The sequence below is a fragment of the Arthrobacter sp. NQ7 genome (genome assembly GCF_029581595.2).
GTDB classification, from domain to species: Bacteria; Actinomycetota; Actinomycetes; order Actinomycetales; family Micrococcaceae; genus Arthrobacter; species Arthrobacter phenanthrenivorans_B.
This window is the reverse complement of sequence record NZ_JARFXU020000007.1, coordinates 48,512-105,380: the sequence shown is the minus strand read 5'-3', so window position 1 is coordinate 105,380 and position 56,869 is coordinate 48,512. Positions and strand designations below refer to the sequence as shown.

51 protein-coding genes (1 of these 51 only partly in view) are annotated in these 56,869 nt (G+C 68.1%); 15 read left to right on the top strand and 36 right to left on the bottom strand.

Annotated features, from left to right (window positions below; genetic code table 11):
• The 4 genes from kdgD to PUN71_RS10095 all read left to right on the top strand — a co-directional run.
• Positions 1-454: the end of a 5-dehydro-4-deoxyglucarate dehydratase gene (gene kdgD, locus PUN71_RS10110; RefSeq protein WP_277798286.1), read on the top strand. The gene continues 461 nt to the left of window position 1, outside the view; 454 of the gene's 915 nt are visible here — the last part of the coding sequence; the start codon falls outside the window, past its left edge; it ends in the stop codon at positions 452-454.
• A gap of 42 nt (positions 455-496) precedes the next feature.
• Positions 497-2,110, top strand: coding sequence for an aldehyde dehydrogenase (NADP(+)) (locus PUN71_RS10105; protein WP_277798285.1), 1,614 nt, complete (start codon positions 497-499; stop codon positions 2,108-2,110).
• Positions 2,107-3,435, top strand: a complete 1,329-nt coding sequence (locus PUN71_RS10100; protein WP_277798284.1) for an enolase C-terminal domain-like protein — start codon at positions 2,107-2,109, stop codon at positions 3,433-3,435. The genes PUN71_RS10105 and PUN71_RS10100 overlap by 4 nt, the downstream gene beginning before the upstream one ends.
• Before the next feature lie 148 nt (positions 3,436-3,583).
• Positions 3,584-4,933, top strand: a complete 1,350-nt coding sequence (locus PUN71_RS10095; protein ID WP_277798283.1) for an MFS transporter — start codon at positions 3,584-3,586, stop codon at positions 4,931-4,933.
• Between the two features lie 27 nt (positions 4,934-4,960).
• On the opposite strand, the gene PUN71_RS10090 is transcribed toward PUN71_RS10095, so the two are convergent.
• Together PUN71_RS10090 and PUN71_RS10085 are read right to left on the bottom strand one after the other, a co-directional pair.
• Positions 4,961-6,190: a beta-ketoacyl-[acyl-carrier-protein] synthase family protein gene (locus PUN71_RS10090; RefSeq protein ID WP_277798282.1), complete on the bottom strand. Its 1,230-nt coding sequence runs from the start codon at positions 6,188-6,190 to the stop codon at positions 4,961-4,963.
• A 6-nt stretch (positions 6,191-6,196) separates the two neighbouring features.
• Positions 6,197-7,810, bottom strand: coding sequence for a peptide chain release factor 3 (locus tag PUN71_RS10085; protein WP_277798281.1), 1,614 nt, complete (start codon positions 7,808-7,810; stop codon positions 6,197-6,199).
• Positions 7,811-8,368: 558 nt separating this feature from the next.
• On the opposite strand from PUN71_RS10085, the gene PUN71_RS10080 reads away from it, so the two are divergent.
• Together PUN71_RS10080 and disA are read left to right on the top strand one after the other, a co-directional pair.
• Entirely contained in the window at positions 8,369-8,896 is a 528-nt protein-coding gene (locus PUN71_RS10080; RefSeq protein WP_277798280.1) for a 2'-5' RNA ligase family protein, read from the top strand.
• 245 nt (positions 8,897-9,141) lie between these two features.
• Entirely contained in the window at positions 9,142-10,218 is a 1,077-nt protein-coding gene (gene disA, locus PUN71_RS10075) for a DNA integrity scanning diadenylate cyclase DisA (protein ID WP_277798279.1), read from the top strand.
• Positions 10,219-10,316: 98 nt separating this feature from the next.
• On the opposite strand, the gene PUN71_RS10070 is transcribed toward disA, so the two are convergent.
• The gene (locus tag PUN71_RS10070) at positions 10,317-11,036 is read right to left on the bottom strand and encodes a hypothetical protein (protein ID WP_277798278.1); all 720 of its coding nucleotides are present in this window, start codon (positions 11,034-11,036) and stop codon (positions 10,317-10,319) included.
• 139 nt (positions 11,037-11,175) lie between these two features.
• On the opposite strand from PUN71_RS10070, the gene PUN71_RS10065 reads away from it, so the two are divergent.
• From PUN71_RS10065 to PUN71_RS10055, 3 genes are all read left to right on the top strand, one after another.
• Positions 11,176-12,129 carry an iron-sulfur binding domain-containing protein gene (locus PUN71_RS10065; RefSeq protein ID WP_502860469.1) on the top strand — a complete coding sequence of 318 codons (954 nt, stop codon included), beginning with the start codon at positions 11,176-11,178 and terminating at the stop codon, positions 12,127-12,129.
• A gap of 57 nt (positions 12,130-12,186) precedes the next feature.
• Complete coding sequence (locus tag PUN71_RS10060) at positions 12,187-12,618, top strand: DUF3592 domain-containing protein (RefSeq protein WP_277798277.1); 432 nt, start codon at positions 12,187-12,189, stop codon at positions 12,616-12,618.
• A 76-nt stretch (positions 12,619-12,694) separates the two neighbouring features.
• Positions 12,695-13,189 carry a hypothetical protein gene (locus PUN71_RS10055; protein WP_043450035.1) on the top strand — a complete coding sequence of 165 codons (495 nt, stop codon included), beginning with the start codon at positions 12,695-12,697 and terminating at the stop codon, positions 13,187-13,189.
• A gap of 15 nt (positions 13,190-13,204) precedes the next feature.
• Here PUN71_RS10055 and PUN71_RS10050 read toward each other — a convergent pair whose 3' ends face one another.
• The 10 genes from PUN71_RS10050 to lysS form a co-directional block, all read right to left on the bottom strand.
• On the bottom strand, positions 13,205-13,378 hold the full coding sequence (locus PUN71_RS10050; protein WP_167562151.1) for a hypothetical protein: 174 nt from the start codon (positions 13,376-13,378) through the stop codon (positions 13,205-13,207).
• A 35-nt stretch (positions 13,379-13,413) separates the two neighbouring features.
• A complete protein-coding gene (locus tag PUN71_RS10045) occupies positions 13,414-14,181 on the bottom strand; it encodes a PTS sugar transporter subunit IIA domain-containing protein (protein ID WP_277798276.1) in 768 nt (255 codons plus the stop codon).
• Positions 14,178-14,810 carry a dihydroxyacetone kinase subunit DhaL gene (gene dhaL, locus PUN71_RS10040; protein WP_277798341.1) on the bottom strand — a complete coding sequence of 211 codons (633 nt, stop codon included), beginning with the start codon at positions 14,808-14,810 and terminating at the stop codon, positions 14,178-14,180. Before dhaL ends, PUN71_RS10045 begins: the two co-directional genes overlap by 4 nt.
• 2 nt (positions 14,811-14,812) lie before the next feature.
• Positions 14,813-15,814 (bottom strand): dihydroxyacetone kinase subunit DhaK, encoded by a 1,002-nt coding sequence (dhaK, locus tag PUN71_RS10035; RefSeq protein WP_277798275.1) that lies wholly within the window; start codon positions 15,812-15,814, stop codon positions 14,813-14,815.
• A gap of 248 nt (positions 15,815-16,062) precedes the next feature.
• Positions 16,063-16,572, bottom strand: coding sequence for an amino-acid N-acetyltransferase (locus PUN71_RS10030; protein WP_043450041.1), 510 nt, complete (start codon positions 16,570-16,572; stop codon positions 16,063-16,065).
• 169 nt (positions 16,573-16,741) lie between these two features.
• A complete protein-coding gene (locus PUN71_RS10025) occupies positions 16,742-18,874 on the bottom strand; it encodes a S9 family peptidase (protein WP_277798274.1) in 2,133 nt (710 codons plus the stop codon).
• Positions 18,875-19,230: 356 nt separating this feature from the next.
• Positions 19,231-21,723: an ATP-dependent Clp protease ATP-binding subunit gene (locus PUN71_RS10020; protein WP_043450045.1), complete on the bottom strand. Its 2,493-nt coding sequence runs from the start codon at positions 21,721-21,723 to the stop codon at positions 19,231-19,233.
• A gap of 355 nt (positions 21,724-22,078) precedes the next feature.
• Positions 22,079-22,408 carry a histone-like nucleoid-structuring protein Lsr2 gene (locus PUN71_RS10015; protein ID WP_043450048.1) on the bottom strand — a complete coding sequence of 110 codons (330 nt, stop codon included), beginning with the start codon at positions 22,406-22,408 and terminating at the stop codon, positions 22,079-22,081.
• Positions 22,409-22,546: 138 nt separating this feature from the next.
• Positions 22,547-22,723 carry a hypothetical protein gene (locus tag PUN71_RS10010; RefSeq protein ID WP_277798273.1) on the bottom strand — a complete coding sequence of 59 codons (177 nt, stop codon included), beginning with the start codon at positions 22,721-22,723 and terminating at the stop codon, positions 22,547-22,549.
• 2 nt (positions 22,724-22,725) lie between these two features.
• Entirely contained in the window at positions 22,726-24,264 is a 1,539-nt protein-coding gene (lysS, locus tag PUN71_RS10005; protein ID WP_277798272.1) for a lysine--tRNA ligase, read from the bottom strand.
• A 68-nt stretch (positions 24,265-24,332) separates the two neighbouring features.
• Here lysS and PUN71_RS10000 point away from each other — a divergent pair, with 68 nt between their 5' ends.
• On the top strand, positions 24,333-25,253 hold the full coding sequence (locus PUN71_RS10000) for an alpha/beta fold hydrolase (RefSeq protein WP_277798271.1): 921 nt from the start codon (positions 24,333-24,335) through the stop codon (positions 25,251-25,253).
• Here PUN71_RS10000 and atzF read toward each other — a convergent pair.
• The 5 genes from atzF to PUN71_RS09975 are packed head-to-tail and all read right to left on the bottom strand — an operon-like array spanning position 25,231 to position 33,924.
• Positions 25,231-27,078, bottom strand: coding sequence for an allophanate hydrolase (gene atzF, locus PUN71_RS09995; protein ID WP_277798270.1), 1,848 nt, complete (start codon positions 27,076-27,078; stop codon positions 25,231-25,233). The genes PUN71_RS10000 and atzF overlap by 23 nt on opposite strands.
• Complete coding sequence (gene uca / locus PUN71_RS09990) at positions 27,075-30,836, bottom strand: urea carboxylase (protein ID WP_277798269.1); 3,762 nt, start codon at positions 30,834-30,836, stop codon at positions 27,075-27,077. Before uca ends, atzF begins: the two co-directional genes overlap by 4 nt.
• Positions 30,833-31,504 carry an urea amidolyase associated protein UAAP2 gene (locus tag PUN71_RS09985; protein WP_277798268.1) on the bottom strand — a complete coding sequence of 224 codons (672 nt, stop codon included), beginning with the start codon at positions 31,502-31,504 and terminating at the stop codon, positions 30,833-30,835. Before PUN71_RS09985 ends, uca begins: the two co-directional genes overlap by 4 nt.
• Entirely contained in the window at positions 31,501-32,376 is an 876-nt protein-coding gene (locus PUN71_RS09980) for an urea amidolyase associated protein UAAP1 (protein WP_277798267.1), read from the bottom strand. Before PUN71_RS09980 ends, PUN71_RS09985 begins: the two co-directional genes overlap by 4 nt.
• A gap of 48 nt (positions 32,377-32,424) precedes the next feature.
• Positions 32,425-33,924 carry an amino acid permease gene (locus tag PUN71_RS09975; protein WP_277798266.1) on the bottom strand — a complete coding sequence of 500 codons (1,500 nt, stop codon included), beginning with the start codon at positions 33,922-33,924 and terminating at the stop codon, positions 32,425-32,427.
• 241 nt (positions 33,925-34,165) lie between these two features.
• Between PUN71_RS09975 and PUN71_RS09970 the strand changes: the two genes are divergently transcribed.
• A complete protein-coding gene (locus PUN71_RS09970; RefSeq protein WP_277798265.1) occupies positions 34,166-34,846 on the top strand; it encodes a TetR/AcrR family transcriptional regulator in 681 nt (226 codons plus the stop codon).
• 58 nt (positions 34,847-34,904) lie between these two features.
• Positions 34,905-35,741, top strand: a complete 837-nt coding sequence (locus tag PUN71_RS09965; RefSeq protein ID WP_043450064.1) for an alpha/beta fold hydrolase — start codon at positions 34,905-34,907, stop codon at positions 35,739-35,741.
• 33 nt (positions 35,742-35,774) lie between these two features.
• On the opposite strand, the gene PUN71_RS09960 is transcribed toward PUN71_RS09965, so the two are convergent.
• On the bottom strand, positions 35,775-37,268 hold the full coding sequence (locus PUN71_RS09960) for a DHA2 family efflux MFS transporter permease subunit (protein ID WP_277798264.1): 1,494 nt from the start codon (positions 37,266-37,268) through the stop codon (positions 35,775-35,777).
• A 121-nt stretch (positions 37,269-37,389) separates the two neighbouring features.
• Complete coding sequence (locus PUN71_RS09955) at positions 37,390-37,956, bottom strand: type 1 glutamine amidotransferase domain-containing protein (RefSeq protein WP_043450068.1); 567 nt, start codon at positions 37,954-37,956, stop codon at positions 37,390-37,392.
• 353 nt (positions 37,957-38,309) lie between these two features.
• Between PUN71_RS09955 and PUN71_RS09950 the strand changes: the two genes are divergently transcribed.
• Entirely contained in the window at positions 38,310-39,803 is a 1,494-nt protein-coding gene (locus PUN71_RS09950; protein WP_277798263.1) for an HNH endonuclease signature motif containing protein, read from the top strand.
• Positions 39,804-39,948: 145 nt separating this feature from the next.
• Here PUN71_RS09950 and PUN71_RS09945 read toward each other — a convergent pair whose 3' ends face one another.
• Complete coding sequence (locus PUN71_RS09945) at positions 39,949-40,590, bottom strand: TetR/AcrR family transcriptional regulator (protein ID WP_240471860.1); 642 nt, start codon at positions 40,588-40,590, stop codon at positions 39,949-39,951.
• A 128-nt stretch (positions 40,591-40,718) separates the two neighbouring features.
• Here PUN71_RS09945 and PUN71_RS09940 point away from each other — a divergent pair, with 128 nt between their 5' ends.
• Entirely contained in the window at positions 40,719-40,982 is a 264-nt protein-coding gene (locus PUN71_RS09940) for a hypothetical protein (RefSeq protein ID WP_277798262.1), read from the top strand.
• Positions 40,983-41,058: 76 nt separating this feature from the next.
• On the opposite strand, the gene PUN71_RS09935 is transcribed toward PUN71_RS09940, so the two are convergent.
• The 15 genes from PUN71_RS09935 to dacB all read right to left on the bottom strand — a co-directional run bounded on the left by PUN71_RS09935 (position 41,059) and on the right by dacB (position 56,071).
• Complete coding sequence (locus PUN71_RS09935; protein WP_277798261.1) at positions 41,059-41,985, bottom strand: 4-phosphopantoate--beta-alanine ligase; 927 nt, start codon at positions 41,983-41,985, stop codon at positions 41,059-41,061.
• Positions 41,986-42,879 carry a Rossmann-like and DUF2520 domain-containing protein gene (locus PUN71_RS09930; protein WP_277798260.1) on the bottom strand — a complete coding sequence of 298 codons (894 nt, stop codon included), beginning with the start codon at positions 42,877-42,879 and terminating at the stop codon, positions 41,986-41,988.
• Positions 42,872-44,569, bottom strand: coding sequence for a PH domain-containing protein (locus tag PUN71_RS09925; protein ID WP_277798259.1), 1,698 nt, complete (start codon positions 44,567-44,569; stop codon positions 42,872-42,874). Before PUN71_RS09925 ends, PUN71_RS09930 begins: the two co-directional genes overlap by 8 nt.
• A complete protein-coding gene (locus PUN71_RS09920) occupies positions 44,566-45,078 on the bottom strand; it encodes a PH domain-containing protein (RefSeq protein WP_277798258.1) in 513 nt (170 codons plus the stop codon). Before PUN71_RS09920 ends, PUN71_RS09925 begins: the two co-directional genes overlap by 4 nt.
• Positions 45,059-45,604 carry a DUF3180 domain-containing protein gene (locus PUN71_RS09915; protein ID WP_277798257.1) on the bottom strand — a complete coding sequence of 182 codons (546 nt, stop codon included), beginning with the start codon at positions 45,602-45,604 and terminating at the stop codon, positions 45,059-45,061. The genes PUN71_RS09920 and PUN71_RS09915 overlap by 20 nt, the downstream gene beginning before the upstream one ends.
• Positions 45,601-46,146, bottom strand: a complete 546-nt coding sequence (gene folK, locus PUN71_RS09910; RefSeq protein ID WP_277798256.1) for a 2-amino-4-hydroxy-6-hydroxymethyldihydropteridine diphosphokinase — start codon at positions 46,144-46,146, stop codon at positions 45,601-45,603. Before folK ends, PUN71_RS09915 begins: the two co-directional genes overlap by 4 nt.
• Entirely contained in the window at positions 46,143-46,535 is a 393-nt protein-coding gene (gene folB / locus PUN71_RS09905; protein ID WP_277798255.1) for a dihydroneopterin aldolase, read from the bottom strand. Before folB ends, folK begins: the two co-directional genes overlap by 4 nt.
• A gap of 13 nt (positions 46,536-46,548) precedes the next feature.
• Complete coding sequence (gene folP, locus PUN71_RS09900) at positions 46,549-47,487, bottom strand: dihydropteroate synthase (RefSeq protein ID WP_277798254.1); 939 nt, start codon at positions 47,485-47,487, stop codon at positions 46,549-46,551.
• Between the two features lie 9 nt (positions 47,488-47,496).
• Positions 47,497-48,141, bottom strand: a complete 645-nt coding sequence (gene folE, locus PUN71_RS09895) for a GTP cyclohydrolase I FolE (protein ID WP_043450095.1) — start codon at positions 48,139-48,141, stop codon at positions 47,497-47,499.
• A gap of 9 nt (positions 48,142-48,150) precedes the next feature.
• Positions 48,151-50,211: an ATP-dependent zinc metalloprotease FtsH gene (gene ftsH / locus PUN71_RS09890; RefSeq protein WP_043450097.1), complete on the bottom strand. Its 2,061-nt coding sequence runs from the start codon at positions 50,209-50,211 to the stop codon at positions 48,151-48,153.
• A gap of 172 nt (positions 50,212-50,383) precedes the next feature.
• Positions 50,384-51,448, bottom strand: coding sequence for a LacI family DNA-binding transcriptional regulator (locus tag PUN71_RS09885; protein WP_043450099.1), 1,065 nt, complete (start codon positions 51,446-51,448; stop codon positions 50,384-50,386).
• Between the two features lie 13 nt (positions 51,449-51,461).
• Positions 51,462-52,013, bottom strand: coding sequence for a hypoxanthine phosphoribosyltransferase (gene hpt / locus PUN71_RS09880; protein ID WP_041651844.1), 552 nt, complete (start codon positions 52,011-52,013; stop codon positions 51,462-51,464).
• Between the two features lie 30 nt (positions 52,014-52,043).
• Entirely contained in the window at positions 52,044-53,117 is a 1,074-nt protein-coding gene (tilS, locus tag PUN71_RS09875; RefSeq protein ID WP_277798340.1) for a tRNA lysidine(34) synthetase TilS, read from the bottom strand.
• A gap of 90 nt (positions 53,118-53,207) precedes the next feature.
• Positions 53,208-54,353 carry an Rv3626c family coenzyme F420 biosynthesis-associated protein gene (locus PUN71_RS09870; RefSeq protein ID WP_043450320.1) on the bottom strand — a complete coding sequence of 382 codons (1,146 nt, stop codon included), beginning with the start codon at positions 54,351-54,353 and terminating at the stop codon, positions 53,208-53,210.
• A gap of 209 nt (positions 54,354-54,562) precedes the next feature.
• Positions 54,563-56,071 (bottom strand): D-alanyl-D-alanine carboxypeptidase/D-alanyl-D-alanine endopeptidase, encoded by a 1,509-nt coding sequence (dacB, locus tag PUN71_RS09865; protein WP_277798253.1) that lies wholly within the window; start codon positions 56,069-56,071, stop codon positions 54,563-54,565.
• Positions 56,072-56,225: 154 nt separating this feature from the next.
• On the opposite strand from dacB, the gene PUN71_RS09860 reads away from it, so the two are divergent.
• Positions 56,226-56,714, top strand: coding sequence for an inorganic diphosphatase (locus PUN71_RS09860; RefSeq protein WP_043450105.1), 489 nt, complete (start codon positions 56,226-56,228; stop codon positions 56,712-56,714).
• The last annotated feature ends 155 nt before the right edge of the window (positions 56,715-56,869 follow it).

Genomic DNA, 56,869 nt, shown 5'->3' with positions numbered 1-56,869 from the left:
CACGGTGGCAACCCTCGCCGGCCGGCACGAAAACCTGATCGGCTTCAAGGACGGCGTCGGCGACCTGGAACACGACGCCCGCGTCTACGCCAAGCTCGGCGACCGGCTGTTCTACCTGGGCGGCCTCCCCACCGCCGAGACGTTCGCCCTGCCGCTGCTGCAGCTGGGCATGAGCACCTACTCAAGCGCCATGTACAACTTCGTTCCGCAGTTTGCCCTCGACTTCTACCAGGATGTCCGCAACAACGACCGTGCAGCCGTGAACAAGAAGCTCAACGACTTCGTCATCCCCTACCTGGATATCCGTGACCGCGTGAAGGGCTACTCTGTCTCGATCGTCAAGGGCGGGCTGGACGCCATCGGCCGGTCCGCAGGACCCGTCCGGCCCCCGCTGCAGAACCTGGCCCCGCAGGACCTGGCGGACCTGAAGGCCCTGATTGCCACCGTTTCCTAGCCGTCACCACAGACGGCACCACGCCAACCACAGGAGGAACCCATGACCCTCACCGGGCACTCACTCATCGCCGGCCGGACGGTTGCCGGCGAAGGCAAGACCACCACCGGATTCAACCCCGCCACGAACCAGGCGCTGCAGCCCGCCTACACACTGCTGACCGAAGAACAGCTCAAGGCAGCCACCACCGCAGCGAAGGAAGCCCTCCCGTCCTTCAGCACCCTTGGCCCGGAGGCCCACGCCGCGTTCCTGGAGGCCATCGCGGACAACATTGACGCGATTGGCGAGGAACTGATCACCCGCGCAGCACAGGAAACCGGGCTGCCCGCGGCCCGGCTGCAGGGCGAACGGGCCCGCACCACCGGCCAACTGCGCCTCTTCGCCGGCGTGGTCCGCCAAGGCGACTTCCGCGGCGTCCGGATCGACCCCGCCCTCCCCGGCCGCACCCCCATGCCGCGCCCCGACATCCGCCAGCGCCAGGTTCCGCTCGGCCCGGTGGCGGTTTTCGGCGCCAGCAACTTCCCGCTCGCATTTTCGACGGCGGGCGGAGACACGGCCTCTGCCCTGGCCGCCGGCTGCCCCGTTGTCTTCAAGGCCCACAACGCCCACCCCGGCACCAGTGAACTCGTGGGCCAGGCCGTCACCAAGGCCGTCCGGGACGCGGGCCTGCACCCCGGCGTGTTCTCGCTGGTCTACGGCCCCGGCTCCAGCATCGGCCAGGCCCTCGTGGCCGACCCCGCCATCAAGGCCGTGGGCTTCACCGGCTCCCAGTCCGCCGGCATCGCCCTGATGAAGACTGCCGCTGCCCGCCCCGAACCCATCCCGGTCTATGCCGAGATGTCCTCGCTAAACCCGGTCTTCGTCTTCGAAGGCGCCCTCAACGGCTCCGCCGAACAGATCGACGCCCTCGCCGCTGCCTACCTCACGGCCGTCACGGGAAGCTCCGGCCAGCTGTGCACCTCCCCGGGCCTGCTGTTCGCCCCCACCGGTGAGGCAGGCGACAAACTTGCCGCAGCCGTCGCCCGCGCCGCCGCAGCCTGCCCCGGCCAGACCATGCTGACGGAGGGTATCGCCGGTTCCTGGAACAGCGGAACCGAGGCACTCGGCTCCGCGGCCGGCGTCGAACTGCTCGGCCAGGGTTCCCCCGGTCCCACCGAAAACGCCCCCGCCCCCACCATCTTCGGCACCGGCATCCGGCAGTTCCTGGACAACCACGTCCTGCACGAGGAAATTTTCGGCGCCGCGTCCCTGGTGATCCGCTACGACAGCACCGACGACCTCCTTCAGGCCGCTGCCCGGATGGAAGGCCAACTCACCGCTTCCCTGCAGCTCACCGAACAGGACTACTCCACCGCCGCGCCCCTGATCCCCGTCCTCGAACAGAAGGTAGGCCGTATCATCGTCAACGGCTGGCCCACCGGAGTGGAAGTAGGCCACGCCATGGTCCACGGCGGCCCGTTCCCCGCCACCTCCGACTCCCGCACCACCTCCGTGGGAACCCTGGCCATCAACCGGTTCCTCCGGCCCGTCGCCTACCAGAACCTTCCCCAGGAACTCCTCCCCGAGCCCCTGCAGGACACCAACCCCTGGCACCTCAACCGCCGCATCGACGGCGACGTGGTCCCCGCAGCAGAGAAAGCAGAAGTCAGCGCATGAGCAACCAGCCCCTTATCGCCGGCATCGAGGTGGTGCCGGTCGCCGGGTACGACAGCATGCTGATGAACCTCAGCGGCGCGCACGGTCCCTTCTTCACCCGCAACATCGTCATCATCACCGACTCGGAAGGCCGGACCGGGCTGGGTGAAGTTCCCGGCGGCGAGAAGATCCGCACCACCATCGAAGAGGCGGGCGCACTGCTCAAGGGCAAACCGGTGGCACGCTACCGGTCACTGCTGCGCGGGGTTGCGGCGGCGTTCGCTGACCGCGATGCCGGCGGCCGCGGGCTCCAGACCTTCGACCTGCGCACGACGGTGCACGCTGTGACCGCCGTCGAGTCCGCCCTGCTGGACCTGCATGGTCAGTTCCTCGGGGTCCCCGTGGCGGAACTGCTGGGTGACGGCCAGCAGCGGACATCGGTGCCGATGCTCGGGTACCTGTTCTTCGTCGGCGACCACAACCGGACGGACCTGCCCTACCTTGTGGAAGACAACCCCGCGGACCGCTGGGAGGAGCTCCGCCGCCAGGAAGCCATGACTCCGGAAGCCGTGGTCGCCCTCGCCGAAGCCGCCCAGGAACGCTACGGGTTCAGCGACTTCAAGCTCAAGGGCGGCGTGCTGTCCGGCGACGACGAGGTGGACGTGGTTACCGCCCTGGCCCAGCGTTTCCCTGATGCGCGGGTCACCCTGGATCCCAACGGCGGCTGGCTCCTCGAGGAGGCGGTCCGGCTGGGCAGGCGGATGCACGGCGTCGTGGCGTACGCCGAGGACCCCTGCGGCGCCGAAGGCCGTTTCTCCGGCCGCGAAGTCATGGCCGAATTCCGCCGCGCCACCGGCCTGAAGACCGCCACCAACATGATCGCCACAGACTGGCGGGAAACGTCCCACGCCGTCCGGAGCAACGCGGTCGATATTCCGCTCGCCGACCCGCACTTCTGGACCATGCACGGCTCGGTCCGGGTTGCGCAGCTGTGCAACGAATTCGGCCTCACCTGGGGATCACACTCGAACAACCACTTCGACATCTCGCTGGCCATGTTCACCCACACCGGTGCAGCGGCCCCGGGCGAAATCACCGCCTTGGACACGCACTGGATCTGGCAGGACGGCCAGGGCCTCACCAAGGAACCACTGCAGATCAAGGGCGGTGCCATCGAGGTACCGGACAAGCCCGGGCTCGGCATCGAACTGGACCGCGGCGCCCTGGACAAAGCCCACCAGCTGTACCTGGAGCACGGCCTCGATGCCCGCGATGACAGCATCGGCATGCAGTACTACATCGACGGCTGGTCCTTCGACCCCAAGCGGCCCTGCCTGGTCCGCTGACAAGGCACCGTCACCAACGTCCCACCGGCAGAGGGGTCCACGACGGACCCTCCGTCACGGACAACTGCCGCGGCCACTCCCCGGCAGCTGTCCGGTACATTTCTCCAAGGCCCCCGCCTTGCCTGTCCCCACCCAAAGGAAACACTCAATGAAGTCTGTGGACAACGCCGTCCTGGACCTGGCATCCGCCACCAGGAAGTTCTTCAAGCGCGTGCTCCCGGTCATGCTGGTCATGCTGGTCTGCAACCAGCTGAACCGCTCCAACATCGGTTACGCCCAGGACCACCTCCAGGCCGACGTCGGCATCGGCGCCGCCGCGTACGGTTTCGGTGCCGGCCTGTTCTTCATCGCGTATGCGATCTTCGAACTGCCCAGCAACGTGATGATGGAAAAGTACGGCGCGAAGGTCTGGTTGACCAGGATCATGGTCAGCTGGGGCATCGTCTCCTTCCTCATGGCGTTCGTGCAGAACGAAGCCATGTTCTACATCCTGCGGTTCCTCCTCGGCGCCGCGGAGGCCGGCTTCTTCCCTGCCGTGATCTTCTATTTCGCCCGCTGGGTTCCGGCAGGCCAGCGGGGCAAGGCGACCGCTGTGTTCATCGCCGGTTCCTCCGTGGCGGCTGCAATCTCCGGGCCCATCGCCGGGATGCTCCTGAGCATGCAGGGCACCTTGGGCCTGCGCGGCTGGCAGTGGCTGTTCGGTTTCGAAGGCGTTGTCTCCGTGCTGGTGGGCATCGTGGTGTTCTTCCTGCTCGACGCCAGGATCGAGGACGCCAGGTGGCTGTCCCCGGCAGAAAAGGCGGCCCTGGCGCAGGCGATCAGCGCCGAGGATGAACAGCACGCCACGGCGGACACCGGCAAGGTCAACCGCTGGAAGATGCTCCTGAACCCGCAGATCCTGCTCCTGTGCGGCATCTACTTCGCCATCCAGCTGTCCATCTACGCCAACACGTTCTGGCTTCCCAGCATCGTCAAGCGGATTCCGGGGACCACGGATCTCTCCGCCGGTTTCCTGTCCTCCGTCCCCTGGATCTGTGCGGTCGTCGCCATGTACTTCGCCGCGAAGTGGCAGGACAAGGCCAAATCCAGGAAACCCCTGCTGGTGGTTGCGCTCCTGGTCGCCGCCGCCGGCACGTACGCGGCCGCCGTCGCATCCCCCGTGCTGGCGCTGGTGTTCCTGGCCATCGCCGCCATGGGCTTCAAAAGCGCATCCCCGCTGTTCTGGACCATCCCGCAGTCCGGCCTGCACCCGCTGGTGCTGGCCCCTGCCATCGCCATCATCAACTCGCTGGGCAACCTGGGCGGATTCGTGGCACCGTTCGGCTTCGGCATCATCAAGGAACAGACGGGCAGCGTAATTCCCGGGCTGTTCGCCCTGGCCGCTGCATCCGCAGTGGCTGCCGGCCTGGTCTACTTCCTCAGGGAACGCCGCACTGCAGAACCGGCCGGGGAAGCTGCGGACGCGTCCGTGGAGGCGGCGGTTCCCAGCCGCTCCTGACGCCCCCGGCCTCGAAACCGCCGGAAGTCAGGCGCCAGTAATCACCAGGGCCACGCTGTGCCCGCCAAAACCGAAGGCATTCACCAGGCCTGCCGGGGCATGATCCGCCGGCAGCTGGTGGGTGCTTTCGGTGATGACATTGAGGTCCACTTCGGGGTCCAGTTCCTCCACGTTAAGCGTCGCGGGCACCTTGCCTTCGCGGAGCGCTTCAAGGACCACGACGGCGGCCAGCGCCCCGGCGCCGCCCAGCAAGTGTCCGGTATGCCCCTTCGTGGAGGTCACGGGGAGAGCCGCGCCGAAGACGGCGTTGATGGCCTGCCCTTCCAGCCGGTCGCCCACCGGCGTGGAGGTGGCATGCGCATGGACGAATCCGATGTCCGCGGGCTGCATCCCCGCCGAATCCAGCGCCTTCTGCATCACCCGCCGCTGCATTGCGGGGTCGGCGGCCACGATGTCGTTCGCGTCGGACGTCACCGCGCCCCCGGCCACTGCACCGAGCACGGCGGCGCCCCGGGCGCGGGCGTGCTCCTCGCTCTCCAGCACCACCACCGCGGCGCCCTCTGAAAGCACGAACCCGTCGCGGCCGCCGTCGAACGGCCGCGAGGCCCGCTGCGGATCACCGGCATACGTGGACAGGGCACGGATCTGCGAGAAGCCACTGATCACCAGGTCGTTCACGGAAGCGTCCACCCCGCCGGCAATCACGACGTCGGCAGCACCGGAACGGATCATCTCGGCTGCCTGGACAATCGCCTCAGCCCCGGACGCACAGGCGCTGACGGGGGTCCGTGCGCCGCCGCGGGCGCCGAGGTCGATGGACACCCATGCGGCCGGGCCGTTGACCATCAGGCGGGTGAGGGTGTGCGGCGAGACCTTGCGGGGGCCTGATGCGGCGAGGGTCCGGTCCTGCTCGATGGTGGAGCCAAGCCCGCCGTAGGCGGAGCCGATCACCACGGCGAACCGCTCGGGATCCACCTCCGGGCTGCCGGCCTGCGCCCAGGCTTCCCGGGCGGCCACCAGCGCCAGCTGGCCGCACCGGTCCATCCGCTTCATCTCGCGCGTGCTGAGGTGCTGCGAAAGCTCTGCCGTGACCTGCCCGGCGATCCTGACCGGCAGCTGCGCCGCCCAGTCATACCCGAGCGCCGCGATCCCGGAACGCCCGTCAAGCAGGGCCTCCCAGGTTTCCTTGACCGTGGAACCCAAGGGGTTGATGGTGCCGGCGCCGGTGACCAGTGCGCGGGATTCGATGCCAGCCATGAGGCCCTACTTTGCGGGGTTGTGCGTGCCGATGGGCACGAGGGTGAGGTCCGGGTGGTTCTTCTCGATCCGCCGCAGCGCCCAGACGTCGTTGAACAGGGCGAGGTACTCGCCGTCGGACCGCAGCAGCACCTCAGCGCCGGGCACATTGGCCAGCGCGGGCATGGCGTCCGCCGTCGAAATCCGGGCCAGCGAGTACGGCAGGCGTTCCAGGCGCATGGGCGCGCTGAAGTCGTGCGCCATGCGGTCCTCCACCACTTCGAACTGCATGGGCCCGACGGCGGCAAGCACCGGCGCCTGGTCGCCGCGGAGATCGGAGCGGAGCAGCTGGATGACGCCCTCGTGTTCGAGCTGCTCAATGCCGCGGCGGAACTGCTTGAACTTGCTGGGGTCCTTGGACCGGGCCACCTGGAAGTGCTCGGGGGCGAACAGCGGGATGGCCGGGTATTCCACCGGGTTTTCGAGGAACAGGCTGTCGCCCACGCGCAGCGACGAGGCGTTGACCAGGCCCACCACATCGCCGGGATAGGCCTCGTCGATGACTTCGCGTTCGCGGCCGAACACCTGCTGGGCGTACTTGGTGGCAAACGACTTTCCGGTGCGGGTCTGGGTGACCACCATGCCACGTTCGAAGACGCCGGAGCAGACGCGGATGAAGGCCACATGGTCGCGGTGGGCCTTGTTCATGCCTGCCTGTACCTTGAACACGAAGCCGGAGAACGGGGCTTCCACCGCGCGGGGGTTGCCGTCGATGTCCGGCCGGGGCGCTGCGGGCGGGGCGAAGTCCACCAGCGCATCCAGCAGTTCCTTGACGCCGAAGTTCAGGGCGGCGGAGCTGAACAGGATGGGGGTGGCCTTGCCTGCGTGGAAGGCATCGACGTCGAACTCGAGGTTGGACTCGATCACCAGCCCGGCCTCGTCGACGGCGTCGGACCAGTTGCTGCCCTGGTCTGCCGCGGCTTCCTCGGGGGTGAAGTATTCGGTGATGGCGATCTGCGCGCCGGCGTTGTTGCGCTGGAACCGGGCGAAGCGGTCGTTCCGCAAGTCCCAGACGCCGCGGAAGTCCCCGGAGATGCCCACGGCCCAGGTCAGCGGCATGGGCTGCAGTCCGGTGCGTTCGGTGATTTCGTCCATCAGTGCCAGGGCGTCCAGGCCGGGCCGGTCCCACTTGTTGATGACCGTGATGATGGGCAGGTTGCGCTGCTTGCAGACCTCGAAGAGCTTCATGGTCTGGGTTTCCAGGCCCTTGGCGGCGTCCACCAGCATCACTGCGCAGTCGACGGCGGCGAGCACCCGGTAGGTGTCTTCGGAGAAGTCGGCGTGGCCGGGGGTGTCCAGGAGGTTGATGACCGTGTCCCGGTAGGAGAACTGCAGGGCGGCGGAGCTGATGGAGATGCCGCGGTCCTTTTCCATCTGCATCCAGTCGGAGACCGTCTCCTTGCGGTTGGCCTTGCCGCTGGACGCCCCGGCAGTGCCGATGACTTTGGCGTGCAGGGCCAGCGCCTCGGTGAGGGTGGACTTTCCGGCGTCCGGGTGGGAGATGACGGCAAAAGTCCTGCGGCGGCCCGCTTCCTTGTGAATCTCGGAGATCCGGGCGGGGGTCAGGACATCTTGGGACACGGTGCTACTTTCGCTGCGGTTTGTGGCTGCCCTGGGGCCTGTCGGGTACTGCGCTGCGACTCGAGGGCGGGGAATGCTATTGGCAAACGGCCAAAGTACAAGTTTATCGCAGGGCCGCAAACCGGCAGGGCTGCGCTTAACGCGGGCGAAACCGGGCGTTCAAGGCCGCGAAATGCCATGCCGTTAGCGTGGGCGCATGATGCATGGCGCCACCTTCTCCGGGAACCTTTTCTTCGATCCTCTGGCAACCAACCTGGGGTCAGCCCTGGGCGGCGGCCCGGCGGCAGCAAAGGGGCCAGTACCAGCAAGAGGGCCGGTGCAGGAGCAGGCGGATCCGTCCGGCCCGCCCCGGCGGCGCGGGGTGCAGTCGCCGGCGGAGCATAAGGCGCTTCGGGCCGCGTCCCTGTCGAAGGTCAGCAGGGACCTGGAACGGATGCTACGGGAACGGAAACGCTGAGGCACGACGGCGGCGCGGCGGCACCAGCCAGCTGACACGCAGGTGCCCCCCCCCGGTAACGCGGGCCGGGTACCGCTGCCCGGGACCGGCATGATGGTTCCATGCGCAGCATCGAGTTGGTCTTTGACAGCGTTACGGACGCCCTGGTCAGGGACGACTGGGCCCGGCTGCAGGCCGCAGGCCTTCCCAGCCTGGCAACGCACACCTCCCCGAGCAACGCCCCGCACATCACTCTTGCCGCCGGCGCGGATCTGCAGCACGTCGGCGCCGGCCCGGACCTGCAGGACGGTGGCCCTGGGCCCTGGCACCGGCTGCCAATGGACATCGCACTGTCCGGAGCGGTTGTCTTTCCTGTGGGCAGCGGAAAGTATGTCCTGGCCAGGGCAGTCCTCCTGTCGGCGGCCCTCCTGGACCTGCACCGCGGGCTGCACGGGGACCTGTCGGGTGCCCTGCCGATGACCGCCCCGGGCGCCTGGACCCCGCACGTCACCATTTCGCGCCGGATCCGCGGGGACCAGCTGGGCGCAGCCATGGACCTCCTGGACCTGCGCGTGGACGGACAGTGCACGGCGGCGCGGCTCTGGGACAGCAACACCAAAACGCTCACGCCGCTGGGCCCACCCGCGTGACCAACCCCTGAGGCACGGCGCGCCGGACCCAAAGTGGCCGTCCGGGTTACGTGGCCACCAGGCATTTTTCCAGCCCTTCCGGGCACCCCCTAATGGGGCACTTTGGGGCTTGCCCGTGCGGAAGTGGCGTTTCTTGCCCCTATCATTGAGCTTGCGGGAATCAGAGCACTTTTTGATCCTGCCGGCCAACTGCGGACGCCGGCATTCCTGCGGGTGGCAGTCCGCACCGTTGAAGGGAAACACCTATGGCGCGGAGCCCCGAAGAATCGCTGAGGGCCACTCTGGGCCGAGTGGCACCCGGAACGCCCCTCCGCGACGGCCTGGAACGGATCCTGCGCGGCCGCACCGGCGCACTGATCGTCCTCGGTTCCGACCGCACCATCGATTCCATCTGCTCCGGCGGGTTCGACATCGGCATCGAGTTCTCGCCCACCCGGCTGCGTGAGCTGGCCAAGATGGACGGCGCCATCATCTGCGACAAGGACGCCGGCAACATCCTGCGCGCCGCCGTCCAGCTGGTCCCGGATTCGAGCATCGAAACCCAGGAGTCGGGCACCCGGCACCGTACGGCGGAACGGGTGGCCAAGCAGACCGGCGTGCCCGTCATTTCCGTGAGCCAGTCCATGCAGATCATCGCCCTCTACGTCAATGGGCTGCGGCACGTCCTGGAGGGCTCGGAGAACGTCCTTGCCCGTGCCAACCAGGCCCTGGCCACCCTCGAACGCTACGTGGCCCGCCTTGACCAGGTCACCAGCTCGCTGTCCGCACTGGAAATCGAGGCCATGGTGACGGTGCGGGACGTGGCCGTCACCCTCCAGCGGCAGGAGATGGTCCGCCGCATTTCCGAGGAGATCTCCCAGTACGTCCTGGAACTGGGGGAAGACGGCCGGCTCCTATCCCTCCAGCTGGACGAGCTCACCGTGGGCCGGGGCCCGGGCAGCGACGTGATCATCCGTGACTACGCCAGCCCCAATGCTTCCGCGGAAGACATCGACAAGGCCGTTAATGAGCTGGTGAGCCTCGGTCCCACCGAGCTGATCGATCTCGGAAAGATCTCCGCGATCGTGGGGTTCGCGGGCGGTGAGGCCAACCTCGATGCCGTCGTCCAGCCCCGCGGCTACCGGCTGCTCTCCGGCCTGAAGGCTGTTCCCAAGGCCGTGGCGGACCGGCTGGTGGACCACTTCGGCGGTCTGCAGTTCCTGATGGCGGCCACCATCGACGACCTCATGACCGTCGACGGCATCGGCGACCAGCGCGCCCGCGCCGTGCGTGAAGGCCTGAGCCGGATGGCCGAGGCAAGCCTCCTGGACCGCTTCCTCTAAAAATTTCCCATCCGTGGGACACCGCTCATCGAGTGCTCCGTAATTGTCGTTATGAAGCCTGAAAACGACAAGTAGGCAGCAATCGATGAAGCAGCAACTTAATTCAGCTGGAAGACGGCCTTGGGGCTGGCGCGCGAACCCAGCTTCGCGGTGAAAATGTAGTAGGCCCCGCCGCCGCCCGGAGCGGCGGCCACGGCCTTGCAGCCGTCGGTGCTGCGGTTCCGGCTCCACGGGAAGTTGGCGGTTTCGCTGGCGCCGGGTGCGATCACCTTGACCAGGTCCTCGCTGGACGCCTGGCAGTCCTTGGACGAGAAGATGCGGTCTGATCCGCTGGTCACCAGGAATTCCATCTGCGAGGTGCCGATGTTGACCTCGCAGGGGACAGTGCCGCCGTTGGTCACCTTCAGGGTAAGCAGCGGGTTCTCCCCGGGGCCGTAGGCCGGCTTGTCCGTGGACGCCGTCACGGTGACCAGGTTCTGGTTGCAGGTCGGGGTGGCGGAAGCAGTGGGCGACGGCGCGGCGGACGGGGTTGCCGGCGCGGAGGCAGAGGGGGTCGCGTCCGCAGACGGGGAAGCCTGGGAGGTGGCAGGAGCTGGGGACGACGGATTCGGGGACGACGGATCGGTGGACGATGCCTGCTGCGAACCGCCTTTGAAGGCCCCGGCCAACGCGAAGCCGCTGACCACCAGCGCGATGACCAGAAGCAGCGCCCCACCGGCCACCAGCCGCCGGCGGCGGTACACGGCGGGGCTGGGCTTACGGACGCTGCTGGAACCCGATGCCGTGCCGCGTGCTGGTGAATTGCCTTGCCTGCCCATCCTCCTAGGCTAGGGAACACTGCCTGTTCTGCCTTGCCACCACGCCGCCGCACCCCCGTCACTCTGGTCACAGCCGGTTTGCGGGCCGCCGGAAGGCATCCATTACAGTGTTGGCATCGACACTCAAACCTCCCCCACCCTGGACCTTCCCGTGGGCTCTGCCACCCTGGACCTGCTCCACCAGCGGATCACCTCCTGGTTCGCCGGCATTGCCCGTGACCTGCCCTGGCGCGAGCCTGACTGCTCCGCCTGGGGCGTGCTGGTCAGCGAGATCATGCTGCAGCAGACCCCGGTGGTGCGGGTGCTCCCCGTCTGGCACGAATGGCTCAAGCGCTGGCCCTCCCCCGCCGCCCTGGCAGGGGACCCGGCAGGCGAAGCGGTCCGTTCGTGGGGCAGGCTGGGCTACCCGCGCCGGGCCCTCAGGCTGCACGCCGCGGCAACGGCAATCGTGCAGGACCACGGAGGGAAGGTCCCGGACACCTACCCTGAACTCCTGGCCCTGCCGGGTGTCGGCAGCTACACAGCCGCCGCGGTGGCTGCGTTCGCGTACGGCCGCCGGGAGACGGTGGTGGATACCAATATCCGCAGGGTCCACGCCCGGCTTGTGTCCGGCGTCGCGCTTCCCGCCCCGGCGCTGACGGCGGCGGAGATGCGCCTGGCCGCCGCCCTGCTGCCGGACGACGACGGCACGTCCGTACGCTGGAACGCTGCGGTCATGGAGCTGGGGGCGCTGGTGTGCACGGCCCGGGCGCCCAAGTGCGCTGCCTGCCCGGTGAAGGACTCCTGTGCCTGGCTCGCGGCGGGTGAGCCCCCGCCGTCGTACGTCCCCAAAGGTCAGGCGTGGCACGGCACCGACCGCCAGGTCCGGGGCGCCGTGCTGGCTGTGCTGCGGTTGGCGGACGCACCCGTACCGTCGGACATGTTCCTGCGCGAACCCGCCGATCTCGGCTATGCACCGGAGGGAATCGGGGTTCCGCTTGCCGCGCTGCACCGGCTCAATTCCGCACCCGAGCAGCTGGAGCGGGCGCTGGCAGGGCTGCTGGCGGACGGGCTCGCGGAAATGCACGACGGCGGTTACCGGCTCCCGGCCTGATCCGGCGGCGGCACGGCCGGATGGCATACTTTCTGGTGACTGGAACCGGGGGAAGCCATGAGAACCATCCTGTACATCGTGTGGGCGCTGTTCGTTGCCGCCGCCATCTTTTCGCTGCTCTACGCTGCCCGCAGGACCAGACGGCAGGAGCGGTTGATGTCAGGCTGGCCCAAGGCCCAGGCCACGGTCACCGGCAGTGCCACCGGGTGGACCAGCGGCGTGGGCGGCGCCAACCGCAACCTCCGCTACTACCCCACCTACCAGTTCGTGGACCCGCAAGGCACCCTGTTCATGGGAAAGTCCGAGGTCTCCTCGGTTGAACAGCCCATGCCCGGGTCCCTGATCGAGGTGGCGTACAACCCCGCAAATCCCAACGAATCGCTCCAGGTTTCAAAGGAGCCGCGCACCGCCATGGGCTGCCTCATCGCCTTCTTCGCGGTTTTCGCCATCGCGCTGTTCTGGTTCATCGGCATCTTCCCGCTGGGTTAGGCACCGGCATAACGATGCTGCCGCCAATTGGGGCCGGCCACCGCTGATGCGCCAGGTGCGGACCTAGCCTGAAGGCATGCGCAAGCCCATCCTGCTCATGGCATTGGTGACCGCGGCGTCGCTCACCTCCGCGTGCGAGCCGGCCGGCAGCGCGTGTCCGGCGATTGCCCAGGCCACCGCCGTGGCCGTAACGGTCTCCGCCGGCTACTCACCCCGGGTGGCGGCGCTGCACCTGCGCGCCTGCCAGGACGGCACCTGCACGGAGGGCGGCATCGAACTGCGCCCGGGCAGCTCCTCGATTGACCAGGGATGCAGCCCCGAGGGCGCCTGTTCGGCCACTGCCTCGCCCGATGGCACCAAGGTGGGGAGCCTCATGCTGGCCACCCTGACGGAATCACCCATGGCGGTGACCGCCTCGGGCACGGCGGCGGATGGGACCGCGCTTCCGGTCCGTACGCTGGAGTTCCAGCCGACGGCGCAGTATCCGTTCGGTGAGCAGTGCGGCAAGTTCCTGTCCGCGGCCGTCGTGCTGGACGAGGCCGGGCTGCACCAACAGCCTGCGTCCCGGTAACGGGCGTAGACCGGACTAGAACAGTGCCGGCTGGGTGAAGGGGCCGCCGTCGGCAGTTCCGGCCGCCTGGGAGCCGTCGATGGGCTCGGCGCTCCAATCGAAGCCGAGCTCGGCAAGGAGTTCCTCAACGGAGATTTGGCCGTCCAGCACTTCGATTTCCGGGGTGTTGTCTGCTTGCGGCCGTTCCATGGCATCGAGCTTATTCGCAGCAGGCGCCCAGGGGCTCAGGGCTCGCCGAAACCGGCCTCCACCAGGCCGCCCACGTACTCCACCGCCCGTTCCGCGTCCACTCCCCACGCCTCCACGTGCAGCACCGTCCCCTTGCCGGCGCCCAGGGTCATCAGGCCGGTCATGGACGCGCCGTCCACGCCGTTGATGTTCACCTCGGCGTCAAGCGATGCCAGCCCGCCTGCAACCTTGGCCGCGGGCCTGGCATGCATCCCTGCCTGGTTGACCAGCTCAAAGTCGCCGGTACAGTCGGGCGGGGCGCTGCTGACGGCCTCCGGCTCCTGCCTGTCCGGCCCGGGCCGGGCTGCCGGCGGGCGCACGCCTTCAGCCGCCTGGCGGACGGCCTGCACGTCAGCTCCGCCCTGGGCGGCCACCGCGGCGGCCACCAGGCCTTCGACCAACGGGGCGTCGGCGATCAGGACACCGGCCGGATTCTCCAGGAATTCGAGCGCCGATTCCGCTGTCATCACGGCCGACCCCAGGTCGGTGAGGACCACGGTGCCGTCCGCACCGCCGGCAACCTCGCCGCGCCCGCCGGCCTGCCCGTCGGAGCCGGCACCCGACTGCTCTTCCTCCTGGTTACCAACTTTGGTCCTGGCCTGCTCCAGCGCGCCGAGGACCTTCTCAAGGCTCGTGCCGATCCTGCCGTCGTCGGTGCCCCCGGCGGGCAGGATGACGACGTCGGGTGCCATTTGTGCGGCAAGCTCCACGGCGCCGTCGGCAATCTTTGCGCTGTGGGACACCACCACGATGCTTACCGTCACGCAGCAGCCCCAACTGCTGCACGCAGGATCAGCGCGCTGGACACCGCGCCCGGGTCCCGGTGGCCGGCGCTGCGTTCGCCCAGGTAGCTGGCCCTTCCCTTCCGCGCCACCATCGGATCGGTGGATACCGCCCCCGCCTCGGCGGCCTCGGCAGCCGCCACCAGGACGCCAAGGACATCGCCGTTGCCGCCGTCGGCAGCGGTACGGGCCGCATCGACCGCCGGCGTCCAGGCGTCCACCATGGTCTTGTCGCCGGGCTCGGCCTTCCCGCGCGCCACGATCCCGTCCCGGGCAGCCGCCAGCGCCCCGGCCCACGCCGCCGCATCGATCTCGGCGGAATCACCAAGGGCGGTGGCGGCGCGCAGGAACGCCGTACCGTAGAGGGGCCCGGCAGCGCCGCCCACCTTGGACATCAGCGTCATCGCAGTCATCTTCAGCGCGGCCCCGGGTGTCTCCGGCTCCCCCTCGCCGAGCTTGGCCAGGACAGCCTGGAAGCCGCGGTCCATGTTCTCGCCGTGGTCCGAGTCGCCGATGGCGCGGTCCAATTCGATCAATTCAACACGGTGTTCGGCCATGGCCTGCGCGCACAGCGTCAGCCACTTCACCGCCCAGTTCACATCCAGAGCCACAGTCACACGCCCCAGCGGAGGGCGGCGGTGTGCACGGGCGCGTCCCATAGTTCCGTGAGCTCGTCATCGAGCCGCAGGACCGAGATGGAGCAGCCTTGCATCTCCAGTGCGGTGATGTAGTTGCCCACCAGGGACCGTTCCACCGTGGCGCCGGCATCGGCAAGCACCTGCGCGGCCCGCCGGTACACGATGTAAAGCTCGCTCAGCGGGGTGCCGCCCATGCCGTTGACGAACAGCAGCACCTGGTCCCCGGAGCTGATTTTCAGGTCGGCCAGGACCGGTTCCAGCAGGCGGTTGGTGATGCTGTCCGCGTCTTCCATCGGGATTTTGTGCCTGCCCGGCTCACCGTGGATGCCGATGCCGATCTCGATCTCATCCTCGGCCAGGTCAAAGCTGGGGGTGCCCGCATGCGGAACGGTGCAGGCCGAGAGCGCCACGCCCATGGTCCTGACGTTGGCGTTCACCCGCTCACCGATGGCGGCCACGGCGTCCAGGTCGTCGCCGCGCTCGGCGGCGGCGCCGGCGATCTTTTCCACCAGCACCGTGCCGCCCACGCCGCGGCGGCCGGCCGTGTACAGCGAGTCCTCCACCGCGACGTCGTCATTGACCAGCACCGTGCGGACGCTGACGCCTTCGGCTTCGGCGAGTTCGGCCGCCGTCTCGAAGTTCAGGACGTCGCCGGTGTAGTTCTTGACGATATGCACGACGCCGGCACCTGAGTTGACTGCCAGGGTGGCCGGAAGGATCTGGTCCGGCGTAGGCGAGGTGAACACCGCCCCCGGCACGGCGGCGTCGAGCATCCCCCGCCCCACGTACCCTGCGTGCAGGGGCTCATGGCCGCTGCCGCCGCCGGAAACCAGGCCCACCTTGCCGGCTACCGGCGCATCCTTGCGCGTGACGTAGATGGGGTCCTCGCTGACGTTGACCAGGCCGGAGTACGCCAGGCCAAAGCCCTGGACTGCTTCCTGGACAACGGATTTTGGATCATTGATGAGTTTCTTCATGGCGGTGCTCCTGGCTGCTCCTGAAGGATGTGTTTTTTGACCCTACTACCGGGATCACTGCCCGCGGTAGGTTCGTCCAGCCCGGGTTTTGACGGTCGATGCCGCGCCCCTGATCCCGGGCGCAGCAAAGGGACAGCCCCCAATGACTGTCCCTTTCCTGAGGCCCCCCACATATCGACCCCAGGTAGTTTATCCATCAATTCGAGTAAAGCCAAGAAGGGTCTTCGCAGGTGGTACCGCTGAGACCCCTAGAGGGTGCGGATCATCCGGGTGTTGCCGAGGGTGTTGGGCTTAACGCGTGCCAGGTCCAGGAATTCGGCCACGCCTTCATCGTGCGAGCGGAGAAGTTCCGAGTAGACCTCCGGGTCCACGGCGGACTGGTCTGCCATGACTTCGAAGCCGTGGCGCTTGAAGAAGTCCACCTCGAACGTAAGGCAGAAGACCCGGCTGACGCCCAGGGCGCGGGCCTGCTCCAACAGGCTTTCCACCAGGACGTGCCCCACGCCCCTGCCGCGCCACTCTCCGGAGGCTGCAAGGGTGCGGATCTCGGCCAGGTCCTCCCACATGACGTGCAGGGCCCCGCAGCCGATCATGTCGCCTTCACTGGATTCGGCGATCAGGAATTCCTGGAGGCTTTCGTAGTAGGCCACCGTCTCCTTCGCCATCAGGATGCGCTCCTCGGCCAGGGGCGCCACCAGCTTCTTGATGGCAGGGACGTCGCTGGTGCGTGCTGGGCGGATGTGGAAGGAGTCAGTCACAAAGCCATCCTACGAGGCGCGACGGCTGCTATTGGTTGCGGACGGGCTGGGGCGCTAAAGGTGGGCCGCCCACAAGCGTCGGCGGTCAGGCATTTGTGTAGGCGCCGTCAAAGCGAGGAACGAGCAGGCGCCGGCAAATGCCTCGGCCGACGGCGCAAAGCCAACCAACCTAGAGCCCCAGTTCGGCCGGCAGCTCGATCTCTTGGCCCAGGACGTTCCGTGCCAGGAACCACTCCACCACCTGGTACCAGACCCTGGAGTGCTGGGGCTGGAGCACCCAGTGGTTTTCATCCGGGAAGTACAGGAACCGGTGCGGCGTCTGTCCGTCCTGGTCCGCGGCGAGCCGGGACTTGGACAGCAGCTCGTACCAGAGCCGCAGCCCCTCCCCGATGGGCACCCGGTAGTCCTTGTCGCCATGGATCACCAACATGGGGGTGCCGATCTTCTCCGCGTGCAGGTGCGGGGAGTTCTCGAGCGCCATATCCTCGGTCATTTCTTTGAGCCAATACTGGGAGGCGTCCGTGGTGGGCCCGAACTGGTCGAGGGCCCAGAGGCTGGCGTGGGTCACGATGGCCTTGAACCGGTCCGTGTTGCCCGCCACCCAGTTGGCCATGTAGCCGCCAAAGGAGCCGCCCATCGCAGCCGTCCGGGTTTCGTCGATATCCGGCCGTTCCACGGCGGCGTCGGTGACAGCCATGAGGTCCGTGAACGGCGCCTTCCCCCAGGAGCCCCAGCCGCGCTGGATGTACGACTGTCCGTAGCCGGTGGACAGGGCGGGGTCCGGCAACAGCACCGCGTAGCCCTGGGCCGTCAGCAGCCAGGGGTTCCAGCGCCAGGTCCAGGCGTTCCAGGATCCCAGCGGGCCGCCGTGGATCCAGAGGAGAAGCGGCGCGGGCTTCCCGTCCGACGCGTCCCCGGGGAGGGCGAGGTAGGCAGGCACCCGGGATCCGTCCGCGGCGGTGGCGGCGATGCGCTCGAGCCGGCCGGGGCGGGCGGGGCGATCGGCGGGGGCGGGCAGCCGGGTGGTTTCCCCGGTGGCAAGGTCGATCCGCACCGCTTCGGCAGGGAATTCGTAGGAGCTGCGCAGGGCATAGGCGCTGCGTCCGTCGGGAGCAATGACGACGTCGGAGTAGGCTGCGGCGTCCTGCGTCACCCTGGTGACGCCCACTTCAGCGGCAGCCGCCGGGACGCTGACCCGGAAAACCGGCGACGCGCCGTCGTCGTCCGCCGTGACCAGGAGGGCTGAGCCGTCCGGCAGCCAGGCGGCAGGTTTGGGCCAGCGGTCCCAGTCGTGGGCCAGGGGCTGCAGGCCCCCGGCGTCGCCGCCGTCACGGCTGGCCCCGCCGGACACGTCCAGCAGGTGCATCCTGATTTCGGGAGCCTGCAACGGGGTGGAATCACTCTCGCTGACCACAGCCAGCGTCCTGCCATCAGGGCTGACAGGACCCGGGAAGAAACTCATGCCTTCCTGGTCCAGCAGCACCTTGAGACTGCCGGAGGCAACGTCCACCGCCACCAGGATGGAACGGCTGTCCGCTTTGGCCAGGGGTTTGGTGCAGCTGCTGTAAATGGTCTTCCCATCCGGGCTGACCACCGTTTCCGCCTCCCGCAGCCTCGGCCCCACCTCCGGGGTCAGGTTGCGCAGGACCAGGGGCGCCGTGGCGTCCACCGTTGCTGGCTTGCCGGCTTCCTGGTCTGCGCCTGGTTCCACGGCGAAGATCCGCGGCTGGCCGGGGCCGAGGTCGGCGTCCCAGTAGCGGACCGGATATTCGCTGTGCAGGATGGCCGAGACCTTCTTGTCCTTGCGGGATTTGCGACGCGCGGCGTCGTCCTCCTCGTCTGCCGAGCCTGCCAGGACGTCGGCCGTGACGAACGCAGCATCGGCGTTCCTGGCCGCCATCACCCTGCTGACGCCGCCGGGGCGGCTCAGGACCACGCGGGCTTCGCCGCCGTCTGCCGGAAGCAGCCACAAGGCATTGACCGGCTCCTCGTCCGGGCTTTCGGGGTCGGGACGGGCGGAGGTGAAGTACACGTCCCCGTTGGCGGCGAAAGCCGCCCCGGCCTCCCCCTTGGCGCTGCGCGTGATGCGGCGTGCGTGCTTCTGCCCGGCCGGGTCCAGTTCCCACAGGGCTGAGGCATACTCGGTGCCCTTGCCGTTCAGGGTGCTGACCGTGGTGACCAGCCGTGAGCCGTCGGGGCTCAGCGCCAGGCCGCTTACCCTCGGGATGGAGAGGTAGTGGTCGAGGTCGTGGAAAGGGGTCTGTGGTTGCTCATCCGGGATCGCCGGATTTTGATTAGCCATGCTCCCGATTCAACACGTTTTTGTGCCGCCCGTCACAAACCTTCAGAAGCCGACACGCTAGTTGGTTGGCTGGGGCTGGGCCGGGAGGCGCCACCACCGGCGCCATTTGCCGCTTGCTGCTCGTTCCTCGCTTTGACGCAAGCTACACAAATGACCCCGGCGCCTGCGCTTCGCCTAACGCCCACCAACGAACGAGGTGGCGGGCATCAGGGATTTATGTAGGCGCCGTCAAAGCGACGGAGGAGCAGGCGCCGGGAAATCTCTGATGGCCGTCACCGGACTCAACCACGGACGGCGGGTTAATCAGGGAAAGCCCCGCCGCTCCTTGCGGAGGGGCGGGGCTTTCGCTGTGGTGCTTAGACGCTCGGGGCGATCTCCGGGATGCGCGGCTTGGCGTTGCCGGCGAAGGTGAACTTCGCGTCGTCGCCTTCGCCTTCGACATCCACCACGACAATGTCGCCGGTGTGGATCTCGCCGAACAGGATCTTCTCGGAGAGCTGGTCCTCGATCTCGCGCTGGATGGTGCGGCGCAGCGGCCGGGCACCCATGGCGGGATCGTAGCCGCGGGTGGCCAGGAGCACCTTGGCGGCCTTGGTGAGCTCGATGCCCATGTCCTTGTCCTTGAGGCGCTTCTCCAGGCGGGTCACGAACAGGTCCACGATCTCGATGATCTCGTCCTGGGTGAGCTGCGGGAACACCACGACGTCGTCAACACGGTTCAGGAACTCGGGGCGGAAGTGCTGCTTGAGCTCCTCGGTGACACGGGCACGCATGCGGTTGTAGCCGGTCTGCGTGTCGGTGCCGGACTGGAAACCGGTGGCAACGCTCTTGGAGATGTCCCGGGTACCCAGGTTGGTGGTCATGATGATCACGGTGTTCTTGAAGTCCACCACGCGGCCCTGGGAGTCGGTCAGGCGGCCGTCTTCCAGGATCTGCAGCAGCGAGTTGAAGAGGTCCGCGTGGGCCTTTTCCACTTCGTCGAACAGGACCACGGAGAACGGACGGCGGCGGACCTTCTCGGTCAGCTGGCCACCCTCTTCGTAGCCGACGTAGCCCGGAGGGGCACCGAAGAGCCGCGAGACGGTGTGCTTCTCGGAGTACTCGGACATGTCCAGCGTGATGAGGGCGTCCTCTTCACCGAACAGGAACTCCGCGAGGGCCTTGGCGAGCTCGGTCTTGCCGACGCCGGTGGGGCCGGCGAAGATGAACGAGCCACCGGGGCGCTTGGGGTCCTTGAGCCCTGCACGGGTGCGGCGGATGGCCTGGGACAGTGCCTTGATGGCCTCGTCCTGGCCCACCACGCGCTTGTGCAGTTCCTCTTCCATCTTCAGCAGGCGCGAGGACTCTTCCTCGGTCAGCTTGAAGACCGGGATACCGGTGGAGTTGGCCAGCACCTCGGCGATGAGGTCCTCATCCACCTCGGAGATGTCGTCCATGCCGCCGGACTTCCAGTGGCGTTCCTTCTCGGCCCGCTCGGAGATCAGCTTCTGCTCCTTGTCGCGGAGCGAGGCTGCGCCCTCGAAGTCCTGGGCGTCGATGGCGGATTCCTTCTCCATCTTCAGCTTGGCGATGCGCTCGTCCATGGCCTTGAGCTCCGGCGGGGCCGTCATGCGGCGGATGCGCAGCCGGGCGCCGGCTTCGTCGATCAGGTCGATGGCCTTGTCCGGCAGGAAGCGGTCCGAGATGTAGCGCTCGGCCAGGCTGGCGGCGGAGGCCAGGGCACCATCGGTGATGGTGACGCGGTGGTGTGCCTCGTACCGGTCGCGCAGGCCCTTGAGGATCTCGATGGCGTGCGCCACGGAGGGTTCCTTGACCTGGATCGGCTGGAAGCGGCGCTCCAGCGCGGCGTCCTTCTCGATGTGCTTGCGGTACTCATCGAGCGTGGTGGCACCGATGGTCTGCAGCTCGCCGCGGGCCAGCATGGGCTTCAGGATCGAGGCTGCGTCGATGGCGCCCTCGGCGGCACCGGCACCCACCAGGGTGTGGATCTCGTCGATGAACAGGATGATGTCGCCGCGGGTGCGGATCTCCTTGAGGACCTTCTTCAGGCGCTCTTCGAAGTCACCGCGGTAGCGGGAACCTGCCACCAGGGAACCGAGGTCCAGGGTGTACAGCTGCTTGTCGCGGATGGTCTCCGGAACGTCGCCGCGGACGATCGCCTGGGCCAGGCCTTCGACGACGGCCGTCTTGCCGACACCGGGCTCGCCGATAAGGACCGGGTTGTTCTTGGTGCGGCGGGAAAGGACCTGCATGACGCGTTCCATTTCCTGCTCGCGGCCGATGACCGGGTCCAGCTTGTTCTCGCGCGCAGCCTGGGTCAGGTTGCGGCCGAACTGGTCCAGGACCACGGAACCGGCGGGGGCGCCTTCGGGCTGTCCGCCACCGACGCCTGCGCCGGTGGTTTCCTTGCCCTGGTAGCCCGAGAGGAGCTGGATGACCTGCTGGCGGACCCGGTTGAGGTCGGCGCCGAGCTTGACCAGGACCTGGGCGGCAACGCCCTCACCTTCGCGGATCAGGCCGAGCAGGATGTGCTCCGTGCCGATGTAGTTGTGGCCCAGCTGCAGGGCTTCGCGCAGCGAGAGCTCCAGCACCTTCTTGGCGCGGGGGGTGAAGGGGATGTGGCCGGAGGGAGCCTGCTGGCCCTGTCCGATGATCTCCTGCACCTGCTCGCGAACGCCGTCGAGCGAAATGCTCAAGGACTCAAGAGCTTTGGCGGCAACGCCCTCACCCTCATGGATCAGACCCAAGAGGATGTGTTCGGTACCGATGTAATTGTGGTTCAGCATGCGTGCCTCTTCTTGGGCAAGCACAACTACGCGACGGGCACGGTCCGTAAATCGCTCAAACATTTCGCCACACTCCTAGCTACGACGTACTTTGATGCTACGTGCCAGCTCCGGAGTTGTGGAGCGTGTTCGCCACAGGGGAAACCGGGGCGCTTGCGGGAATAACCGGCGGGCGGAGCCGGGGACGGGTCCGTGCTGCGGATCAGCCGCTGAATCCGGGACTGCACCTTCGGGTACCGGCGCATTTCCGGGCTGCCTGGAGAAGCCATTACCGCCGCGGCTGCTGGCGGCCGGGAAACCCGAAAAAAGCCATTTTGATGCGTCCAGCCCGCCTGCGCGGCAGTCCATATTGCGGAATAGAGAAACCCCGCCCCGCCTGGCGGCGGTAAGCGGGGTTTCGGTGGAGCTTAAGCCGGCCCTAGGAATTTGCCTTTTGGTAGGCTTCCTGGATTTCGGCCTGAATTCGGCCGCGGCTGTTAACGGTGTAGCCGTTATCCCGGGCCCATTGCCGGATTTGCGCCGAATCATGGCCTCGGCCGGCGGCCGGTGCCTTTGCCCGCTGCGGGCGCCCACCGGACGCCTTGCGTGCAGCGGTAATGAACCTCTCCAATGAAGACCGGAGTTCAGCGGCATTGGCTGCGGATAGGTCAATCTCGTAGTTGACCCCATCGAGGCCGAACTTCACATTCTCGTCTGCGGATCCCCCATCCAAATCATCAACGAGGATGATGTTTACTTTCTGTGCCATTAAGGTCTTCCTCTTGCTGGAAAGTCGGTTTTCAGAAAAGCAGGATGTTTCCCAAAAAAAGTATGACTCTTATCTTGGCAACGCGTCAAAGCGCCTAATGGTTCCTTGGGGATAAAGGCGGAAAGTAGGGGGTTTTATCTATTTGGATTCCGGGGCCGGGCCGTCCGTGGGCTGCACGGGCTGGGAATCGGCTTCGGCCTGGGCACGGGCCTCCGCCTGCCGCTCCGCCTTGTCCGCATTGAAGATTGCCTTCATGGCAAACCAGAAGAGCAGGCCCACCACCAGGGAGGGCAGGAGAACTGCGACGTATTCCATGGTCAGTGCCCTTCGGGCTTCAGCAGGGGGAACAGGATGGTTTCGCGGATGCCGGCCCCGGTGAAGAGCATCACCAGCCGGTCGATGCCAAGGCCGATGCCACCCATGGGGGGAGCCCCGTATTCCAGGGCGCGCAGGAAGTCCTCGTCCAGCTGCATGGCCTCGACGTCGCCTGCGGCCGCATGCAGTGACTGCTCGGTGAGCCGCTCGCGCTGGATGACGGGGTCGATCAGCTCGGAGAAGGCGGTACCTCGCTCCATGCCGCCGATGATCAGGTCCCAGGCCTCAATCAACCGGCCGTCCTCGCGGTGCGGCCGGGCCAGTGGCTGCGCGGACGGCGGGTAGTCGTACACGAAGGTGGGATTCAGCAGGGTGGGCTCCACGATCTCACCGAAGAGCTCCACCACCAGCTTCTCGGCGTCCCACTTGGGGTCCACCTTGACGTCGTGCTGTTCGGCGATACCGCGCAGCACCTCAACGGACGTCTCCGGCGTGATCTCCTGCCCAACGGCGTCGGAAAGTCCGGGGTACACCGGCAGCCAGGCCCACTCGCCGTCGAGGTTGATCTCCCCTGCTTCGGTCTGCAGGACACGGCCGGCACCCACGGCGTCCGCGGCGTCAAGGATGATCTCCTTGATCCGTTCGGCCATGACGAACTGGTCGGCCCAGGCCTCGTAGCACTCAAGGGTGGTGAATTCGGGGCTGTGGGTGGAGTCCACGCCTTCGTTGCGGAACACGCGGCCCATGTCGTACACGCGGTCGATGCCGCCCACGACTGCCCGCTTGAGGTACAGCTCGGTGGCGATGCGCAGGGTCATCTTCTGGTCGAACGCGTTCATGTGGGTCTCGAACGGGCGGGCCAGGGCGCCGCCGTGGACCAGGTTCAGGATGGGCGTTTCCACCTCGACGTAGCGGTGGCGGAACAGCGTTTCGCGGATGGAACGGGTGATGGCCGCGCGGGTGTAGACCATCTCGCGTGCCTCATCGCGGACCATCAGGTCAACGTAGCGCTGGCGGACGCGGGTTTCCTCGTTGAGGTCCGCGTGCAGGACGGGCAGCGGGCGGAGGGCCTTGGAGGCCATGGACCAGGAATCCGCCATGATGGACAGCTCGCCGCGGCGGGAGGAGATGACCTCGCCCTTGATGAAGACGTGGTCGCCAAGGTCAACCAGGGCCTTCCAGTCGGCGAGCGCTTCCTCGCCCACGTTGGCCAGGCTGAGCATGGCCTGCAGGCGGGTGGCCTTGCCGTCGGTGCCGCCTTCCTGCAGGGTGGCGAAGCAGAGCTTGCCGGTGTTGCGGATGAAGACAACCCGCCCGGTGACGCCCACGATGTCGCCGGTGGTATCGTCCGCTTCGAGGTGCGCGTACTTTTCCCGGATCTCGGCGAGGGAGTGCGTGCGCTCCACACCCACGGGGTACGCCTCGGCGCCGCGCTCAAGAAGTTTGGCGCGCTTTTCCATGCGGATGCGCATCTGCTCGCTGGCGTCGACGGGCTCTGGGGCGTTCTTGGGCGCGGGGGTGTTTTGGGAAGTCACAATCATCAAGTTTACCGGGCATTGGGTAGCCGGGTTCCCAGTTGCCGTGCAGGTGTGCGCCCTAGGATGGGCGGGTGAAAGAACGCGTACTTCCAACGCACGACGGCGGCAGGCTGGCTTTGTACAGCTACGGCACCGATGATGCCCCGGGCGAAAAGCGGGTGCTGGTGATCGGCGGGGCGTTCCTCACGGCGCTGATCTACCGCCCGTTCTCGATTGAGCTGGCCAAGGGCCTGGGTGACGGCTGGGCGGTGGACGTCTACGACCGCCGGGGCCGCGGCAACTCGTCAGAACAGCCGGCGGACTATTCCATGGCCACGGAAATCCAGGATGTCCGGACGGTCCTCACCGCCACCGGCGCCCGGAACATCCTGGGCCACAGCCTGGGCGGGGCGGTGGCCCTGAACGCCGTCCAGGAGTTCACCGGGACCTCGTTCGTCCCGGACAGGCTGGCCGTGTACGACGCGGCGGTGAACATCGACGGCAGCATCGACACCGCGTGGCTTGACGGGTTCGAGGACGCCGTCAACAACGGCAGGGTGGGCCACGCCCTGGCGCACATGAAGAAGGCCACGAAGCCCGGTTCGGCGATGGCCAGGATCCCGGAGCCGGTGCTGGCCGGCCTGATGGCCGTGTTGTCCCGCACGAAGGTCAACAGGATGTTCCAGCAGGTCATGCCCAGTGGAGTCGGCGAACTGCGGGCTGCCTACGACGAAAGAGACCACGCCCGGGACTTCAGCGTGCTCCCCGCGGGCACGCATTTCATGGCTGGCGGAAAGAGCCCCCGCTACTACAAGGTGACGGCGAAGCGGCTGCATGCGGCGGTGCCGGGCAGCACCTACCAGCTGTCCCCCAAGTGTTTCCACGGTTCAATTCCGGCCGCCGTGAAGGAACTGGTGACGGACATCGCGGCCTACTTCACAGCCGGCGCTGAACGTCCGGACGGGGAGCCCCGCCCGGACGCCACTGGCGCTATCCGCGTTCCCCGCGGCTGAAGCCGGCCAGCGCCGCTTCCCCGAGGTCGCGCCACACCGTCCGCGGCTTCGGGGCCACGCTCCGGTCCGCCAGCCAGTCGCCCCACGCGGTGATGTCCTCGCCGGAGGAGGCAGCCACGGCATCGCAGGCGAATCCAACGGCGGTGGAACCGTCCGAAAGCGTCACGGATCCCAGCAGCATGGGCTCGGGAAGGGCCGCCAGGAACGTTCCAAGGGCCGCCGGGGACAGCAGCCACCGCTCCCCCGCGAGCTCGGCGCCGTCGTCGGACCGGTAGACGCCCGGCTTGGGCGGCACCGTGTCCAGCGACACCATCCGGTAGCGTGCGGCGGTCCGGACGGGCCCGTCCCAGTACGCGCCCAGTTCCTCCAACTGGGGTGCCAATGGCTGCCCCCTGCGGTGCGCTCCCACCACCACCAGCGGGACGGCGGCTGCGCCGGCGGCCACCGGCCAGGGAACGGACGACGGCGGCTGGCTGGCTGCCGCCTCAAGGGGAACCGAAGCGCCGGCAGCAAAGAGCGCCGGGGCGGCGGGGGTGGCTTCGATGCGGCGGGCGATGTCTGCGGCCACGGCGTCGTCGAAGGTCCGTCCCACTACCGTCAGCCCGAACTGGGCACCGTCGGCCTCGCCGGCAGGAACCGCCACGGCGCAGAGATCAAAGAGGTTGCAGAAGTTGGTGTACGTGCCCATCCGGGAGTTCACGCCCACCGGGTCCGCGGCTACGTCGGCCAGCGTGGGGTGGAACGGCGCGGTGGGGATCAGCAGGGCGTCGAAGCCCTCAAGCCGGGCCATCGCCTTCGCCTTGAGTGCTTCCAGCTTGGCGGTATCGGCAACGTACCGGTGCGCGGGCACGGTGCCGGCCGCCCTGATGATGCCCTCCACCGTGGGGTCGATGCCCGCGTCCCCTGCCCCGCCGCCGTCGAACGTTTCCAGGAAGCTGCCCACGGCGGCATGCCGTTCTGCCACCAGCCCGCCGTCGTAAAGGAGCCTGGCGGCCTCGAGGAAGTCGTCGAATTCGATGGGGGCTGTTTCCACACCGGAGGCTGTGAGACGGCCTACGTGCCGCCCAAACTCGGCAGCCCAGGCCGGCGGAAGGGCCGGGAGGGTGGCCGGATACGCGACCCGGGGCCGTGATGGTGCAGCCAGCCGGACGTCCGTGGGCCAGTCGCGGGAGTTGCCGGCCATGACGCCCATGGCCAGCTCGGCGGTGGACAGGCCCCGGGCAAAGATGGTGACGGCATCCCAGGACCGGCAGGCGGGCACCACCCCGGCAGTGGAGACGGCGCCCAGCGTGGCCTTGATCCCAACAATGCCCTGGAGCCCGGCCGGCACCCGGCCGGAGCCGGCGGTGTCCGTGCCGATGGCGATGTCCACGAGCCCCAGCGCGACGGCCACGGCGGAGCCGGAGCTGGACCCGCCGGAGATGTACTCCGGCCGGCGGGAGTCGCGGACGGCACCGTAGGGGCTGCGGGTCCCCACCAGGCCCGTGGCGAACTGGTCAAGGTTGGTGGCCCCCAGGACCAGGGCGCCGGCGGCACGGAGCCGGGCCACCGCTTCGGCGTCCTTTTCCGGGAGGTAGCCGAATCCGGGGCAGGCGGCCGTCGTCGGGATGCCGGCCACGTCCACGTTGTTCTTGACGGCGAGCAGCAGGCCGGCCAGCGGGAGTTGCGCCCCGCCGGCCACAGCGGTATCGATGGACGCCGCTTCGGCCAGCAGGTCCTCCCCGCTGCGGAGGGTGATCCAGATTTCGGGCCGGTCCACTGCCTTGAGCGCTGCGAGCGCTGCCTTCACGCGGCCGGTGGCGCTGGCGGTGACTGGAGTGCTCATACGGCTGCCTCTTCCAGTTCCAGTTCTTCCAGTCCCGCCGGTTCGGGGGCGCCTGCCGGTTCGGGGGCGCCTGCCGGTTCGGGGGCGCCAAGGACCACCACTGCCTCGCCGGCCACCACCTGGCCGCCGGCCGCCGGCAGGACCCGCAACACCACGCCGTCGCACGGCGCCTCGAGCACGGTTTCCATCTTCATGGCTTCCAGCGATACCAGCGGCTGGCCCTTGGCCACCCGGTCGCCTTCCGCCACGTCCACCTTCCAGACACTTGCGGCGAAGGGTGCCGAGACGAGCGAGCCGTCCGCCGGGACCTGTACGTCGTCCACTACGGGAGTGACGACGGCGGCCAGCGCCTCCGCGCGGTCGAACTCGCCGGCGTCGGCCCAGGCCTGCCGTTCCACGGCGAAGGCCGCGCCCTGCTTGTCCCGGAATGCGTCGATGGACACCCGGTTCTCGGCCAGGAACTGTTCGTGCCCGGCCAGGGAGAAGGTGCCGTCCTCGATCTCCACCCCGCGGCCGCGGCCGGCGGCCATATCGGCGCGCAGGTCCAGCAGTTCCTCGGGGCTGACGGGGTACCAGGAGATCCGGTCGAAGAAGCGGAGCAGCCACGGCGATCCGGCTTCGAACGGGGCGGAGTCGGCATAGCGCGACCACACCTGGGTGGTGCGGCCCACGAACTGGTAGCCGCCGGGGCCTTCCATGCCGTAGATGCACATGTAGGCGCCGCCGATGCCCACGGCGTTCTCCGGCGTCCAGGTGCGCGCAGGGTTGTACTTGGTGGTGACCAGCCGGTGCCGCGGGTCCAGCGGGGTGGCCACCGGCGCGCCGAGGTAGACGTCGCCGAGGCCGAGGACCAGGTACTCGGCGTTAAAGACGGTGTCGAAGACGTCGTTGACCGAATCCAGGCCGTTGATCCGGCGGATGAACTCGATGTTCCAGGGGCACCAGGGGGCGTCGTCGCGGACGCCTGCCATGTAGCGTTCGATCGCTTCCCGGGTCGCTGGATCGTCCCAGGACAGCGGCAGCCGGACCGTGCGGCTGGGCACCACCAGTTCGGAGCTGGCGGGCAGGGCTGCCTCGACCTCCTGGACCAGGTCCAGCAGCCGGGCGGTGGACAGGACGGACGGGTCCACCTTGATCTGCAGTGACCGGATGCCGGGAGTGAGGTCCACGATGCCAGGCACCCGGAGCTGTTCAATGTGCTGGTGCAGGGCGTGGACCCGGGCGCGCAGCCCGAGGTCCAGCACCATCTCGCCGTATTCCACCAGCAGGTTGTCATCGCCGGAGCGGCGGTAGGTGACTGCGGGCCGGCCGGAACCTTCCGGCACCCGGCCCAGCACGCCGTCGTCGCCGTCCCCGCGGACGGGGCGGGGGGCGGCGCGGCCTACCACCTGAGCTGCCGTGGACGGGTCCGCTGACCACTCTGCATCCCCCGGGAGGACCAGCTGCCGGCCGGGTCCCAGGTCCGTGGCCGACGGCGCCCGGCTGGCTTTGATGGGCACGAACCGGACCTTATCGCCCGGCCGCAGTTGGCCCAGCTTCCAGCGCTCGGCCGTCACCACGGTGACGGGGCAGACGAAGCCGCCCAGGCTGGGGCCGTCCGGACCCAGCAGGATGGGGGTGTCACCGGTGAAGTCCAGGGCGCCGACGGAGTAGGCGGTGTCGTGGATGTTGGACGGGTGCAGGCCTGCCTCGCCGCCGTCGGTGCGGGCCCAGCGGGGCTTGGGGCCGATGAGGCGGACGCCGGTGCGCGCGGAGTTGAAGTGCACCTCATACTCAGTGCCGTACAGCTCCTCGATGTCTTCGCGCTGGAAGAACTCGGGGGCACCGTGCGGGCCTTCGGCCACTGCCAGTTCCCAGGTTGTGGTGAGCGCGGGACGGCTGTCGAGCGGGACGACTGCGGTTGGGGCCGGGTCCTCCGCGGACTTCACCGCGCGCAGCACGTCGCCTGCCCGGAGGACCCGTCCGGCGTGGCCGCCGAACTGGCCCAGGGTGAAGGTGGAGGCGCTGCCCAGGTACTCGGGGATGTCGAGGCCGCCCTGGAACAGGATGTAGCCGCGCAGGCCCTGGCCGGCGGCCGTGCCGACGTCGAGCGTTCCGCCGGCCGGGACGGTGACGGGTGTCCAGGCAGGCACCTCGGCGCCGTCGACCGTTACCGTTGCCTCGGCACCGGTGACGCAGATGGTAGTGGCGTGGGTGAAGGTCAGGCTGGGGCCGGTCATGGTGAATTCCAGGCCGGGGGCGCCTTCCGGGTTGCCCAGGGCAGTGTTGCCGAGCCGGAAGGAGAGGTCGTCCATCGGGCCGCTGGGCGGAACACCGATCTGCCAGAGACCGGTCCGTCCCGGCCAGTCCTGCACGCTGGTCTGCAGGCCGGGGCGGGTGACGGTGATGCGCGCTTCCGGGTCCCCCACGCTGTCAAGGGTGCTGGTGGAGTGGCCCACGCTGCGGACCACGTCCATGCCGCTGACCGCCCGGAGCATTCCCAGGTTGGTCTCGATGCCGTCGATCCGGGTGTTCTCCAGGGCGGCGGCGAGCCGGTCGAAGGCCTCGGCGCGGTTGGCGCCGGAGGTAATGATCTTGCCCAGGAGGGGATCGTAGTTGGTGGAAACGTCGGTGCCGGTCTCCACCCAGGCATCAACGCGCGCTTCGGCCGGGCCGGGATAGGCGGCGTTGGTGACGGTCCCGGCGCTGGGCTGGAAGCTGCGGGCCGGGTCCTCGGCGTAGACGCGGGCTTCCACGGCGTGGCCGGATACCGGCAGCGCGTCCGGAACATCGGCCAGGACGGCCTGGGCTTCGGCTCCGCCCTGGGCCAGGCGGAGCATCCATGCCACCAGGTCCACGCCCGTGACGGATTCGGTGACGGGGTGTTCCACCTGGAGGCGGGCATTGACTTCCAGGAAGGAGGCTTCCCGGCGGGCGGAGTCGTAGACGAACTCCACGGTGCCGGCGGAGCGGTAGTTAAGGGAGGCACAGAGGGCGCGGGAGCTGCGGTGCAGTTCCTCGCGCAGTTCCGCGGGAAGGTCGGGAGCGGGGGCCTCCTCCAGGACTTTCTGGTGGCGGCGCTGCAGCGAGCAGTCCCGGTCACCCAGGCTGACAACGCGGCCTTCGCCGTCGCCGAACACCTGGACCTCAACGTGCCGGGCGTTTTCGACATACCGTTCGGCGAAGACGCCGGCCGTTCCGAAGCTGGCGCCGGCCAGGCGGGCCACGCGGGGGAAGCTCTCCGCCAGTTCCGCCTCGGAGCGGCAGACCGTCATGCCGATCCCGCCGCCACCGCCGGTGGCCTTGAGCATCAGCGGGAACCCGATCGTCCTGCCGGCTTCGACGGCGGCGTCCACGTCCTCCAGCAGCCCGGAACCGGCGATCATCGGCACCCCGGCCGCCCGGGCGGCGTCGCGCGCCGTGTGCTTGGTGCCGAAGATGCGCAGCTGCTCGGGGGTGGGGCCCACGAACACCAGGCCTGCGGCTTCCACCGCTTCGGCGAAGGCGGCGTCCTCCGACAGGAAGCCGTAGCCGGGGTGGATGGCGCCGGCGCCGGTGGCCTTCGCGGCGTCCAGGATCGCGTCCACCCGGAGGTAGGACTCCTTCGCGGGGGCAGGGCCCAGGAGCACGGCTTCGTCGGCGAGGCGGACGTGCTTGGCGCCGCGGTCCGCCTCGGAGAAAACGGCAACCGTGCGCAGTCGCAGCTTCTTGGCGGATTCGATGATGCGGCAGGCGATTTCGCCGCGGTTGGCGACCAGCAGGGTGTCAAAGTTGTTCACTTGGCTGCCTCCGGCCGGGTGACGATCATGCGGACTGGGGTGGGGTTGAAGCCGTTGCAGGGGTTGTTGACCTGCGGGCAGTTGGAGACGAGCACCAGGGTGTCCACCTCGGCCCTCAGGGCCACGCGCTTGCCGGGGGCGGACAGGCCGTCGACGATGCCCAGGGCGCCGTCCGGGTCCACGGGAACGTTCATGAACCAGTTGATGTTGGAGACAAGGTCCCGCTTGCCCAGGCCCCACCGCGAGCCCTCGATCAGGAAGTTTTCCACGCAGGCGTGCTGCTCGCGGGTGTGCTGGCCGTAGCGGAGCGTGTTGGATTCCTGGGAGCAGGCGCCGCCGATGGTGTCATGCACGCCCACTTCGTCCGCGACCACGGTCATCAGGGCGGCGCCGGTGTCTGCCCGCAGGACAGAGCCGGTGGTGAGGACGATCGACTGCTGCGCGGCGATCGTGGTGGCGGCGGAGTAGCGGATGGTGGTGTCGGCCGCGGCGTACAGGAGGCAGTCCACGGCCTGGTTGCCTTCCAGGTCCACGATCGTCAGCACGTCCCCGGCAGCCACCACGGCGGACCAGGGGCCGCGAGCCTCGACGGATTCGTCCAGGATCACTTCGCCGGGAGCGAGGGCGGTCCGGGCGGCGTCCGGGCGGGTGTCAATGGCGGTGTTCATCGGGCGTTCCTTGCGGTGAGGTCGTGTTCGGTGTTGCGGAGTGCCTGCAGGTGTTCCGGCGTGAGTGGGCCTGCCAGGTTGCCTGCCGCCAGCGCATCCAGGTCCTGCGGGGCGTGCCAGGCGAGGATGTCGACGGCGGTCCCGGTGAAGTCCGGCCGCGGGTCCAGCGGGTGGGCGGTGTTGGCCAGGACCAGCACGGCGTCCATCTGGAGGAGGAGGTCGACGGCGGCGCCCGGCCCGGCGCTGCCGGTGAAGGTGATGCTGCCGGCCGGGTCCACGTTGATGCCCTTGAAGAAGGACAGCGAGGGGGCGACGTCCCGGGGGCCGAGGCCGTTCTTGAGGGCGCCGAGGGTGAGCAGTTCGCGCGCCGCCGGGGATGCGCTGTGCGCTGTTCCGGGTCCGTACTTCGCGGTGTTGCCGGCGAGGGTGGTGGCCCCGGTGAGGGCGTCATGCCGGTTGGACGTGTCCGCGACGATGGTGGCCATCAGCCGGCCGGCGTCCGAGAGCAGCGGGTGGCCGGCACCCGGATAGGCCTGCCACGGGACCTTGACCGTGTCGGCGGCGTTGAGGCGTTCGTGCAGGTTGCCGGCACGGTACAGGAGGGTGTGCACGCAGGCGTCCCCGGCGGTGTCGGTGAGCCGGATACGTGTGCCGCGGGCCAGGGGCAGGCTGGTGTAGCGGCCACAGGCCAGGGACTCCGCCCAGGTGGGGGACGCGCCGTCGGGCATCCCGGCCAGGAGGCGGTCCGGCGCCGAAGCTGCCGGCACGAAGCGCATGGTCTCCGCGGTCCTGCCGTGCTGTTCCCGGGCGTGGGCCCGGGCGCCGGCCGTAGTGGCGGTACCGGTTGTTGGCGTTTCGATGGTCTGTGTCATGTCAGTCCTGGATGTCGTGGAAGTTTTTTGCTGAGCGGGAGTTGCGGGTCACGCCTTGGCGAGGTTCCGGCTGCGGACCCAGAAGCCCAGGAGCAGGACGGCCGTGACCATCAGGGGCGCGGACCAGAGCAGGAGGCCGTTCTCTCCGGAGGGGTCATACACCTCGGGCCGGGGCCAGGCGAGGTTGACCACCATGACCACTCCGTAGAGCACTGCGAGGATGTTGACCGGAAGGCCCCACCGGCCCAGGGAGAAGAGGCCCGCGGGCATGGCCTGTCCCACCCGGTTCCAGTCGCCGCGGAGGCGGTTGATGAGCTGCGGGACGGTGACCAGCAGGTAGGCGAGGTAGACCATGACGATGCAGACGCTGCACAGGGTGGTGAACAGGGCGGCGTTGCCGACGTTGATGGCGAGCACGCCCACTGCCAGGGCGCCGATCACGATGGAGGGCCACATGGGGGTGCCGCGGGTGGGGTGGACCGAGGAGAGCAGCGCCGACGCCGGGAGCTTGCCGTCGCGGGCCATGGAGAAGACCAGGCGCGAACCTGCGGTCTGGATGGCCAGGGTGCAGACGAAGATGGCGATGGCCACGTCCACCAGCAGGACCTTGCCCCAGAAGGTGCCCAGGACGGCAGTGAGGACGTAGGGCAGGCCTTCCGTGGCGAGGCGGCCGTCGTCCAGGCTGGGGGCGGCCATCAGGGCGGTGATGATCATCAGCGCGCCGCCGAGGCCGGAGATGAGCAGGGCGGACAGGATGGTGCGGGGGGCGGTGCGGCGCGGGTCCTTGGTTTCTTCGGACAGTTCGCCGGCGGAGTTGAAGCCCACCATGACGTAGGCGGCCATCAGCCCGGAGACCAGGAAGGCTCCCACGGCGCCAAGGTCCGATCCCTGCAGCACAGTGGTATCAGCAACCACGTCGGGTCCGCGCTGGGCGGCGCTGACGAGCGCCAGGATCACAGCCGCGACTCCCACGATTTCGCAGGTGACGCCTACCGAGTTCACGTGCGCCATCAGCTTCACGCCCAGCGAGTTGATGATGGTGGTGGCCACCAGGAGCACGGCGCCCAGGACCACGGCGTTGGAAGCGCCGGTCACGGTGTTGAGCGCGGGGTCGCCGCCCACCACCTGGAAGCCGTCCCAGAGCTGGGGCAGGACCACCTGCAGGGCGATGGCGGCTGCCGCGGCGGTCACCACCTGCGCGATGGCCATGAACCAGCCGGCGAACCAGCCCACGCCCTCTCCCCCGACGCGGCGCGCCCACTGGTAGACGGCTCCGGAGAGCGGGTAGCGGGCTGCGAGTTCCGCGAAGTTCAGGGCCACCAGCAGCTGTCCCACCAGGACAACTGGCCAGGTCCAGAAGAACGCGGGTCCGGCGAAGGAGTAGCCGAAGGCGAAGAGCTGGAAGATGGTGGTGAGGATGGACACGAAGGAGAAGCCGGCGGCAAAGGATGCGTAGCGGCCGAGCTTGCGGTGGAGGGTGGGCTGGTAGCCCAGGGACGTCAGGTCTGCATCGTCCTGGTGGACGGTGGGGAGGACGGTTGATGTCATCGGGAATCTCCGGGGATGGAAAGGGATCGTGGGGGCAAAGCCTCCCGGTACCGCAGCGCTCGGCCGAAGCCTGCTGATTACCGGTCAATTGATAGTTTTCCAGCGGGATGTCCCCAAACAGTTTCACCTCTGTAAAAGGCGGATAGACATCTTGTTTCCGGCAGAATTCCGTCCCCTCACCACTTGCCAGCGCAGGATTGGGCCGGGTTCGCGGGCGTCCCGGTGGTGCAAGAATGAGGCAGTGACTTACGCCGGACCGGGCCGCCCCCGCCACCAGCAGCCCTCGCGGCCAGGGGCCACCGCCCGCGACGAAATCCTCGATGCCGCGGCTGAGCTCTTCACCACCCAGGGTTTTGCCAGCACGTCCACCCGGTCCATTGCGGACGCCGTGGGAATCCGGCAGTCCTCCCTGTACCACCACTTCAAGACCAAGGACGATATCCTCGAGGACCTGCTGGAGGGGACGGTGTCGGCCGGCCTGACGTTTGCGCGCGCCGTGGCGGCCCTGCCCGCCGGCGATCCGGAAACCGAAGCCCCGGCCGGAAGCCGGCTGCACGCCGTCGCGCTTTACGACGGCACGCAGCTGTGCACTGCCCGGTGGAACCTTGGCGTCCTGTACCACCTGCCGGAGGTCCGGAGCACCCGCTTTGCCCGCTTCCTTAGCGACCGGCAGGAGCTCAGGGCCCTGTATGGGCAACTGGGCGCCGGCTTGCCGGCCACTTCGGCCGGCGTGGAGGGTCCGGACGGCGGTGACTTCACCTTCCGCCTGGTCGAATCCCTGATCTACCTCCGGGCCGATGGCGCGGTTACCCCAGGTTCGGCCCTGCAGGCCGCGGACGCGGGACTGATCCTCTGCGGACTGGGCCCCGAACTGCCGGCCATCCGCGCCGCCAGTAAGGCGCTGATCGAACGCCTGGCGTAAGATCCGCAACGCCGGGCGCCGGGATGCCCCGCGCAGTTGGCTCGGCTAGGCTCGGAACATGACGCGAGAGAACATCAGGACCCCCGACGGCGGCACTGTGGAGCTCTTCTCCACGGGCGCGGAACTGGCTTCGGCAGGTTCGGGCGTGGTGGTTGTTCCGCCCTCCATGGTGACGGCCGCGGACTACACCAAATTCGCGCAGAAGCTGAGCGCATCACTGGGCCGTCCGGTGCACACCTTCAACCGGCGCGGGCGGGGAGCCTCGTCTCCGCAGCCGGAGGATTACACCCTTGACGTGGATATCCGCGACCTGGACACGGTCATGAAGCACACCTCCAGCACGGACGTCTTTGGCCACAGCTTTGGCGGCGCGGTTGCCCTGCACGCAGCCCGGACCCTCCCCGTGGAGCGGCTGGCCGTCTACGATCCCGCCGTCTCCGTGAACGGCAGCGTCACGGCCACTTGGATCGCCGAGTATGAACGTGCCATTGCTGCCGGCGACGACGACAGGGCCCTCGCCGTCATCCAGCGCGGGCTCGAGGCCGGCGGGACGTTCTCATCACGCATGCCGCTGTCCATGCTGACGCTGGCAAACAAGCTCACCGCGGGCACCACGGAGGGGAAGCAGCAGCGCGAGCTGATGCGGACCGGCGTCCGCGAAATCAAGGCGATTATTGCCGCGGACATGCCGGCCGAGCCGTTCCAGGCACTGCCGCTGGAAACGCTGATCGTGGTGGGCGAGAAGAGTCCCGCCTACTTCGGCATCGCCTGCGGGCAGATCCACGATGTCCTGTCCGGGTCCAGCTACACCATCCTTCCCGGGTTCGGCCACGACGGCGCCATCAAGGCCCCGGACAAGCTGATCAAGGAACTGAGCGACTTCTTCGCCGGCTGATTCCGGGCGGCCGCACTTGACGTTGGTTGGGGGTCAGTGACCGCCGTGGCCCGCGGCGCCTTCGGTCTTGCGCATCATCGCAGAGAGCACGACGGCGGCAAAGGCGATCACTGTGGCCGTCATGAAAGCGGCACTCATCCCGGCAACGAGTCCGGACGCTGCACTCACAACGGCGAAGATGGACACCAGGAGTGCCGTACCCGCGGCGCCGGCCACCTGCTGGGTGGTGCTCATGATCGCAGACCCGTGCGAGTAAAGGTGCGGAGGCAGCGGGTTCAGGCCCGTGGTGAAGGCCGGGGTGAACAGCAGCGCCAGGCCGAAACTCAGCCCCACATGCAAGGTGACGATCCACCAGACCGGTGTGCCGGCGTCGAGCATTGAAAACTGCCAGAGGGTGACCACCATGAGGATGGATCCGGACACCGTGAGCGGCAGCGGGCCAACCTTGTCGAAGGCGCGGCCGATGACCGGCCCCAGCAGCCCCATGGCCAGGCCACCGGGCAGCAGGGCAAGGCCGGTTTCGAGCGAACCCAGCCCGCGGACCTGCTGGAGGTAGAGCGGCAGCAGGATCACGCCGCCGAACAGGGCCATCATGGCAACCACCATCAGCAGCACAGAAACCGTGAACATCCGGAAGTTGAAGGCCCGCAGGTCCAGCAGCGGCGCTGCAGCCTTCTGCAGCCGTAGCTGGCGGAACACGAACACGGCCAGGGCGGCGACGCCGATGAGCAGGGCTGCAATGGCGCCCGCGCCGGGGCCGGCCTGCCCGCCGTGGCCGCCGCCGATCTGGCTCAGGCCGTACACCAGGCCGCCGAAGGCAGGAACGGTCAGGATGACGGACAGGAAGTCCAGCTTGCCCTTCTCGGCTTCACCCACATTGGTGAGGTACTTGGCGCCGATGGCCAGCGCCGCGAGGGCCACGGGCAGGACGAAGATGAACATGAAGCGCCAGGTGAAGTGCTCCAGGATCAGGCCGGAAACGGTGGGGCCCATGGCCGGCGCAACCGAGATGGCAATGCTGACATTCCCCATCACGGCGCCGCGCTTGGCCAGCGGCACCAGGGTGAGGATGGTGGTCATCAGCAGCGGCAGCATGATGGCGGTGCCGCCTGCCTGGACGATGCGGGCCAGAAGCAGCACCTCGAAGCCGGGGGCGGCAGCGGCAAGCGCGGTTCCGCCGGCGAAAAGGCCCATGGCCAGCATGAACACAGCCCTGGTGGAGAGCCGTTGGAGGATAAAGCCCGTGGTGGGGATGACTACGGCCATGGTCAGCATGAAGCCGGTGGACAGCCACTGGACGGTGGGGGCGTCCACGCGAAGGTCCACCATGAGCCGCTGCAGGGCGACATTCATGATGGTCTCGTTGAGGATCACCACGAATGTCGCCACCAGCAGCGTGCTGATGATGGTCACTGCCTCCCGGGACATCTTCTCCGGCGCGGAGGACTGGGCTTCGTGTCCGGGTACTTCCCGTCCGGGCGTTTGGACGGATGGGCCGCTGGAGTCGGGCGAGGTCTCGGTAGACATGGGTGTTCCCTCAGGGGTTTTATGAGTGGTGCGCGGTCAGCCGCTGCAGATGCCAACACTCTACCCGCTGGAGTAATTCCTCCACACGGGGATTTCTTAACCCTGGGGGAACATTGGGGGGTTAGGCCGTCTGCCCCGCATGCTGCCCTTCGGAGATTTCCTCCACCAGCTTGTTGTTGAAGGCTGGAAGGTCGTCAGGGTTCCGGCTGGTCACCAGTCCCTGGTCCACCACCACTTCCTGGTCCGTCCAGTTGGCACCGGCGTTCTTCAGGTCGGTTTCGAGGGTGAAGTAGGACGTGACGTTCCGGCCCCGGACCACGCCGGCCTCGATCAGCAGCCACGGTCCGTGGCAAATGGATGCCACCGGCTTGTGCTGTTCAAAAAAGCTGCGGGTGAAGCTCTGGGCGTCCTTGTCGACCCGCAGGTGGTCTGCGTTCACCACGCCGCCCGGAAGTACCAGGGCGTCGAAATCGGAGGCATTGGCATCGGCCACGGTGAGGTCCACGTCGAAGGTGTCGCCCTTCTCCGTGCCGTTGTAGCCCTGCAGCTTGCCGCTCTTGGGAGCCACCAGGGTGGGCTCGCCGCCGGCGTCCTTCACGGCCTGCCAGGGGCTGGTGAGCTCCACCTGCTCCACGCCGTCAGTCAGCAGGAATGCCACCTTCTTGCCTGCGATGCTGTGCTCTGACATTTTTCCTCCTCATCCTTGCGGTTGCGCGCTTTTGGCACGCGGGGGTCCCGCTTGAGAGTTGATTGCCTGACCAGTCCAGCCTAGGAAATGGGAAAGTAATAAGCAAGCTGACTATCCACCTTGCGGGCTCTCACGAGTGCGCCGCGCAAGCTCCTTTGCGCGGCGGGTATTTGGGGTGCGCCGGGGATTTTGCGCCATGGAATTGCGTACGACGGCGGCAGGCAGCTTGCGCGGCCGAGGCACCTTGGACGGCCGGTGGCGTTTGGACGTGACGGCTGGGCCTCCGGCGGCTCCCGGCCGGGGGCCAGTGACCGGCGATGCCACGTCAGAATGTCAGGGGGTCGCTGGATGATATGGGTATGGGAATCGGGACACGCGGGGCAGCGGTTGTGGAGGGACTTGAATCCTCCATGGCTGCCTTACGCAGGCTGGTTCAGGAAGACACCGCCCTTGCCTCAGGTGCCTGCGTCGGCCCTGAGGTGGATGTGCTGCAGCGGCGGTATGAGCTGTGCCTGGAAGGGTTGGAACTGACAGCCCGGCTGGAAGCGCGGCTGGCGGCGCTAAAGTCCCGGCAGGCTGTCCAGGCCGTCGAGTTTCAGCAGGCCATGACTCCGCCGGACGCGTCCGTGCAGGACCGCCTCTATGCCGAGATGTCTACTGTGGAGGAGATCGCCGGGGTCCTGACAGTGAGCTCCACGGCCGCGGGGGCATTCAGGGAGCAGTCCCGGCGGGTCTGCTCCCTGCCGCCGGTGTTCGAGGCGTTGTCCGCCGGGGCGATGTCCTGGCAGCACGCGAAGATTATTGCTGACGAAACGGAGGGGCTCACTCCTGAGGGCGCGGTGAAGTTGGTGGCGCATTTCTTCGATCCCGAGGGTCCCAATCTCCCCCGCGGCGCTGGCCCCGGTGAACTTGTCCCGTCACGGTTCAGAGCCAAAGTCCGTGCCTGGCGCGAACGCCACCACCCCGAGTCGATCGAGAAGCGCCACGCCAAAGGGTTCAAGGATCGGCGGATGGACTACACCCCCGACCGGGACGGCATGGCCTGGGTTTCGCTCTACCTCCCCGGCGACACCGCCTGCGCTATCTGGAACCGCACCACCGCCACCGCGCGCGGCCTCCAAAACCCCGACGAGCCCCGCACCCTCACCCAACTCCGCCCGGACATCGCAGCGTCATTGCTCCTTGGCGCCACCCTGCATCCCACTACCGCGGACACTGCCCGTGCCGCCAGCAGCGGAAATCCAGGAGCGGCAGGCGAAACCAACACCGCAGTCGGCAAGGTCCCCGCTCCACGGGCCGACGTCCTGGTCACCGTGCCGGTATTCTCCCTCCTCGGCCTCACCGACGAACCCGCAGAACTCGACGGCTTCGGGCCCATCGCGGCATCGATGGCACGGAAACTGGTCGCGGACGGCGCCGAATCGTTCTACCGGGTCCTGATCGACCCCAGGGACGGGGCGCCGCTGGAGATCGGCCGCAAGAACTACCGGCTTACCGGGACCATCAAGCGCTGGATCAGGATGCGCGATGGCAAATGCACCTTCCCCGGCTGCACCAACCGCACTCCCGACAACGACACCGACCACCTGCAAGCCTGGGACCACGGCGGCAGTACTGAGGTCAGCAATCTGGCCCAGCTCTGCCCCAAACACCACCGACTCAAACACGCGCGCCCATGGATTCCCGAGCCGGCAACCAAGAACGGGGCACCCGGCTGGACCTCGCCAACAGGACGGCACTACAAAGCCGAACACCCCGACCCCGAACCGCCACACTGGCCACCAGGCATCCTGCCGGGAGAACGAAGCCTGCTCGAAGAAGTTCTACTGCAGCGCCTGGCTGTCTAGCGCCTGCGCAACAACACCCTCCAACAGCACATTGTGCTGCTACCTGGCCGACGTCCTGTTACCTGCCGGACGTCCTGCTAGCTGCCCGGCCTCCTGCTGCGTGCAGGTGTTCCCGCTGCGGCCGACGCCGCGACGGGCCGTAGTGCTAACCCCTGTGGTGCTCAATCAAGCAGCCCGCCATCTGCTGTGCACGCTGGGCCGCCTGCAGGTCCCCCTCGGTGGCCGCAATGATGGAGCCCTTCATCAGAATGTGCCAGGACCGCGCGAAGTCCTCCGCCCGGGACAATCCGGCTTCTTCCGCCAGCCCCTGGACGTGCCCACGCATCTTCGCCAGGTAGTCCTTGCTGGCTTGGCCCAAGGGGTGGGCAGGCCCCATTTCGAGCAGGACGTTGATGAAGGCACTGCCCTCGAAATCGTCCCGACGGAACCACTCGGCAAAGACATCGAAAATTGCCAGCAGTTGCTCCACGGGCGTGCTGCCCCGCTGGCGCGCCTTGGAGATGATGCTGTCAACGGTCCACTGTTTATCGCGCTGTTCCAGGAACGCCAGCACCAGGGAATCCTTGGAGGGGAAATGGCGGTAGAAGGTGGCTTTCGCAACGCCGGAACGTTCAATGAGTTCGTTTACGCCAACGTCCCGAATCCCCCGCCGCGAAAACAATTCGTAGGCCACCGACAGGATCCGCTCCTCCGGGTCCAGGCGGCTGGAGGAAGAAGCCGGCGCCGACGGCTGGAGAGACGCTTGCGCGGAGCCTACGTCCGGCTTCATACCGGACCCCGGATTCATCACATCCATAGGCTAATTCTGGCACGAGACAGACTTGTCTTTCTCCCTGTAGTGTGTTGGCTACGTGCAGTGCATTCGAACGCCGCACCGGCAACGTCGCCGGTGCGCATTGATGCAAGGAGGCCACTATGACAGCAGAGCAGCTCGCCCCCGTGCCCCCAGATCCGGAGCCATGGCTTCCCCGTGACACGCCCGCGGAGATCCGGCAGTTCGCCATTGAGTCCCTCCGGTGGCAGGCGCAGGAAATCATCGATGAACTGCTTTCCAGCACAGACCCCGCCGATGAGCTGGCCAAGGCCCGCCTCCGGCGCTTCGTGGCACGGAATCCGGGGCGGCCGGAAAAGGCACTCCTGGAACAGTTAATGGCCAGCGAGGACGGACCGGCCCTCTAACCGGCCGTAAATAGGCCGGGTCAGGATTGCAAAGGTCAGGCTGGAACAGGGTCAGGGGCAGGAACAGGGGCGGGGCTCAGGAATTCAGCGGCATATTGTCGATCAGCCGGACCGGACCAACCCTGGCCGCGATCAGGGCCAGCGCTTCGCCGCGGAAGGGAGTCTCGCGGCAGTTCTCGGCCAGCGGCTCCAGGGTCCCCGGGTCCACTACCTCGAAATAATCGAGTTCCACCAGGGGCTGGGACTCCACCAGGGCCAGCGCCGAATCAAGGTCCAGCGGCTCATGGGCATTCGCCCGCTCCTCCAGCAGCCGCAGGGCCCTGGACAAGACCAGCGCGGCGTCCCTCTCGTCGTCGGACAGGAACCGGTTGCGGCTGGAAAGTGCCAGACCGTCAGCTGCCCGGACGGTTGGCACGCCAACGATCTCCACCGGGAAGTCCAGGTCGGCAACCATGCGCCGGACCAGGGCCAACTGCTGGGCGTCCTTTTGCCCAAAGTAGGCGCGGTAGGCCGGCAAGCGGCCGTTGACGGCATCGCCGCCGGAGCCAGCGGGAAGACCCGCCGCAGGCATCCCGTAGTGCAGCAGCTTGGCCACGACGGTGAGTGCGCCGTCGAAGTGTCCGGGCCGCGAGGCGCCCTCCCACTTCTCCCCCAGCCGGCCGGAGGTAACGCGCACCAAGGGCTCACCGCCGGGGTAGACCTCCTCCACGGAAGGCGCGAACGCCAGGTCCACGCCCTGCTCCTCCAGCAGCGCGAGGTCAGCCTCAAGCGTCCGCGGATAGCGGTCCAGGTCTGCAGCGTCGCCGAACTGGAGGGGGTTGACGAAGATGCTGGCCACCACCACGTCGTTCTGCCCGACGGCGGTCCGGGCCAGGGCGGCGTGGCCCTCGTGCAGTGCGCCCATGGTGGGCACCAGCCCTTGGGAAGCGCCTCCCTTGGCGGTCAGCAGCCTGGCGCTTTCGGCTTTCAGGCCGGCCACTGTGGTGACGAGTTGTATGGACACTCAGTCCTCCTTTTGGTCAAGGGCGTCGTTCAGCCCCTTCAGCTGGTCAGGTTTCAGCAGTCCGCGTCCTTCGGCCCGAAGCGCCGTCGCCCGTGCCATCGCAAGGTAGGCCGCCAGGATGTCGCCATGACCGCCGCCGTCGAACTCCCGCAACGCCTCGGCGTGGGCACGCACCGTACCCACATCCCCGCGGGCCACTGGTCCGGTGAGTGCCGATTCCCCGGACGCCAGGGCATTCTCCAGCGTGGCCCGCAGGAGCGGCCCCAGCATGCGTTCGGGCGATTCCACACCCACGTCACGCAACAGTTCCGAGGCCTGCGCCACCAGGGTGACCAGGTGGTTGGACCCGTGCGCCAGGGCTGCGTGGTAGAGCGTCCGGTCCGCCTCCGCGATGGCAACTGGCTCGGCCCCCATCTCCACCACCAGCGCCTGCGCGATGGGCAGCATGGCGGCATCCGCCGTCACCCCGAAAGTGCAGTCCAGCAGCCGGGTGAGGTCCAGGCTCATTCCCGTGAACGTCATGGCCGGATGCAGTGCCAGCGGGATGGCGCCGGCGGCACGGACCGGATGCAGTACCCCGACGCCGAAGCGGCCCGAGGTGTGCGCCACGAGCTGGCCCGGCTGCCAGGCGCCAAGCTTCGCCAGTCCCTCCACCAGGTCCGGCAGGGCGTCGTCCGGGACGGCGAGCAGCACCAGCTCGGCCCGCTCCACGATGTCCTGCACCTCAAGGACCGGCACGCCGGGCAACAATGCTTCGGCCCGTTCCCGGCTCGCCTCGGACACGGCCGAGACCCCGATGACGGCGTGTTCGGCCGCACGCAGGGCAGCGCCCAGCACGGCCCCCACCTTGCCGGCACCGATGATTCCGACGCCGAGGCGTCCTGGCTTAGCCATGCTGCTGGCCTTCCTGTTGGGGACGGGGGCGCGCTTCTCCGGCGGCCGCCTCCGGCAGCGTCGCCGCAATCACCGTCGCGCCGGGCACGGAGTCGGGTGCGACTGCCGGGACAACCTCCCGCAACCATTGTTCGGTGGTTTGCCTCTTCCGTGCCAGCCGGGCGCGGGCCGACTGCTCATTGAAGAGTTGCCTGGCCTCGTCCAGGCCGGCCTGGATCAGCCTGGGCGCAACGGGACCGGCGGTGGTGTGCAGGACCAAGTCGGCAACGCGGAACCGGCGGGCCAGCGGGCCCTGATGGAGCGCCATCGACTGCGTCCGCTGGTGCGGCACCACCACAAGGTGCCGCCACCAGCGGCCCGAGCGGATCAGCAAGGCCGTGCCGGTGGCCGCAAAGCCGTTCCGCCGCCAGGCCAGGGGGGCAAGAATCCGGGCCCGGCGCGGCGTGGTGACGAAGCCGCCGTCGGAATCCCTGCCTGAAAGCCCCGCGGCGAAAACGGCTGCGGACGCGTCCGTCCCGGGGTCCGGGAGCACCAGCGACAGCATGGCGAGGACGTCGGAGAACGTGCCCACAGGCAGGAGGATGGTCCTGGTGTTGCCTTCGACGGCGTTGCCGGAAGCCCCGTAGCCGGCGACATTGACCTGCATCCGGTACCAGCCGAGCGGACGCCACAATGGCGGCTGGGAAACCTTCACCGCCTGGATCCGGCCGGGCGGCAGGGTCTGCGCCTGCGTGTCCAGCAGGCCGTACCGCAGCCGGATCCCGTCGGGCGAGATGGCTGCGGTGAAGTTGTAGCCCTTGTTGAAGAAGTTCCAGTAACCGGCGGCGAGGCCCAGGGCGGCCGGCACCAGGTAGAAATAGAAGGCTCGGTTGTCAGTCACGGCGGACAGGACCACCGAAGCTGCGCCGCCCACCACGATGAAGAAGCTTTGCTCACTCAACAGCAGCGATCCGATAAGGCGCGACGGCGGCACGGCAAGTACGGTGGCTTCGGGCGCCTCGGGTGCAGGCAGGAAAGGGTGCTCCGCCGGGTGCAGCGCCCCGGAAGCTGTTCCGACGACGGTCACGGCGCCGGCGACGGGCCCGCCCGGAGCGCGGCCAGGTGCGGCCGCCCCGGCGCCCGCCCCTGCCCCGGAGGCTTGGGCCAGGATGGTGGCGCGCAGTTGCCTGGCGTCCCCGATCTTGAGGTAGGCCAGGCGCACTGCGGACTCGCCGGCGTCGGCCACCTCGAACCGGAGCTCGGCCAGGCCAAAGATCCGGGCCAGCAGCGGCTGGACGATGTCGATCGCCTGCACCCGGTCCAGGCGTGCCTGCCGGTGCTGGCGGAAGAGGAAGCCGGAGTTCACCCGGACGTAGCCGCCGGATACCTGGTACTTGGTGAAGTACCAGGTGAGGACGAAGCCGAGCACGGCCACGGCCAGCACCAGCGCTCCGCCGCCCAGGAGCCACGGCGCGCGGCGGGCGAAGCCGTTTTCGAACACCGCCTGTCCCTGCAGCATCCGCTCAAAGAGGTCCCGGCCAAAGAAGAACGTGATCGCGGCCAGGGCAAACCAGCCCCTGACAAAAGGTGACGCCGGATGAACGCGCCGCCAGTCGCCGTCGGACGTTCCGGTGCTGTCCGGGACCGGGAAAGGAGGTGCGGGGGCAGGCGGAACGGGTGGCTGCCCGGGCAGGTGGCCGTCAGCCGTCACAGCCCTGCCAGCCTGGCTTCGCCGCGTGCGGCCAACTGTTCGCGCAGCCGCGCGCCCTCCGCTGCGGGGAGGCCGGGGATGCGGGCGTTGGTGCCGGGGGACGCGGTGTGCAGCTTGACGCTGCACAGGCCCAGGGCCCGTTCCACGGGTCCGACGGCTATGTCCACGTACTGCATCCGGCCGTAGGGCACGGCCATGGTGCGCTGGAAGAAGATGCCGCTCCTGACCAGAAGGTCGTCGTCGCGCTCGGCATAGCCGATGGCCCGGACCTGGCGTGGGATGAGGACCAGCCGCCACAAAGCCAGCAGCAGCGCGATGGCGGGAACGGTGACGGCCAGCCACAGCGGCGGCCACCGCCACCAGCCCAGGAGGACCATCACCAGCGGCGCGGACAGGACCAGGACGGTAACCAGGTTGGCAACGGCCCATTCCACCAGCCGGACCGTGACATATTTCGGTGACACCCGCTGCCAGTCGATACCCGGCGGGTCAATCGCCTCGGTATGCATACTCGCCTTCCCCTGCGGCCTCGCCGCGGGCAGGCCGGCCCTTCCCGTCGACGCCCTTGGTGTCGCCGTCTTCCGGGGGAATTTTGCAGAAACGCTCCACCAGGAGCCCCACCACGATCATCACCAGGCCGCCACCGGCCATGGCAAGGGCCAGCCAGGTGATGCCTTGGTCGCTGCGCAGGCTCCAGATCCGCAGCTGGTCCAGGAAGATGCCCACGTGCCACCCCAGCAGAACCGTTCCGGCATACGCGCAGGCCTGGGCCAGGACCAGTGTCCGGGCGGCCAGCAGGGGATCCAGCTGCGTCTTCTGCGCCTTGCTGTTCGGCTGGTGGCTGTTCCGCCACCGGAGGACCCGGATCCCCAGGATCAGGGTGATGATGACGATCACGCCCATGGTGGCCAGCGCGGTCGCAGGCAGGACCGGCGTGGCCATGCTGTAGCGGCTGGTGACAACCGTGGCTGACCAGCCCGCGATGGCAAGGATGACGCAGACCAGGAGCAGGCGCAGCGGGCTGATGGGCTTCATCGTTCCTCCACCGCTCCCGCCGTCGGCATGCCGTCAAAGTCACCGAAGCCGTCGAACGGCGCGAGGTCGGCGAAGTCCTCCGCCTTCACGGCGAGGGCGCTGATCCGTTCACCGTCCAGGGTGGCGGCGGGTTCGATGAGCGACCAGGGGTAGAGCACGAACGCCCGGGACGCCGCCCGCGGATGCGGGATGGTCAGGGCGGGGTCGTCGCTGTGCAGGTCACCGTAGGTGATGATGTCGACGTCGAGTGTCCTCGGACCCCAGCGGACCTCGCGGACGCGGAGGTGCTTGTTTTCCACGGCCTGGCAGTGGGCCAGCAGCTCCTGCGGGGACAGGCTGGTTTCCACCGTGATGACCATGTTGAGGAAGTCCGGCTGCCCGGCAGGGCCGCCTACGGCCTTCGTCTGGACGATAGGTGAGACGGCGAGGAGCCGCACCTCGGGCGGATCCACCAGGTCTGCGACGGCCTCCGTCAGGGTTTCGTTGCGTTCTCCGAGGTTGCTGCCCAGGGCGAGCACCGCCTTGGTGTAAACGCCGTTCATGCCTGGGCTCCGGCCGGCGCAGGATCGGTTGCCTTCCGTTCCCGGTGGACGCTGACGGCCACGTCGCCGAACGGGACTTCGATGGGGGCCTGCGGTTTGTGGACGGTGATGTCCACGGCCTGCAGCCTGAATTCGGCCAGGAGGCTGTCGGCGATCCGCACTGCCAACGCCTCGATGAGGTTCAGGGGTTCTCCGGAAATCCATTCAGTAATACGCTGCGCCACCTCGCCGTAATGCGCGGTGTCCCGGACGTCGTCGGACTGCGCCGCTTCGGTGAAGTCGAGATACAGCACCGCGTCCACCACGAAGGGCTGGCCATCCCGGCGTTCGAAATCGAAGACACCGTGGTGACCCACTGCGGTCACTCCGGTCAGCGTAATCCTGTCCATGGGTCCCCCGGCCCTATTGCGTCTTGGGTACGGCTTGTTGCGCGGGTCCGGCAGCCATGCGCGCAGCCACTTTGACGGCGTCAAGGCTGGGTCCGACGTCGTGCACGCGCACTGCCCAGGCGCCGCGGTAGGCGCTGATGGCGGTGATGGCCGCGGTGGCACCATCCCGTTCTTCCGGCGCGGCGGACTTGCCGGCCACCGTAAGCAGGGTGCCCAGGAAGCGCTTCCGCGAGGCACCCACCAGGACCTTGTGGCCCAGGCTGTCCAGCTGGTCAAGGTTCTGCAGCAGTTCCCAGTTCTGGGCGTCATTCTTGGCGAACCCCAGGCCCGGATCAATGATGATCTGCTCCTGGCTGACGCCGGCGGCGTAGAGCTTGTCCCGCACTCCTGCCAGCTCGGACACCACTTCCCCGGCAACGTCGGTGTATTCGGCGAGCGAGTTCATGGTCCGGGCGTCCCCGCGGCGGTGGGTGAGGACGTAGGGCACCTTGGAGGCCGCCACGAATTCGGCCATTTCGGGCTCGATGCTGAGGCCGGAGATGTCGTTGATGATGGCGGCGCCGGCCTTGACTGCCGCTTCCGCCGTGGAGGCGTGCGTGGTGTCGATGCTGACCAGGGCGCCGGCCTTCACCAGGGCTTCCACCACGGGCAGGACGCGGCGCTGTTCTTCGTCGGGGGTGACGTCATCGGCGCCGGGCCGGGTGGACTCGCCCCCGACGTCGATGATGTCCGCACCGGCGTAGAACATCCGCAGGCCGGCGGCGATCGCGGTGTCCGCGGTGGGGTGCTTCCCGCCGTCGCTGAAGGAGTCAGGGGTGACGTTCAGGATTCCCATGACCAGGGTGCGGCCGGTGGGGAGGTCTTCGAAGCGCGCCGCCGGGCGGGGCTTGCGCAGGATGGGCAGCGGGGAGGTTGCGGGCCCCGTTCCCGGGGCTGCAGCGAGTGAATCCATGGTCTGTGGTTACCTTCCGAGGATGAGGCTCATGGCTTCGGCACGGGTGGCCGGGTCATGAAGCTGCCCGCGGACCGCACTGGTGACGGTCTTCGCTCCGGGCTTGCGGATGCCGCGCATGGACATGCACATGTGTTCGCATTCAACAACGACAATGGCGCCACGGGGCTTGAGGTGGCTGACCAACGCTTCGACGATTTCCGTGGTGAGCCGTTCCTGCACCTGCGGGCGGCGGGCATAGATATCCACCAGCCGGGCCAGCTTGCTCAGACCGGTGACCTTGCCGTCATGGGACGGGATGTACCCCACGTGGGCCACTCCGTGGAACGGAACCAGGTGGTGCTCGCAGGTCGAATAGAACGGAATGTCCTTGACCAGGACCAGTTCCTCATGGTCCAGGTCGAAGGTGGTGGACAGGACGTCCGCGGGATCGTGGTGCAGCCCGGCGAACATCTCGGCGTACGCCTTTGCCACCCTCTTCGGGGTGTCCAGGAGGCCGCCGCGGTCCGGATCCTCACCGATGGCAAGGAGGATTTCGCGGACGGCCGCCTCGATCCGGGGCTTGTCCACTTTTTCGGTTTTCGAGGGGTGGGCACCGGCCTCCGCCAGGTGTCCGGCGGAGGCGGGAACGTCGTCGTCGTCGAAGGAAGTCACAGGGAAAGCTTAGCCGCGAAGGGTGTCAGGCCCCGATTCGGGGGTCCCCCCGTGAAACGGTGCATCCTCCGGAACGCCCTGCGCATGCGGGGGCTGGGCGTCCAGCGGCTCGTCCAGGCGGGCCTGCTTGGCTTCCTCCTGGGCCTCGCGCTCGGCCCGCTCCCGGCGGGTTTCCACCGGGCCGGCGAGGACGGGACGCGTCTCCTTGGAGAGCCACACTTCACGGAAGTCCCGCTTGCGGACGTCGCGGAAGATGTCGGCGATCTCGGCTTGGTTAAGTGTTTCGCGTTCCAGCAGTTCCAGGGCCAGGATGTCCAGGATCTCCCGGTTCTCGGTGAGGATCTCGTAGGCCTCATCGTGGGCCTGCTCGATCAGGCGGCGCACTTCCTCGTCCACGACGTAGGCGATCTGGTCGGAGTAGTTCCGCTCGTGCCCGGCGTCGCGGCCCAGGAAGGGTTCACCGCCGCCCTGGCCCAGGCGGACAGCGCCGACGCGTTCACTCATGCCGTATTCGGTGACCATCTTGCGTGCGGTGCCCGTGGCCTTCTCGATGTCGTTGGAAGCCCCGGTGGAGGGATCGTGGAACACGATCTCTTCCGCCACGCGGCCGCCCATGGCGTAGGCCATCTGGTCCAGCAGCTCGTTGCGGGTAATGGAGTACTTGTCGTTTTCGGGGACCACCATGGTGTAGCCGAGGGCCCGGCCGCGCGGAAGGATGGTGATCTTGGTGACGGGGGCGGAGTTCCGCAGGGCCGCCGCCACCAGGGCGTGGCCGCCTTCGTGGTAGGCGGTGATCTTGCGCTCGTGCTCCTTCATGACGCGGCTGCGCTTCTGCGGGCCTGCCATGACGCGGTCAATGGCCTCGTCCAGGGCGCGGTCGTCGATCAGGTTGGCGTTGGAGCGGGCGGTGAGCAGCGCGGCCTCGTTCAGGACGTTGGCCAAATCTGCGCCGGTGTAACCGGGCGTCTTCTTGGCCACCGCCTTCAGGTCCACGCCCGGTGCCATGGGCTTGCCCTTGGCGTGCACCTGCAGGATCTGGTCGCGGCCGATCAGGTCCGGCGCTTCCACGGACACCTGGCGGTCGAAACGGCCCGGACGCAGCAGGGCCGGGTCCAGGACGTCGGGACGGTTGGTGGCCGCGATCAGGATGACGTTGGTCTTGACGTCGAAGCCGTCCATTTCAACCAGCAGCTGGTTGAGGGTCTGCTCGCGTTCGTCGTTGCCGCCGCCGATGCCGGCACCGCGGTGGCGTCCGACGGCGTCGATTTCGTCCACGAAGATGATTGCCGGGGAATTGGCCTTGGCCTGCTCGAACAGGTCGCGGACACGGGAGGCGCCCACACCGACGAACATTTCCACGAAGTCAGAGCCGGAGATGGAGAAGAAGGGTACGCCCGCCTCACCTGCGACAGCGCGGGCCAGCAGGGTCTTGCCGGTACCCGGCGGGCCATAGAGCAGGACGCCCTTGGGGATCTTGGCGCCAACAGCCTGGAACTTGGCCGGTTCCTGCAGGAATTCCTTGATTTCCTGGAGTTCCTCCACGGCCTCATCCGCACCTGCGACGTCCGCGAAAGTGACCTGCGGCATGTCCTTGCTGACCATCTTGGCCTTGGACTTGCCGAACTGCATGATCTTGGATCCACCGCCCTGCATGCGGGTCATCAGGAACCAGAAGAGGGCGCCCAGCAGGATGACGGGGATCAGGAGGGAGAGCAGGCCGGAGAACCAGTTGCTTTCGATCGGCTGGTCCGTGAAGCCCTGCGCCGGCTTGGCGTCCGTAACGGCCTTCACCACGTCCTGCGCGCGGGCATCCACGAAGAAGAACTGGACGCTCTTGCCCTTGTCCTGCCCATCCAGCTGCAGGTTGTCCTTCAGCGTGAGGTCAACGCGGTTCTCGCCGTCGAAGATCTTGGCCTGCTCCACCTTGTTGCTGGAGAGCAGCTCCAGGCCCTTGTCCGTGTCGATCCGGGCCGCACCGCCGGGGGCGAGCGTCGCAAAAGCCACCAGGAGCAGACCGACCACAACGACGATCCAGATGCCCGGGCCTTTGAAGAAGTTCTTAGCTTTCATCTGTTCGGGGGCTCGCCCCGTCCCTTCCGGTAGTGCTTCACGGCGAGTAGTCTGCGCGCGTGATGGTGCTGCGTCAGCTTCTAGCTATACACCGTCCGGAGTACATCACGCATAGCGAAAAGCAAAAGTTCCCTGTGGGCGTAGCATGCCGGCTGTCCGCCGGACGCCTGCCTCAGCGGTGCTCCCCGGGCGCCGCCACGGATCCGCGGGTCACCAGCGGACACTCGAGCAGCACGGGCTCCGGGCGGTCATGGAATCCTGGCCCGGCGTCCCCGGGCTCTCCGGCGTCGATCGTGTCGATCAGCCGGTTGGCCGCCCAGGCGCCCATTTCATAGTGCGGCAGGGCCACGGTGGTGAGGCCGGGGTGGAGGCTGCCGGCGATCAGTTCCTGGTCGTCGAAGCCAACGATGGACAGGTCTTCCGGGATGGACAGGCCCAGTTCCGCGGCAGCCCGGTAGGCTCCCATGGCCATCCTGTCGTTGTAGCAGAAGAGGCCCGACGGCGGGTTGGCGCCTTCCAGCATCCGCCTGGCGGCCGCGTACCCGCCCAGGGCATCGGACGACGCCGTCCCGACAGGGGCGCCGCCGGCGTCCAGTCCCGCACGGGCAAGGGTGTCCCGGAAACCCTGCAGGCGCTGGTGGGTGGAGGGAACATCCTCCGTATTGTTGATGAAGCCGATCCGCGTGTGCCCGGCGGCAAGCAGCGCCTGCACAGCTGCGGAGGCGCCGCCGTGCTCGTCCGGAACCACAGCCGGGAACGTCCCGGCGTCGGTGACGGCGTCCACCAGTACCGATGGCACCCGGGCCAGGTTGGCGGGCGGCTGAACGCTGCGGTGGTACATCGTTGCGTAAAGGATCCCGTCCACCTGCCGCTCCAGCAGCGACTCGACGTCCGCCTGCCGGGATGCGGTGTCGGCGGCGCCTGCGGTGTTGATGAGCATCAGGGTGTAGCCGCGGGCGCGGGCGGCCTGGTCCGCGCCCAGGATGATCCGGCCGGCGTGCGGCGTGGTGGCCACGTCCTCGCTGACCAGGCCCAGCACGCCGGACTTCCGGCTGCGCAGTGCCTGGGCCAGGCGGTTGGGGCCGTAGCCCAACTGGTCCGCCGCCGCCCTGACCTTGTCGCGGGTGTCCTGGCTGACGCGGGCGTAGGGCGCATCGTTGAGCACGTGCGAGACGGTGGTGGCGGAGACGCCGGCCGCCTTGGCAACGTCCCGGATGCCGATGTTCCTTGGCAAGATGGTGGGCGGCAGCCTACTCGTAGACGTGCGGCGCCAGGGTGCCTACGAAGTCCAGGTTGCGGTACTTCTCGGCGTAGTCCAGCCCGTAGCCGACCACGAATTCGTTGGGGATGTCGTAGCCGACGTACTTGACGTCGATTTCCACCTTGGCGGCGGTGGGCTTGCGGAACGCGGTGCAGATTTCCACCGACGCGGTACCGCGGGACTCCAGGTTGGTCTTGAGCCAGGACAGGGTCAGGCCGGAGTCGATGATGTCCTCGACGATCAGCACGTCCTTGCCCATCAGGTCCGTATCCAGGTCCTTCAGGATGCGCACTACCCCGGAGGACTGGGTTCCCGAGCCGTAGGAGGAGACAGCCATCCAGTCCATGGAAATGTGGCTGTGCAGTGCCCGGGCCAGGTCCGCCATAACCATCACGGCACCCTTGAGGACGCCCACAATGAGGATCTCGCGCCCTTCATAGTCCTTGTCGATCTGCGCTGCGAGTTCGGTGATCCGCTGCTGGATCTGTTCCTTGGTGTAGAGAACGTGCTTGAGATCTGCCTGGACGTCGTTTGAATCCACCAATGGCTCCTGTGTAGATGCGGGGTGCGACTATTTTGTGGGCGGCTTGGAAGGCCGGAATACTAGCTTCCCACAGCGTGCCCGTTCGCGGGGAACGGGACCGGGGCCGTGGGGGGCGGCGGGGACGGCTTTGCCCGTGGCTCCCTCCAGCTGCGCCAGCGACAACCGGTAGGCGCTTACACCGCCGGGAAGCTGCACCGGGCCGGCCGAACCGTGCCGCCGGAGCAGGGCTTCCGCCGCCAAAAGGCGCTGGTAGCTGGGCTGCTGGCCGCCTGCCTCCGCCGCGGCCTTGGCAATGACCCGGAACCTGATGGCCGGCGCCAAGGCGCGCAGGGCCTCTTCCGGAAGGGCAAGGTCGGAGCCGTCCCGCTCCACGAGGGAGGCGTAGGTGCTTTCCGCCACATCCTCCAGGTAGTCGGCGTCCAGTTGCAGGATTGCAGCGGTCCGGGCCAGCGATTCCGCCACGCCGGGGCCCAGCTTGTCCTCCAGGTGCGGGAGGACCTCCACCCGGGTCCGGGACCTCGCGAAGGCGGGGTCCGCGTTGGTGGGATCGTGCCAGGGGTCCAGTTCCTCCACGGCGCAGATCTCTTCGGTGTCCGCCCGCCGAAGGCCGAGGAACGGGCGAAGGAGCACCGTGTCTCCGGAGCCTGCCCGGGCCGGGCGCATGCCGGCAAGGGAACGGGTTCCGGAGCCGCGGGCCAGGCCCAGCAGGACCTGTTCGGCCTGGTCGTCCAAGGTGTGCCCCAGCAGGATTGCCCCGGCGCCCTGGCCAGAGGCGGCAGCCTCAAGGGCGGCATGGCGGGCCTCGCGGGCAGCAGCTTCGGGCCCCATTCCGGCGGCGGCCACCGTAACGGTGCGGATCTCCACCGGTGAAAGGCCCAGCTCCTGCAGCATCGCCGCTGTGCGTGCTGCCACCCCGGCGGAGCCGTCCTGCAACTGGTGGTCCACCACCACCGCACCCACGGTCAGCGGATGGCCGTCCACGTGGCCGCGGCGGGCGAAGTAGGCCGCGACGGCGGCGAGCGCCAAGGAGTCCGGCCCGCCGCTGCAGGCCACCAGGACGTGGCGCGGGTAGCCGGCACCTGCCAGGGCCTCCTGCAGCATCCTGCGTGCAGTGCCGACGACGGGAGCCAGCCTTCCGGGCCCGCGCCGTCCACTGGTGACAGGGGACGGCGCCGGAACGTCGTCAGGCAACTACAGGCCCATCCGCTCAAGCCACAGCTTGGCGTCGTGGATCTCCGGCTCGGTGGGAAGGTGGTCCACCGAGTCCCAGACCTTGTTGAAGCCTTCCATCCCGGCAACGTCCACCACGGCGCGGACGAAGCGGGCGCCGTCGGAGTACTGCCGCATCTTCGCGTCCAGGCCCAGGAGGCTGCGGATGAACTTCTCGATGACGCCACGGTCCTTGCCGCGGTCGTTGAACCGCTGCCGGATGGTCTTGACGGACGGCACGATGCTGGCGTCCACGGCGTCCATCACCACGTTGGCGTGCCCTTCGAGCAGGCTCATGACGGCGGTGAGGTGCGAGATGGCGGCCTTTTCCTCGGGATCCTGGAGCAGGTCCAGGATGGCGCCGCGGCCCGGCGTGTTTCCGCTGGCGGAGCGGTCCTTCAGTGAACGCGCAGCAGCGGAGGCACGCTCCATCAGGGAGTCGACGTTGCCCAGCAGGTGCCCGCTGAGGTTGTCGATCTGCTCCAGCATGTGGTGGCGCAACCAGGGGGCCGCCGCAAATTGGACCCGGTGGGTTTGTTCGTGCAGGCACACCCAGAGCCGGAAATCCTCCGGCGTGACGTTGAGTTCACGCTCCACCGAGATGATGTTCGGGGCCACGAGCAGAAGCCTGCCGGCGGCGGGTGCGGAGGAGTTCTCGGCAAGGGCGGCGAAGGGGTCGTACTGGCCCAGAACCTTGCTGGACAGGAAAGCGAGGACAGCGCCCAGCTGGGAGCCGGTGATGGCGCCGCTGACCTGCGCGGCAGCGGGGCTCAGGTTTCCGCTGCGGCTGTCCAGCATCTTCTGCATGGCCGGCTTGAGCATCACGGCGAAGCTTTGGGTGTTGGCTTTGGCCCAGGACGCCCGGTCCACCACCAATACTGACGAGTCGCGCAGATCGCGTGCCGCCTCCAGCCCGGTGATCTCATGGACGTGCGGAACGGAGGCGTCCGCGAGCCGGCGCAGGCTGTCCACCGCCCCGCCGATGGCTGCTTCGTCCAGCACCGGGCCGGCCGGAGCCAGCCGCGCTGCGGCGGAAGCGGCAAGGTCCCAGTTGATCAGGGACTGGGCAGTCGGTGACCCGGCCTTCGTGGACACGGTCGGTGCGGACTCGCGCGCAGTGGACTCCATGGTTCCCATCAGAACACAGCAGCCCGGGGATCGTCCTTAAGTTCGCTCACCGGCGAACTTCCACAGCCTCCGCACAGGAGCGCGCGGGGCGACCTGCCCGTCCAGGAGCGGCCCTGCCCCGCACAACCGTTGCTGCCCCGCGCCGCTTATGCGGCGCAGGGCCGCTCATGCGGTCCCGGTCGCCCATGGGGTCCACCGGCCGGTCTGCGCTAGCGGCAGCCGCAGCCGGCCAATACGGTGGCGGCACGGTCCAGGGCTTCCTTGTTGCCGGCGGCGCCGGGTGTCAGTCCGTTGCCGATGAAGGAGAACACCAGGAGCCTTCCGTCCGCGTCCACCACGTAGCCGCTCAGCCCCAGCACTGTGTTCAGGGTTCCGGTCTTGGCCCGCACCAGCCCGGCGCCGCCGGAGGTGGTGGCGTCCCCGTAACGGGCGTCCAGGGTGCCGGACAGGCCGCCGACCGGGAAGCCGTCCAGAGCGGCACGCAGCCTGGTGTCGGCTCCGGTGGTGATGGCCCGCAGCACGTCCACGAACAGCCGTGCCGGGACCTGGTTGCCCATGGCAAGCCCGCACACGTCCGCCAGCTTGAGGGTGTCTGCGGGGATGCCGGCCGCCCGGACCTCGTCCGCCACCACGGCCACGGCGCCGTCGTTGCTGCCGGGCCGGCCCGTGGCCACGGCGGCCAGCCGGCCCATGGTCTCGGCCAGGTAGTTGTCCGATACCTGCAGCATCAGGTCCACTTGCTCCGCCACCGTGGCCGATTCGACCGCGGCGAGGACTGCCGGGTTGGCCTGGGAAGCGCCCGCGGAACGTTCGACGCCGGCCGCCACCGTCAGTCCCGCAGCGGCACCGGCCGCACGCAGCTGGGCCGCGAACGCTTCCGCCGCGGTTATCGCCGAATCCTGCGGCCGGGGGCCGGTGGTGACGGCCGGATCGAAGCGGGCCGAGTTGAGGGCCAGCGGGTACAGCGGCGCTATTTCGCCTGCTTCCACGTCGCCGGACTGCCAGTTGGGATTCAGCGCGGGTCCCGTGAACAGGGAGTCGTCCACCAGCACCGTGATTTCGCCGGTGGTGCGGGCGGCCTGCAGTGCCTGCACCGTGCCGGCCGCAAGGGTGGCAAGGCCAGCATGGCCCATCACCTGGTCCGGCTTCGATCCGCCCGCGGCCAGGAGGACGTCGCCGCCGCCCACCAGCACCACCTGCCCGGCGGCAGGGCCTTGCACCACTTTGGTGGTGAAGCGGCGATCCGGCCCCAGGGTGCGCAGCGCGGCCACCGCCGTCAGCAATTTAAGGTTCGACGCCGGCACGCGGCCGTCTGCGCCGCCCCGGTCGAAGAGGACCTGGCCAGTGAAAGCGTCCTGGACCATGCCCGTGAAAGTACCGCCGCCGTCGGTCTTCAGCACCGGCTCAACCTGCGCCGCCACCACCGTCGGAGCCGGCACCGGGGCGGATTGCCGAAGCGGTGCCAGCACCTGCGGGGCGGCAATCGTTGCCGGGGCCTGCTGCCAGGCGGGCGGCGCCGGGGCGGGCGGAGCTGCTGCCGGGCCGGTGAAACCGGGAACAACCAGGAGGACCGCCGGCATGGCCAGGACCAGCAGGAGCAATGCGGCGAACACCAGGTGCCAGGGCGTGTGCGGCTCTTTCCCGGAGACCCGTCGGGGGCTGCCGGGGCGCCCGGCCCGGCGGGCGCGCAGCGGTTCCTGGCCGGTAGTTTTGGTCATGCTGGTGCTGGTCCTCAAGTCCTGAAATTTCCCCACAAGTTCCTGATTCCAGGGCCTCTCGCTATATCCTCAATACTAGTCGGCGGCACCGACACGCTTTTTTGTGGCCCGTCAAGTGTGCCGCGCACCCCCTGCAATTGCCGAGGAGCATTCCATGAAGCACGACGTGACCATCGAGATCCCCAAGGGATCACGCGTCAAGTACGAAGTTGACCACGAGACCGGCCGCGTCCGCCTGGACCGCGTCCTCTTCACCTCCATGCAGTACCCCACCCACTACGGGTACTTCGAGAACACCCTCGGCGAAGACGGCGACCCGCTGGACGCGCTGGTGCTGCTGCAGGACTTCGACCTGCACCCCGGCGTCATCGTTGAGTCCCGCCCCATCGGCGTCTTCAACATGACTGACGACGGCGGCGGAGACGCCAAGATCCTGTGCGTGCCGGTGGATGCCCGCTTCGACCACATCCAGGAAGTCAGCGACGTCAACGAGTACCTGATCAAGGAAATCGAGCACTTCTTCACCCGCTACAAAGACCTGGAGCCCGGCAAATGGGTTAAGGCCGAAGGCTGGGGCGACCGCGCCGCCGCCGAAGCCGAACTGGAAGCCTCCATCAAGCGCTACGTGCCCACCGGACACTAGTCCCGCTGAGGGTGTGGGGCCCCTCCTTGTTGACGGGCCCACTCCAACCGCCAGTCCGACGGCGGCGGCCCGGCGTTTTGAAGCCGCGCACCCCCCCCCGTTGTTTCATGACGTTGTGGTATTGGGGGGGTGGGGGTTCCGAGCGCACCCCCCCG

Excerpts from the sequence above, each read along its gene's own strand:
- folP (WP_277798254.1), bottom strand. The coding sequence starts at position 47,487 with ATGGATTCACTCGCTGCAGCCCCGGGAACGGGGCCCGCAACCTCCCCG.
- lysS (WP_277798272.1), bottom strand. The coding sequence starts at position 24,264 with ATGATTGTGACTTCCCAAAACACCCCCGCGCCCAAGAACGCCCCAGAG.
- atzF (WP_277798270.1), bottom strand. The coding sequence starts at position 27,078 with ATGAGCACTCCAGTCACCGCCAGCGCCACCGGCCGCGTGAAGGCAGCG.
- PUN71_RS10020 (WP_043450045.1), bottom strand. The coding sequence starts at position 21,723 with ATGTTTGAGCGATTTACGGACCGTGCCCGTCGCGTAGTTGTGCTTGCC.
- dacB (WP_277798253.1), bottom strand. The coding sequence starts at position 56,071 with ATGACCAAAACTACCGGCCAGGAACCGCTGCGCGCCCGCCGGGCCGGG.
- PUN71_RS10105 (WP_277798285.1), top strand. The coding sequence starts at position 497 with ATGACCCTCACCGGGCACTCACTCATCGCCGGCCGGACGGTTGCCGGC.
- PUN71_RS09985 (WP_277798268.1), bottom strand. The coding sequence starts at position 31,504 with ATGAACACCGCCATTGACACCCGCCCGGACGCCGCCCGGACCGCCCTC.
- PUN71_RS10015 (WP_043450048.1), bottom strand. The coding sequence starts at position 22,408 with ATGGCACAGAAAGTAAACATCATCCTCGTTGATGATTTGGATGGGGGA.
- folB (WP_277798255.1), bottom strand. The coding sequence starts at position 46,535 with ATGGACAGGATTACGCTGACCGGAGTGACCGCAGTGGGTCACCACGGT.
- PUN71_RS10010 (WP_277798273.1), bottom strand. The coding sequence starts at position 22,723 with ATGGAATACGTCGCAGTTCTCCTGCCCTCCCTGGTGGTGGGCCTGCTC.
- PUN71_RS09870 (WP_043450320.1), bottom strand. The coding sequence starts at position 54,353 with ATGGAGTCCACTGCGCGCGAGTCCGCACCGACCGTGTCCACGAAGGCC.
- PUN71_RS09860 (WP_043450105.1), top strand. The coding sequence starts at position 56,226 with ATGAAGCACGACGTGACCATCGAGATCCCCAAGGGATCACGCGTCAAG.
- disA (WP_277798279.1), top strand. The coding sequence starts at position 9,142 with ATGGCGCGGAGCCCCGAAGAATCGCTGAGGGCCACTCTGGGCCGAGTG.
- PUN71_RS09950 (WP_277798263.1), top strand. The coding sequence starts at position 38,310 with ATGGGTATGGGAATCGGGACACGCGGGGCAGCGGTTGTGGAGGGACTT.
- PUN71_RS10070 (WP_277798278.1), bottom strand. The coding sequence starts at position 11,036 with ATGGGCAGGCAAGGCAATTCACCAGCACGCGGCACGGCATCGGGTTCC.
- folK (WP_277798256.1), bottom strand. The coding sequence starts at position 46,146 with ATGAACGGCGTTTACACCAAGGCGGTGCTCGCCCTGGGCAGCAACCTC.
- dhaK (WP_277798275.1), bottom strand. The coding sequence starts at position 15,814 with ATGAAGAAACTCATCAATGATCCAAAATCCGTTGTCCAGGAAGCAGTC.
- PUN71_RS10055 (WP_043450035.1), top strand. The coding sequence starts at position 12,695 with ATGCGCAAGCCCATCCTGCTCATGGCATTGGTGACCGCGGCGTCGCTC.
- PUN71_RS09920 (WP_277798258.1), bottom strand. The coding sequence starts at position 45,078 with ATGCATACCGAGGCGATTGACCCGCCGGGTATCGACTGGCAGCGGGTG.
- ftsH (WP_043450097.1), bottom strand. The coding sequence starts at position 50,211 with ATGAAAGCTAAGAACTTCTTCAAAGGCCCGGGCATCTGGATCGTCGTT.
- PUN71_RS09915 (WP_277798257.1), bottom strand. The coding sequence starts at position 45,604 with ATGAAGCCCATCAGCCCGCTGCGCCTGCTCCTGGTCTGCGTCATCCTT.
- PUN71_RS10095 (WP_277798283.1), top strand. The coding sequence starts at position 3,584 with ATGAAGTCTGTGGACAACGCCGTCCTGGACCTGGCATCCGCCACCAGG.
- PUN71_RS09955 (WP_043450068.1), bottom strand. The coding sequence starts at position 37,956 with ATGTCAGAGCACAGCATCGCAGGCAAGAAGGTGGCATTCCTGCTGACT.
- PUN71_RS10025 (WP_277798274.1), bottom strand. The coding sequence starts at position 18,874 with ATGGCTAATCAAAATCCGGCGATCCCGGATGAGCAACCACAGACCCCT.
- PUN71_RS09960 (WP_277798264.1), bottom strand. The coding sequence starts at position 37,268 with ATGTCTACCGAGACCTCGCCCGACTCCAGCGGCCCATCCGTCCAAACG.
- PUN71_RS09940 (WP_277798262.1), top strand. The coding sequence starts at position 40,719 with ATGACAGCAGAGCAGCTCGCCCCCGTGCCCCCAGATCCGGAGCCATGG.
- PUN71_RS09945 (WP_240471860.1), bottom strand. The coding sequence starts at position 40,590 with ATGAATCCGGGGTCCGGTATGAAGCCGGACGTAGGCTCCGCGCAAGCG.
- PUN71_RS09980 (WP_277798267.1), bottom strand. The coding sequence starts at position 32,376 with ATGACACAGACCATCGAAACGCCAACAACCGGTACCGCCACTACGGCC.
- PUN71_RS10100 (WP_277798284.1), top strand. The coding sequence starts at position 2,107 with ATGAGCAACCAGCCCCTTATCGCCGGCATCGAGGTGGTGCCGGTCGCC.
- PUN71_RS10090 (WP_277798282.1), bottom strand. The coding sequence starts at position 6,190 with ATGGCTGGCATCGAATCCCGCGCACTGGTCACCGGCGCCGGCACCATC.
- PUN71_RS10050 (WP_167562151.1), bottom strand. The coding sequence starts at position 13,378 with ATGGAACGGCCGCAAGCAGACAACACCCCGGAAATCGAAGTGCTGGAC.
- PUN71_RS09965 (WP_043450064.1), top strand. The coding sequence starts at position 34,905 with ATGACGCGAGAGAACATCAGGACCCCCGACGGCGGCACTGTGGAGCTC.
- tilS (WP_277798340.1), bottom strand. The coding sequence starts at position 53,117 with ATGCTGCAGGAGGCCCTGGCAGGTGCCGGCTACCCGCGCCACGTCCTG.
- PUN71_RS10080 (WP_277798280.1), top strand. The coding sequence starts at position 8,369 with ATGCGCAGCATCGAGTTGGTCTTTGACAGCGTTACGGACGCCCTGGTC.
- PUN71_RS09930 (WP_277798260.1), bottom strand. The coding sequence starts at position 42,879 with ATGGCTAAGCCAGGACGCCTCGGCGTCGGAATCATCGGTGCCGGCAAG.
- PUN71_RS10060 (WP_277798277.1), top strand. The coding sequence starts at position 12,187 with ATGAGAACCATCCTGTACATCGTGTGGGCGCTGTTCGTTGCCGCCGCC.
- PUN71_RS09975 (WP_277798266.1), bottom strand. The coding sequence starts at position 33,924 with ATGACATCAACCGTCCTCCCCACCGTCCACCAGGACGATGCAGACCTG.